This is a genomic window from Psychroserpens sp. BH13MA-6, assembly GCF_052983595.1.
The window spans coordinates 173014-230684 of record NZ_JBRJGE010000003.1; the positions used below are offsets into that span (position 1 = coordinate 173014).

The window sequence follows — 57671 nt, forward strand, 5'->3', positions numbered from 1 at the left end:
AATCAATTTTCCCCAACGATAACGCGACAAGGTATACGTTAAATAAGCTTGCTTTTCTGCTCGTGTTAGTGCCACATAAAATAACCGTCGTTCTTCCTCCAATTCGCTGCGCGTATTCATACTCATGGCACTTGGAAAAAGATCTTCTTCCATCCCAACAATATAGACATAAGGGAATTCCAAACCTTTGGCTAAATGAATGGTCATGAGTGCTACTCTATCATCATCACCTTTGTCATTATCCAAATCGGTCGCCAAGGCTACATCTTCTAAAAATTCGGCGATACTTCCAGTAGCATCCGCAATTTCTACTTGTCCTTCAACAAAATCCTTGATACCATTGAGTAGTTCCTCTACATTCTCCAATCGCGCCACATCCTCTGGTGTTCCTTCTTTATTAAATTCTCGGATAATCCCAGTCGTTTTCGTAATATGTTCGGCAAGTTCGAAGGCATTTGCCGATTCATTCATGACCTGAAAACTTTCAATCATCGTCACGAAATTCTTCAATTTGGTTTTGGTAGCCGCGTTGACATTCACTTCCGTTTTATCAATGTGTTTCATCACCTCAAAAATGGTACGGTTATAACCATTAGCTGCAACTACTAGCTTATCTACCGTTGTTTGTCCGATACTACGCTTCGGAAAATTGATCACGCGTTTCAAGGCTTCTTCATCGGCTGGATTAATGACTAACCTCAAATAAGACAGCACATCCTTAATCTCTTTACGCTGATAAAATGAAAGACCACCATAAATTCGATACGGAATATTTCGTTTTCTTAAAGCATCCTCAATAGCTCGTGATTGGGCATTGGTACGATACAGGACAGCAAAATCACTTTCCTTAAGCTGATGCTGCATTTTGTTCTCAAAAATAGAACTCGCCACGAATCGCCCTTCATCACCATCAGTCATTAAACGGTTGACCTTTATTTTAGGACCTTCATCATTGGCCGTCCAAACGACCTTATCTAATTTTGTTTTATTCTTATCGATAATTGAATTAGCCGCATTGACAATATTTTTGGTCGAACGGTAATTTTGTTCCAAACGGAATACATTCACATCGTCATAATCTCGTTGAAAATTGAGAATATTATTGATATTAGCGCCTCGGAATGCATAGATACTTTGCGCATCATCACCAACCACACAAATATTTTGAAAGCGATCTGAAAGTGCTCTAACAATTAAATACTGTGAGTGGTTCGTATCTTGATACTCATCAACCAAAATATACCGGAATCGGTCTTGATACTTTGCCAAAACATCCGGAAAACGTGTCAGTAATTCATTAGTTCTAAGCAGCAGATCATCAAAGTCCATGGCACCAGCCTTAAAGCAGCGATCTACATAGTGTTTATAGATGTCTCCTAATCGAGGTCTTCTGGCTGCTGTATCGGCTTCTATGAGTTCTGGGTTCTGAAAGTAAGCCTTAACCGTAATCAAGCTATTTTTATAAGATGAAATGCGCGAACGTACCTGTTTGTACTTATACACATCTTTATCAAGCCCCATTTCTTTAATGATAGAAGCAATCAATCGGTCTGAATCCTGTGTATCGTAAATGGTAAAGTTACTGGGAAATCCAAGACGGTCTGCTTCAAATCGCAATATTTTTGCAAACACCGAATGAAAAGTTCCCATCCATAAATTTTTTGCCTCACTCGCACCTACGATATCGGCAATTCTACCTTTCATCTCTCGAGCCGCTTTATTTGTGAAGGTGAGCGCTAAAATATTAAAGGGATCTACCCCTTGACTCATTAAATAGGCAATGCGATAAGTCAACACCCTCGTCTTTCCTGATCCTGCTCCAGCGATGACAATCATTGGTCCATCTTTTTGCAAGGTAGGTGCTAATTGTGCATCATTTAACTGACTTAAATACTTTTCCAATTCGAAATTTCTTTTAAAGCGTGAAATTAATTAATCTGTTTGTGTTGGGTCCATCAAATTATCAATAATTATAAACAATCAATGGGATTGAAATTTTATAATGACGTGAACAATTTTAAATTTGACCTATGCGCGTTTTCAAGAAAAACCTTCGGGACGCACAAACCCGATGTGCTGTAGTTACAGCGTTTTTCATCATTTAACAAAGATAAAGTTTCAATCATAAATTTTAAATATCTTTACCTTAATTAACAGAATAATATATGGATACCTTATTTAATTTCATTTCGAACATGCCTTGGTGGTCTTGGATTCTCATCCTTCTCGTGATTATAGCTGTTCGTGATATTTTACAGAAAAAACACACCATTAGTCATAATTTTCCAATTGTAGGACACTTTAGATACATGTTAGAAAGTATCGGTCCGGAACTTCGTCAGTATTTAGTCGCTAATAATAGAGAAGAACTGCCATTTAACCGTATTGAACGTGGTTGGGTGTATGCCTCTTCAAAAAACGAAAATAACTATGAAGGTTTTGGAACCGACAGAGATATCTATGCACATCAGCATATTTTCATCAACAATAACATGTTTGCCTTTAAAATAGACGACAATCATCCAAATGCGATTGATAAGTCCTTTTTGCCATGTGCCAAAGTCATGGGTGCCTATAATAACAGACGTCGACCCTATCGTCCTGGTTCGGTGATAAATGTATCTGCGATGAGTTTTGGTTCTTTATCTGCCAAGGCTATTGAATCCTTAAATAAAGGGGTAAAAATGGCTCACGCTTATCACAATACTGGAGAAGGTGGCTTATCACCATACCATAAAAATGGTGGTGATGTCGTGTTTCATTTTGGAACTGGTTATTTTGGTGTCCGAGCAGAGGACGGTGGATTTTCCATGAAAAAAATGAAAGCACTTGTTGAAGAACACCCTTATATTCGCGCTATTGAAGTCAAATTGTCGCAAGGTGCTAAACCTGGTAAAGGTGGCGTACTTCCCGGCTCTAAAATTTCAGAAGAAATAGCCGAAATTAGAGGTGTTGAGCCCGGAAAAACAGTACTATCACCTCCCAACCACAAGGCCTTTTCGACGGTTCAGGAAATGGTAGATTTTATTGAAGCCATAGCTGAAGAAACGGGTTTGCCTGTTGGTATTAAAGCTGCAATCGGTAAGCTTGATCAATGGGAAGAACTGGCTGATATTATGCTAAAGACGAACAAAGGACCAGATTTTATCACGGTTGATGGCGGAGAAGGCGGTACTGGAGCGGCACCACCTAGTTTTGCAGACCACGTATCATTACCCTGGGTTTATGGCTTTGGTGACCTTTATAAACTGTTTCAGAAAAAAGGATTAACGGAAAGACTCGTGTTTATAGGAAGTGGTAAGTTAGGGTTTCCAGCGAAGGCAGCTATGGCCTTTGCTATGGGAGCTGATTGTATCAATGTGGCACGTGAAGCCATGATGAGTATTGGTTGTATTCAAGCACAGATTTGTCATACGAATCGATGTCCTAGTGGAGTCGCGACACAAAATAAGTGGCTGCAAAACGGTATTGATCCTACCCTTAAATCAGTGCGATTAGCACAATATTTTAAAACGTTTCGTAAGGAATTTATAGAAATCACCCATGCGGCAGGGTATGAACACCCTTGTCAGTTTACGATGGATGATATCGAGGTGAACGTCGATGACCATAACCTATCAAAAGAATTATCAAACACCTATCAGTATCATAAAACCAAAGTGCCATTTACCTCGATGGAAAACTTAAAAAATTGTCAACATTTAGGTGGAAAAAACTAAAACTATTCTGATAAAACTCTTAAGTTTACAATCTAAAGTGAATAAATTAAAACACGATTATGGAACTTGATATTTTGGGCCTTTTGTTATACTGTATTCCGGCTATTGTTACTGGAGCAATTGCCTTTCTATTTTTTAGAGAACATGTGGAAAATGAAAATAGACGTCGTGACTTCCTTATCCAAAAAGACTTGCAAAAAGAGGCCCTTCCAATGCGACTACAAGCCTATGAGCGCATGTCGCTTTTTCTCGAAAGAATTAAACCATCAAAATTACTTTTAAGAGTAAATCCAAACTCCTCAAATAAAGAGGATTACGAATCTTTACTTATAGCAAATATTGAACAAGAATTTGATCATAATTTAGCGCAACAGATTTATGTAACTGATCAATGCTGGAACATTACAGCAACGGCAAAAAACGCGACAATTCAAATGATTAGAAAAACGACAATTTCAGAAGATGTGGATTCGGCAGATAAATTAAGAGAAGCGATTTTAACGAATATGGTAGACAAAAGATCACCTAGTGATGCCGCTTTATCTTTTATCAAAGAAGAAGTATCAAACCTGTGGTAAGAGGCTCATCAAATCACCGAATGACCTTCATGCTTTTCTTTCGCATAAGAATAACCTTGCTCCCACCATTTAGTCATTAATCGTTTACTGAAAATCAAAGAGTTTTCCGTCAGACTTGTAGGCGTGTAATACAAATTAAGCTTCACACCTCTATTCTTTGCGGCGAGCTTTCCAATAATCACATCATTTTTCTCTACTTGATCAAGCAAATGCCCGAACAAATTCAGCATTAATGAAAACGGGTTTTTTCCCAATACTTTGGAGCGTTCCATTTGCTCCGCCTCTAATACGATTGCATCTACTTCAGTTGCTCCTCTTAAAATCGCCTCACGAATCGGGATAACGCAACCCAAACCGCCATCAGCATATTCGTAGCCATCTACTTTCGCTAAAGACATAAAAGGTATATAATTACAAGAAATCCATATCCAATTACAAAATTCCTCATAAGAACAGTCCTTAATCGATTTATATTCAACACGATTCATAGAGAGATTAGACACTGTCACAACCACATCCTCGCGCGTTTTTATGATTTTGTCATACTCTTCTCTTGTGAAATTTTGTCTGATATTGCGCTTTAACGCCTTACTCTCACCAAAGGTTCGTTTCATTCTAATAAACTGCCATAGAGAATTTACAAAATCAATTGACACGTATTCCCGATCACCTTTTTTACGCTGAACGAATGGGCTTATACTAAAAATATCACGCTGCTGTACATTGGTAAAAATATCATATAATTTCCCAATATCCCTTACAGCCAGATGTGGCACGAGCAAACTGCCAGTAGACGTTCCTAAAAACATATCGTAATCACGACCTTGCCCTTCCATAAGATATTGTGCAACACCTCCAGCAAATGCGCCTTTACTACCTCCTCCAGATATGACCAATGCTCTCAAATTATTCTTTTTTATATAGTTCTATCAAATTCTTGTAAGCTTCTTTTCGCTGCAATTCCTCCAACATAGTTTTAGCAAATTTCGAAAACCGCCAATTGTAATGCCTTGATGCCTCTACTAAACTCTCAATAGACTGTTTATCAAAAGCATCAAGCAGTTTTAAATAATTAAATGCATTCATCCTTAACTCAAACAACTGATTCGGCAAAGAGTAACTGATGAGTTCTTTTAATATTTGTTGTTTTTTTTCTGGCTGATACTCTAAGGTATTTAAATGCAATGCCAACCACAGCAACCGTACATTATAATTATTAAAACCCTTGACATCTTTTGTTTTTTCTAAGTACTTGACACGTTCTTGAGGAAAACTAACCCACAAATTGTACAAAGCCACCTCTTTGGTTAGGTATGACTTATCATCCAGTAAACTCTCATAATCCGATTTCAGTTGTGATGGAATTGTACTAACATATTGCGCGATTGCTTGACGCACTTTCAGACTGTTTTTAAAGGCATGCGTATCAATTTGCTCTGGCAACTGTGCCACAACCTTGATTTTGATTTCATCGGAAACATAAGACACTAAAACATCTTTACACTCAGAAGGACGTTCTTCACAATTAACGTTTAAATAGTCGTTCATAAACGAAGATTTCTTTAAACTCTTCACCATCGCGTCTTCAGGTAAATCGACATTAACCAACCAGCTATCAACAAATTCCGACAAATCCTGACCACTGGCACGCTCAACCTCCGATATAAAGTCTTTTGTCTCTACACTACCAAATTGATAGGCGCTCAAATACGCTCTGACAGCAGATTTAAAAGCGCTGTCACCAACTTGCTCCCTTAACATATGTAAGACCCACGCTCCTTTTTTATAAAATGTTGTACTGCTTGATTTGGGATTCAACAAAGAAGTTCCCTCACCCCTTGACTCTTGAGCTAGCAATTCCTGAGCGTTCTCAAACAACTGCCAATAATAATGCTCACCTCCAAACAAATGACGCTCAGCCAACAAGGCATAATAGGTCGCAAAACCTTCTTGCAACCAATGATGCTCTCCAGATTTAGCCGTCACAAGATTACCAAACCACTGATGCGCCAACTCATGTGCATTAACTGTAATGTAGTTTTTATCATTAAACGCGATAGAATCCACAACGTAACTATCCGAAAAAATAGTCAAACTTGCATTTTCCATTCCAGAATACAAAAAGTCTTTCACTGGCACCTGTTTATAATTTTGCCATGGGTAAGAAAATCCTATTTCTTCCTCAAGAAAATCAAACATTTCTTTGGTATAACGATATGTAGGCTCCACGTTCAAGGAGTCTTCAGGGTAATAGTAATATTCTAAAGGAATACCACTTTTAGATAGCTCTGTTTTTTTGTCATATTGACCCATAGCTAGAGCCACAAGGTAACTAGACATAGGCCTGTTCATCTCATAAAACCAATGTTCTACAAATCCATCATCTATGTAGTTCACAAGCTTTCCATTGCCTATTGCTTTTGTACCAGGCGTCGAGGAAATGACCAGATTAAAAATAATTTTATCGTTGACATCATCAATACTGGGCAACCAATGACTTGTATATTTACCTTGACCCTGCGTCCATACTTGATCAATAGTGTCACCTTCTTTACTCACAAAATACATGGCTTTTTTAGGTCTCACTTCGGCAGCAAAACTTAAGACATTATTTTTTGACTTCTTAAATTTTTCCTTGAGCACCAGATGCTTGCCAGTATTGTGAATCTCAATAGGCTTATTATTTAAATACACATCATAAAACGTCATATCTTTTGCGTCCAAAAAAATAGAATCTGTGCGTTTTAAAACATCAAATGTTGCTTTGTATTTAAAAATATTGACGTTTTCAATATCCGTATAATCAAATAATACATTGGCTTCAATCTTCTTAAAATCCACGTAATTAGTTTGCTGTGCGACTGTAAATCCACTGAAAAAAAACGCAAAAACGATAAACACAAATAACTTCATAGGTAGGCTTTATCAAAGACAAGACCAAAGTACAATTTTTAAGAAGAACAGAAAAGTTCCAAGGCTTTGAGATGATAATTTAAGGAAGAATTAATTAAATTCGCTCTATGAGTTCCAATCTTCAAACTTCAATTGATTACCTTAAAGGCGTAGGACCAAATCGAGCAGATTTACTACGAAGTGAGCTTGGCATTCACACCTATCAAGACCTGATCAATTTATTCCCTAATCGCTATTTAGACCGCACTAAATATTATAAAATTAGCGAGCTGCAACGAAACAGCTCTGAAGTTCAAATAATTGGAAAAATCACGGGATTTCAAGAGGTCGCCCAAAAACGTGGCAAGCGTTTAGTAGCAAAGTTCCAAGATGACACTGGCAGCATGGATCTTGTTTGGTTTCGAGGACAAAAATGGATTCGTGAGAGTATCAAAACAAACACGGAGTACGTTATCTTCGGAAAGGTCAATTGGTTTAATGGCGTTTTTAACATGCCACATCCAGAGTTAGAATTACTGAGCTCACATGAAAAAAGCCTACGTTCATCAATGCAGGCTGTTTACCCTTCTACGGAAAAACTCAGCAACAAAGGTATCACTAATCGGGTATTGACAAAAATTATACAAAGCCTCTTTTTAGAGACCAAAGGTCGCTTCATTGAAACGCTTCCTGAAAATTTGATTTCAGAACTCAAACTACTACCTAAAAGTGATGCGCTTTTTAATATTCATTTTCCTAAAAATCAAGAGCTCTTAGCGCGCGCAGAATTTCGATTGAAATTTGAAGAATTATTCTATATTCAACTGCAACTTATTCTGAAAAATCTCATTCACAAATCTAAAATAAAAGGGTTTCCATTTGAGTCGGTTGGAGACTATTTCAACACGTTCTACAAAACGCATTTACCCTTCGATTTGACCAATGCCCAAAAACGGGTTTTAAAAGAAATTCGACAAGACTTAGGAAGTAATGCGCAAATGAATCGCTTGTTACAAGGTGATGTGGGATCTGGCAAAACCATAGTCGCGTTCATGTCAATGCTGATGGCGCTTGACAACGGTTTTCAAGCGTGTTTAATGGCGCCAACTGAAATTTTGTCAGTCCAACACTATAACGGATTATTAGAATTATGTAACAAATTGAATATCAGTATTAAAATACTTACTGGTTCAAGTAACACTTCAGAAAGAAGAAAAATTCATGAATCCTTAGAAAATGGTGACTTACAGATCTTAATTGGCACGCATGCGCTTCTAGAAGATAAAGTAAAATTTAAAAATTTAGGCTTGGCAATTATCGATGAGCAACATCGTTTTGGTGTCGCACAACGATCAAAATTATGGAAAAAAAACACCTCTCCTCCACATATTTTGGTGATGACCGCGACACCCATTCCAAGAACTTTAGCGATGTCATTATACGGTGATTTAGACATCTCAATAATTGATGAATTACCGCCTGGCAGACAAGCGATAAAAACGGTTCATCGTTATGACAAAAACCGCTTAAAAGTCATGCGATTTATGCGAGATGAAATAGAGAAAGGTCGACAAATATATATTGTTTATCCACTCATACAGGAAAGTGCTGCGTTAGACTATAAGGATCTAATGGATGGTTATGAAAGCATTGTTAGAGAGTTTCCTCAACCTAAATATCAAATATCTATTGTTCATGGAAAAATGAAACCTCAAGATAAAGAATATGAAATGCAGCGATTTGTTCGTGGAGAAACGCAAATCATGGTTGCAACAACGGTAATAGAGGTTGGCGTTAATGTTCCAAATGCATCGGTAATGATTATAGAAAGTGCTGAACGCTTTGGCCTCTCTCAGCTACACCAACTTAGAGGTCGTGTTGGACGAGGTGCTGAGCAGAGTTATTGTATTTTGATGACTGGACACAAATTGAGTCAAGACAGTAAAACACGCCTCGAAACCATGACGCGAACCAGCGACGGTTTTGAAATTGCTGAAGTTGACTTGAGATTGAGAGGTCCAGGTGACCTTATGGGAACGCAACAGAGCGGCATTTTAAACCTTAAAATAGCCAATATTGTAAAAGACAAAGACATTTTACAAAGCGCACGTTTTCATGCCAAACGTATTTTAAACAATGACCCTTCGTTGAGTTTATCAGAACATCAGGTTATTCTGAATACCTACCGGCAATTGAGCAAGTACAAGAACATCTGGAATTATATTTCATAAAAAATGCCCAACTTAAATTAAAGCTGGGCAGAAAACATCGCTGAACGTTTTTTGATTGATTTGATGGTTATATGCTTATAAAGCTCCCAATTCCTTAAGGTGTTTTTCTGAATTAGCCTTTACATTAGCTGGTGGATTCATAGACAATGACTTTTTGAAATTTTTAATCGCTTCTCTTTTATTTCCCATGGTTTTATAAGCCTCACCCAAACTATCGTAAACATTTGGGTTATCAGGATTTAATTGAACCGCTTTTTTAAAGTAAGTCAGCGCTCTTTCATAATCTTTAGAAGCCAGCATTTGATACCCCAAAGTATTTAACTGATTCACATTTGCCATCGAAGCAGCTTCATCCATAATTGTAGCATAAGCATCAGTTTTACCTTGCTTCTTTAATATTTGTGCTTTTATCGCTAAATTATTGAAGGTTTTCTGACTAAAAAACTGACCTGCAATGGCTTTCTCAATCCAACCTAAGGCTTCGTCGAGATCTCCGTCATTGTTCAGCGCATAGTTGGCGGCTTGCTCCCAATTTTGACGTTGAAATCCAAATTGACCTTTCGACTTACTCCTGAAATCTTCCAAAACGATTTCTGTCACATCAAATGAGACTTCAAACGGAAAGGCTTTCTTCCCCCAAGCCAAAGAGGCGGTGGCACTATTTGGCTCCACTGTATGAAACTCAAACGTCAATAATTCGTGATGCGGCACTGAAACAGTCGAAATATCCGCTCTCAAGGCATCTTGTCCTTTCTCATAGAAATAACTTCCCCAAGCTTCAGCATCTTTCGACAAAATTAATGTCGCTGTGTCATCTTCACGAACTTCTAGATGCAATCCGTAAGTACCCGCTTTTATGGGCTTCCCTTCTACTTCCGCATCATGAGAAAAAGTGATGGTCGTATTTTCATTAGCACCTGCACGCCAAGGCGCAGCTGTAGACGTTCCAAATCCTAAATTATTCATTCCATACGGTACTAATTTACCCCAAATTTCTCGTCCGTTAACACTAGGTCTAGAATAGGTAATCGTTATATCAGACACACCAACTCTCTGTGATACAGTCGCAAATTGACTGCCACGTGGCGTGTTTAATTGGGCAAAAGTACTCATGCTTAAGAGCAAAAACACATAACTCAAAAATTGCGTCATTCTTTTTTCTTTCATAATTGATTGATTTTAGTTGATTTAATTATCAAACAAAGTAGACACAAATGTTATTGACCTGTGTTACAGACTTGTTAAAGACACCTTCAATAATGTTAATTAACATTTAACTTGTAGGAATTTTATAAGTACCTTTATCAAAAATCACACAGGTATGAGCATGTTACACCTCAAGCTAGAAACTGATCCTCGTTGGGCTACCATAGCCGAAGAGCATATCGAAGAAATATTGACAGATCATGCTTGGTGTGAGCAAAAAGCAGCTACAAATGCGATCACCATTATTATTCAAAATCCGCAATATGAGGACATGGTCACCGACTTACTTGAATTAGCCAAAGAAGAGTTGGAGCATTTTCAAATGGTACACAACATTATAAAAAAACGTGGCTATGTTCTCGGAAGAGAACGTAAAGACCATTATGTCAATGAATTATATAAGTTTATGAATAAGGGTGGTAATCGCCTTCAAAGCATGGTAGACCGTTTGCTATTTTCCGCAATGATTGAGGCCAGAAGCTGCGAACGTTTCAAACTCCTATCGCAGCGAATTAAAGATGAGGAACTTTCAAAATTTTATTATGACTTAATGGTGAGTGAAGCTGGGCATTACACAACCTTCATCACCTTTGCACGCAAATACGGAAAAGGTATTAATGTCGATCAGCGCTGGCAAGACCTCGTGGCATTTGAAGGAGAACTCATAAAGAGTTACGGCAAATCAGAATCCATTCACGGCTAACTCATAAATCAAAGCGCATCCTCAGCAAGTAATTGATCTATAAAGCTTGAAAATTCCTCTTTGAACTCTTGGTACTTTTCGCCAGTAGCTGGACCATTAAAACCTGTATGAATCTTTCTTACCTTACCTTTTTTGTCAATAAATATAGAAGTTGGATAAGACAATACATGATTCAGCATTGGCAATTTTTCTTGGGCTTTAGACTTACTAGAAGTGCCATATTGAGCTAATAAAATGGGATATTGAATCCCAAGATCTTTTTGCAAACGATCAATGCTTTCGAAGGCTTTTTCCTTCGTTTTAGCATATTCGAAAGCCAAGGCTACAAACGCAATATCCTTTTCAGCATTGGTATCGTAAAATTCAGAATAATAACGACTCTCATCTAAGCAGTTTGGACACCAACTTCCCATGATTTGTACCACAACGACTTTATTTTTAAAACGATTGTCAGAGAGCGACACCAGTTGGTCATTACTATCTGGAAACGAAAATTCCAAAGTCTCATAGCCTTCTTTCAAATAGGTTAAATCATTGGCGTCTGGCAATTCAAAATCCGAATTTCTTTTAGCCTCAAAAGGCTCTTTCCAATGATTTCCCGAATAAAACATCCCAGTCATGGTTGAATCGGTGACTTCCGCAGTAAACAAAAATGCATGAGCGCCATCAAAAGCCGAAAGCTTCATGATATTCCCATCCATCACGCCCTCCAAAAAGCGATAATCACCTGTAGTGGTCCTAAAAGTCCCTGTAACTTTAGTGCCTTCTTGTTGAAATATGCCTTTGGCCATATAGGTGTCCGATTCGGAGTTCGGACTAAAAATCGTCTCCCATGCTCCCGAAACATCCATGGCATTCGACGTGTTTTCAAGATCAAAACGTGTTTCTATACCGTATTCGGCAGAAAAAGGAACAACGCGATCCAAACTTTCTTTGATATAGGAACCTTCAAGCCTATGGTCTTTTACAACCGCCTTGATATAACCTTCAAAAACAGGCGCTCTAAACGTAATGGTATCTTCGTTATAACGAATATCAGTCACCATAATCACTTCATCTGCATTAAAAATTTTCAACGCATTACGAGAAGTTACTTCAAAATTAAAAGGCAATATTTCAGTCTCAGTCAATTGCAACTCTGCTCGCCAAACCCCTTCTTTCAAGGCATCTGGACGATTGATATTACAACTTACACATAGAATTAAAGCAGTGAGAATGATTAGTTTTCGCATAGGATCATCTTGATTTAAAAATGAAATAGTCTCTACAAATATATAACACTTACAAAAATCGACTATTATAACCTTTCACAGCCTTTTATTCAACATGAAAATAGACCTACATCAAAAATTATGATAACAAGAGAATTTTTATACAAATGTTCCTCTTGAAATTATTAGTATTATTATCTTTGGCATCTGATAAAATAAGACAATGAAGATATCTTACAACTGGTTAAAACAGTTTTTAAAAACCGATTGGACTGCAGAGAAAACAGGAGAACTACTAACCGATTTAGGTTTAGAAATAGAAGGCATCGAAGATTTCCAATCTGTTAAGGGAGGTCTTGAAGGCATTGTAATAGGCGAAGTGATTACTTGTGAGCAACATCCAAATGCTGACCGTCTGAAAATCACAACTGTAGATATCGGTAAAGATGAACCCTTGCAAATTGTTTGTGGCGCACCCAATGTTGCGGCTGGACAAAAAGTACCTGTAGCCACTATTGGCACCACACTTTATACTGAAACTGGAGAGGCTTGGACCATTAAAAAAGGAAAAATAAGAGGTGAAGCGAGCCATGGTATGATTTGTGCAGAAGATGAATTAGGTTTGGGTAAATCTCATGACGGCATCATGGTCCTTGATAAAAAGTTGAAAGTGGGAACCTTGGCGTCAAAAGTCTTTGAAATTGAAAACGATCAAGTTTTTGAAATTGGCTTAACCCCAAATAGAGCTGATGCAATGAGTCATTATGGTGTTGCGCGCGATTTAAAAGCAGGCTTACTTCAAAAAGACATACATACCGAATTAATTACGCCTTCCGTAAGTTCCTTTCACGTAGATAGTAGGACCTTAAAAATAGATATTGATGTTAAGAATTACGACTTAGCACCAAGATATTGTGGACTAACCATTACTGGATTAAAAGTTGAAGATTCGCCTCAGTGGTTGCAAAATCGTTTAAGAGCGATTGGGCTCACACCAAAAAATAACGTTGTAGATATCACGAACTACGTCCTTCATGAGTTAGGACAACCACTACACGCCTTTGATGCCGCAAAGATTAACGGTAATAAAGTGATTGTAAAAACGCTTCCAGAAGGGACAAAATTTAAAACTTTAGATGATGTCGAACGCGAATTAAGCGCAGAAGATTTAATGATTTGCGATGCTGAGAAACCAATGTGTATCGCGGGTGTTTTTGGAGGAGCACACTCTGGCGTATCTGAAGGCACGACGAGTATTTTTCTGGAAAGTGCTTATTTCAATCCGGTGAGTGTTCGAAAAACAGCAAAACGTCATGGATTAAATACAGATGCGTCTTTTAGATTCGAAAGAGGCATTGATCCCAATATTACAGATTACGCCTTGAAACGTGCCGCTCTTCTCATATTAGAGATTGCTGGTGGTGAAATATCAAGTGACCTATTGGATTTTTATCCAAAGAAAATAGAGGACTATCAAGTCAGGATGAGTTTTGACAACGCTAAGAAATTGATTGGAGAGGAAATCCCTAAAGAAGTCATCAAACGCATTTTAACATCACTCGACATTAAAGTCAATAATGTTACTGAAGCCGGCTTGGGACTTACCGTTCCTGCGTACAGAAATGATGTCCAACGAGAAGCTGATGTGATAGAAGAAGTCCTGCGTGTTTATGGTTATAACAACATAAAAACTACAGAAAAACTGAATGCTTCTATTTCAAACACCTCGAAATTTGAGGATTATAAGCTTCAGAATATTGTTAGTAATCAATTAACGGCACAAGGATTTTTTGAAACGCTTTCAAACTCCTTGACCACTCCAAAGTATATTGCATTGAGTGAGCAATTGAAAGATGCTCATAATGTTGAAATGCTGAATCCATTAAGTAACGACCTGAGTGTTATGCGTCAGAGCCTCTTATTTTCAGGTTTGGAAGTCGTAAATTACAACATCAATAGAAAACGTGATAATCTAAAATTATACGAATTCGGAAAAACCTATCACAACTTTTCAGAGCATCGTGAAGAGCAAAAGCATTTAGCGCTGTTATTAACGGGAAACAAAAACACCTCGCGTTGGAACGCTCCTGTTCAAAAAAGTGATTTTTTCTACCTAAAAGGTATCGTGAACAGCACCTTAGATCGCTTAGGCCTATCGAATGTAAAGGTCTCTCCAGTAAAGAATGATCTGTTTAGTGAAGGAATCAATTTGTCTTTGGGAAAAACCCAATTAGTAACGTTTGGTATTGTGACTAAAAAGGTATTGAAGCATTTCGGTATTTCTCAAGAAGTCCTTTACGCTGACTTTAATTGGGACAATGTGCTGGAAGCAGCAAAGCATAACGATATTAAATTTAAAGACATTCCTAAATATCCAGAAGTTCGTCGTGATTTTGCTTTATTATTAGACGAAGAAGTCACTTTTGAGGATATTGATAAAATTGCCATGCAAACCGAAAAGCAGCTCCTCAAAGATGTCGACCTTTTTGATGTATATCAAGGAAAAAACCTTCCGAAGGGCAAGAAAAGCTATGCTGTAAGTTTTACCATTCAGGATGAAAAGAAAACCTTGACCGACAAACAAATTGATAAAATAATGAAGAAGCTTCAAGCTAATTTTGAAAAGCAGCTTGGTGCAGAATTAAGATAAATAAAAAAACACGAACAACATGGCCAAAATAACATTAGGTGGCAATCCATGTCACACCTCCGGATCCTTGCCAGAAGTAGGCAGTAAAGCACCAGAATTCAATTTAACATCAACCGAATTTAAAACCGTATCACTACAAGATTTTAAAGGTCAAAATGTTATTCTAAACATTTTTCCAAGTATCGATACAGGCGTTTGTGCGCAATCTGTTCGCACCTTTAATAAAGAAGCTGCTGATTTAGACAACACGAAAGTGCTGTGTATTTCAAGAGATTTACCGTTCGCCATGGCACGATTTTGTGGCGCAGAAGGACTTGACAACGTGATCAGCTTATCCGATTTTAAAGATGGTCATTTCGGCAAAAATTATGGTGTAGACATCGTAGATGGTGGCTTTGAAGCATTACTGTCGCGTTGTGTGGTTGTCGTTGATAAGGATGGAAAAATCATCCATACCGAACAGGTCTCTGAAATTGGCGATGCGCCTAATTACGACGCAGCCCTAGAAGCTTTGAAATAGCACAGAGTCTCTAAGACGACTCCCAAATCATGGCAAAAAAAGAATCCTTTTTGATGAATCGGCTTAAAAGCATTGGTTATGCTTTTAAAGGTGCTCTCTATTTGATAAAAACAGAATCCAGTATAAAAATACAAGTGGTGATAGCCATTCTGGTGACGTTGGCTGGTTTCTATTTTGATATTTCTAAAACGGAGTGGCTGTTTCAAATTGCATTTATTGGGTTGGTTATGAGCTTAGAAGGCGTCAATACTGCAATTGAGTATCTTTCAGACTTTGTACATCCCGACATGCATGCCAGTATTGGTCGCATTAAGGATATTGCGGCTGGAGCGGTTTTTATTGCAGCAGTATCGGCAACAATTGCTGCTATGGTGATTTATATTCCGAAGTTGTTTTAAATACTATTACGTTAGGATAAACGTTAGTAATTTGTATTTTTGTTTGATACTAATAACCCTTTAATGGCGAAGAAAAAAACCAAGACCAAAAGCAAAGCTAAGACCACGCCTAAATTTAAAAAACCGAGCTTTAAACTTACCAGTCAACAGAAATTAATTGTTGGTAGTTTATTGATTATTCTTGGGGTTTTAATGTTTATAGCTTTTCTTTCTTTTTTCTTTACTGGAAACGCTGATCAAAGCACACTTTCTGAAATGTCCTCTCGCGACGTTAAGGCTGAAAACTGGCTTAATAAGGTAGGTGCTTGGGTAAGTGATTTATTTATCAACAAAGGTTTTGGAATTTCATCATTTATATTTTCAGGTTTATTTTTTCTGTCTGGCATTTACATCACCTTAGATATAAACAAGGGACGCTTACGTCGCCATTGGATTTGGGGAACATTGATTGCTATTTGGCTTTCCGTTTTTTTCGGATTTTTCGCAAGTACCTATGACACTTTGGGTGGTACCATCGGTTTTGAGATGAATACCTTTTTTCAAGATTATATCGGTAAAATAGGTACGGCCTTATTATTGCTTTTTGTGCTGATTTCTTATTTAGCCATTCGCTTCGGTATTAACGGTGAATCGTTTGTAAGACTATTTAAAAGTGCCAAACGCGACATAACAAATGAAATAAAAACAGCTGAAGACGACCAACCTTTTGTCGTTGACAATGATCTTACGGCTGAAGCTGAAGACATTAAATCCGCATTTGATTTAGATGTTAAAGATCAAGAACCTGAACATAAAAAAGAGGGCACTACGACGCCTCAACCTAAAGAAGACCTGGAGCCCAAATTAAAAATGGAAGTCTCTGAAACAAAGAAAGACGACCCAGATTTGGATATTGAAATAGAAACCGTAGAAGAAGAAATCTCTGAAAGCGACAATCTTTCAGATAAATTAGTTGAAGATTTTGGACAGTTTGATCCCACGCTTGAGCTAAGCAAATTTCAGTTTCCACCATTAGACCTGCTGAAGAAATACGACACAGAAGGGATCACCATTAATCAAGAAGAATTAGAGGAGAACAAAAACCGTATTGTTGAAACCCTCAACAACTACAAAATTGGTATTGCAAGTATCAAGGCCACTATTGGTCCCACAGTAACGCTTTATGAAATTGTCCCTGAGGCTGGAGTTCGTATTTCTAAAATCAAAAATCTAGAGGACGATATCGCACTGTCGCTTTCAGCTTTAGGTATCCGTATCATTGCGCCTATTCCAGGAAAAGGAACCATAGGTATTGAAGTCCCTAACAAAAATTCTACGATTGTTTCGATGCGTTCGGTCATCGCCTCTCAAAAATTCCAGAAGTCTGATATGGAACTACCAATTGCATTTGGAAAGACCATTAGCAACGAAACCTTTGTGGTAGATTTGGCGCGAATGCCTCATATGTTAATGGCTGGTGCGACAGGTCAAGGTAAGTCTGTAGGTTTAAACGCTGTTTTGACCTCACTGCTTTACAAAAAGCATCCAGCGGAAGTCAAATTTGTCTTGGTGGATCCTAAAAAGGTGGAATTGACTTTGTTTAATAAAATAGAACGTCATTATTTAGCAAAATTACCAGATAGTGAAGAAGCCATTATCACAGATAACACGAAGGTGATCAACACATTAAATTCGCTGTGTATTGAAATGGATAATCGGTATGAAATGCTGAAAAATGCCATGTGCCGAAATATTAAAGAGTACAATACGAAATTTAAAGCTCGAAAATTAAATCCTAATGACGGACATCATTTCTTACCTTACATCGTATTGGTTGTTGATGAATTCGCCGATTTGATCATGACGGCAGGTAAAGAAGTGGAAACACCCATTGCGCGTCTGGCTCAGTTGGCTCGTGCGATTGGTATCCATCTAATTATAGCGACACAGCGTCCTTCAGTAAATGTCATTACGGGAATAATTAAGGCAAACTTCCCAGCACGTATTGCTTTTAGAGTGACATCTAAAATAGATTCACGTACCATTTTAGATGGTTCTGGAGCAGATCAATTGATTGGTCGTGGTGATATGCTCTATACACAGGGTAATGATATTACACGTATCCAATGTGCTTTTGTCGATACACCTGAAGTAGAAAAAATCACCGAATTTATCGGTGGTCAGAAAGCCTATCCTGAAGCCTATTTACTGCCAGAGTACGTTGGTGAAGAAAGTGGCACAAGTCTTGATAATAACATTGAAGATAGAGACAAGTTGTTCAGAGAAGCAGCAGAAATTATTGTCACCGCTCAACAAGGTTCTGCGTCCTTATTACAAAGAAAGCTCAAGTTAGGTTACAATAGAGCTGGACGTCTCATCGACCAACTGGAAGCAGCAGGTATTGTAGGTGGCTTTGAAGGCAGTAAAGCACGACAGGTGTTGATACCAGATTTAGTAGCTCTTGACGAGTTGTTAGCAAATGAGAATTAAATTGAATGATAATATTTCCGTAGAAAAATAAATAGAACAAATGAAACAAGTAGTAGTAATAGTAGCGATATTAATTGGAGGTATCGGATTTTCACAAGATTCGAAGAAAGCCGAAGCATTACTCAATGAAGTGCACAACAAAGTAAGCGCTTATGACAATGTCTCCATCGATTTCAAATATGTATTGGAAAATTTAAGCGAGAATATCAAGCAAGAAACACGTGGTGATGTGACCATGCAAGGTGACAAATACCTACTAAACATACTTGGAGTAACACGTCTATACGACGGGAAAACATTGTATACGATAAGTCCGGAAGACGAAGAGGTGACGGTTTCATCAGACAATACAGAAGATGAAAATACGATTACACCAAGTAAGATGATGTCGTTCTATAAGGATGGTTATACGTATGACATGGATATTATCCAAGATGTCAAAGGACGAAAAATTCAGTTTGTAAAATTGAATCCTATCGACACGAACTCTGAAATTAAGGAAGTCTATCTTGGTATTGATGCACAAACAAAACACATTTACAGACTTATTGAAATTGGAAAAAACGGTACAAAGACGACTTTAACTGTTAATTCTTTTAAAACGAATGAACCGATTTCCAAAACCTTATTTACTTTTGACGCATCAAAATACCAAGACTATTATATCAATAAATTAGACTAGGATAAGCATTCCACTTTATGAAAATACTAGATAGGTATATACTTACGACCTACCTAAAAACATTTTTGAGCGTGTTTGTAATACTCATGTTCATTTTTGTTTTACAGGCTATCTGGTTATATATTGGTGATTTGGCAGGCAAGGACTTAGATGCCTTTGTCATTATAAAACTCCTACTCTACATTACGCCCACACTTATACCATTAATATTGCCATTGACCATTCTTTTGGTTTCTATTATGGTCTTTGGACAGTTTGCCGAAAACTATGAATTTGCTGCAATGAAATCTACGGGTATTTCATTGCAACGTGCCATGAAAAGTCTAAGTGTCTTTATCGTTCTTTTAGGTGTGGTCACTTTTATATTTTCAAACAATGTGATTCCATGGGCTAATTATAACGTTTATAACTTAAGGAAAAACATTGCCCAAGTAAAGCCAGCTTTAGCCATTTCTAAGGGACAGTTTAATGATATCGGTGAATACAACATCAAGGTTGAGGATAAAAGCGGTGAGAATGGGGAGTTTTTAAAAAATGTTGTGATTCACAAGAAAGCAGGAAATGGCTCAAAAAACCGGACGGTCATTGTGTCTGAAAGTGGTGAACTTAAGAGTAATGAAAATTCCAATATCCTTCAATTAGTTCTGTACAATGGGAATTACTACGAGGAGATAGAAACAAAAGACCCACAAAAAATTAGAAAAAAACCACATGCTAAAAGCTACTTTGAGGAATATACAATCAATGTAGACCTTGAAGGTTTAAACGACGTGGATATTGATAATAAAAGCTATGACAATCGTTATAACATGTTGGATGTTTCTGCTTTAAATTACACCATCGATAGTCTTTATGAAAAGAAGGCTTCCAGTCATAGAGAATTTGCCAATACCCTTTATAATAGAACCAGTGCCGCGACGTTGAATGAGAATATTTCACCTAAGAAAGATTCCGTTTTTGAAGGCGACAATGTCATAGACATCTTTGATTACCGAACAAAACTCCAATTATTGAGTTTGGCTGGTAATACCATAAACAGTACTAAGCAAATTATTACGACCAATAAGAAGAATTTCGTCAATAATACGAAATGGCGAAATAAACACGTGCATTCTTTACATGATAAATATGTCTTAGGATTAGCCTGTATCATTCTGTTCTTCGTCGGTGCTCCTTTAGGTGCTTTAATTCGTAAAGGCGGCATTGGTTTACCTTTGGTGGTCGCAATACTGCTATTTCTTACGTATCATTTCATTGGGATCTTTGCGAAAAACAGTTCACTAGATGATTCCATGAATCCTGCTTTAGCAGCTTGGCTCTCCACACTCATCATGTTCCCTTTAAGTATTTATTTAACTCGAAGAGCCACAAAGGACCGACCATTATTTGAATCTGAAGGCCTATTAGAACCTCTAAAAAAACTATTCAGAATTAAGAGCAAGACACTCACTTATGACACAACGCTTTTGGATGTCAACTCCGAAAATTATCAGACTTTAGCGAGTTATGATAACAACAAACTTATTGATGTAATCAAGCATTATAGAGATTATGATTACGGTATCGAATACAAAAATTCGTCTATTGCTATTTTAGAATCGAGGGGTATCACTAAGCAAGAGCTAAAATTTGGAGGTAATCTTACAGACCATTCATATGAAGAGTCTATCAGGCTCAAATACCAGTACGAAGAAAACTCTAAACTTGCTTTCGTGCTATACATCATAACCATTTGTTTGGTTATTCCTGGAAGAATTCTAATGAATAATGAATTTGACAAATTAGGCGGTGCTTTATACCTAACAGGAATTTTCGTGGGTATCTTATTTACATTTGCTTTGATCAAATCACTTGTGGACCAATCTAACTTATACAAGCAACTAGGGAAAAGCAGTGTCGTTAATGCCTTAATCATTGTGTTTTTAGGACTACCACTCTACTTTTTGGCTTATTTTTATCAAAAGAAAAAAATTAACGAAGATCTCAAAACGAGTGTTTTAAAGAAACAGACAGCGGAAAATGAGTCTAAATCCATTGTCAATAACTCCATGGCATTTAAAGCTACATTAAAAGACTATACATCTTATGCTAAGTTTGCTTACATATTCTTCAGTATAGGAATTCTATTAACTGTCGCACATTTTATATTTAAAAACAATGGCGTGCCTCCTGCCACAAGCGCTACATTAGAGTTAGCAATAGTCTCTGCGTTCTTATTTATCATTTATGCCATACGGGCTAGCATCAGTTTCAAAAGGCTGTTTAAATATATCGACGACCCTTCAAATAACCAACATAACCTTTGGACTTTAATCAGTTTTCCTTTATATCCTTTGGTATATCACCTGAGACGCAATAAAATACCAACAGAGGTTTCAGCATAGAAAAAATAAGCCATATCTTTGCATTTTTAAATATTATTTCATGACGACTGATACTGCCCAACAGAAAGCCCATATTCAATTAAATACCATTGAAGAAGCCATTGAAGACATCAAACAAGGTAAGGTGATTATTGTGGTTGATGATGAAAATCGAGAAAATGAAGGTGATTTTATTGCAGCTGCTGAAGCCGTAACTCCTGAAATGATCAATTTTATGGCCATGCATGGTCGCGGACTCATTTGTGCGCCTTTAACAGAAGATCGATGTGATGATTTGGATTTAACCATGATGGTGCAGAATAATACCGTCTTACACCACACACAATTTACGGTATCTGTAGATTTGATAGGTCATGGTTGCACGACCGGTATATCAGTTCACGATAGATCAAAAACCATCAAAGCCTTAGTTGACAGTGAAACAAAACCTCATGATTTAGGAAGACCAGGACATATATTTCCTTTAAAAGCAAAGAACGGTGGTGTTTTAAGACGTACTGGTCATACTGAAGCAGCGGTGGATTTAGCGCGATTGGCAGGATTTCAACCTGCAGGTATTCTCGTAGAAATATTGAATGAAGATGGTACTATGGCAAGATTGCCGCAGTTGCTTGACGTTGCGAAGAAATTTGATCTCAAATTGATTTCCATCGAAGACTTAGTAGCCTATCGTATGGAGCATGATTCGCTTATTGATAAAAAAGAAGACTTCAACATTGAAACACGTTTCGGACAGTTTCGATTACGTGCGTATCAGCAAACAACGAATGATCAGATTCATATAGCGCTAACAAAAGGAACATGGTCCAATGAGGAATCGGTATTAACTAGAGTCAATTCAACCTTGGTCAATAATGATATTTTAGGAACTTTGACCAACAATGCTGATGAAAAGCTCGATGACATGTTTCGGGTAATCAACAACGAGGGAAAAGGCGCTATTCTCTTTATCAATCAGCAAGCGCAATCCATGAATCTCTTAAAACGCTTACGACTGTTAAAGGAGAATCAAGTGGAAGGACAAGTGACCAAAGCACCAAATATTGAAATGGACAGCAAAGACTTCGGTATTGGCGCACAAATATTACATGATTTGAACATTCATAAGCTACGTCTCATTTCCAACAGCCAACAAACCAAACGTGTTGGTATGATTGGTTACGGTCTGGAAATTGTGGATTATGTGAATTATTAGTGCTGTTTTTTTGAGACTAGTAGTTCTAACCTTTCCAATCTCTCATTAAGAACTGCATTTGATATTTCAAGAGTTTCAATAGTTTGTTGTTGCTCCTTTACCGCATTAATTAAAACCGGAATAAGTTCGGTATAACTCACACTCAGGGTTTGCTGTTCATCATCTGCTTGATGAATAATTTCTGGGATAATAGGTTGTACTTCTTGAGCTATAAGTCCAAGGGATTTATAATCTTGTTCTACCCTATCCTTCCAGTTGTACTGTTTGGGTTTTAACCGCAGGATTTCATTAAGACCATATGGTAAAACTTCAATATCTTTTTTTAATCTAGCATCACTTGAATGTACTATAGCGCCACCAACATACACATCGCCACCTTCGTTTTGTAAGTATAAGGGTGCAGAAACGCCATTATTACGCACCATAATCTCATTGTTATCCATGTGCATATTGGTTGCTGTTACGCCTCCCATAGTTAAAAAGCCACCACCAGCCAAAGAGGCATCACTGCCTCCTTCAATATGCAATTTTGTTTGTGGATTAATGGTACCAATACCTATTCTATTAGTACTGGCGTCCACCCGAAAAGTGCCTCCATCAATTTCCAAATCGCCATTATTATCGCTTTGTAAAAATAGAACTGTTCCTGTATTGGTAATAATTTCATTGCCGTCGATGCGTAAGCTATTCCCTATTTCCAACGCACCTGAACCAGCTGTGCCGTTGGCATCTGTTGAATTGGTTATTTCTGTTCGTGCGTTTAGACGAAGAAAATTGTTGTCAAATTCGCCATAAATTAGAGCATTATATGCATTGGCATTACTGTTTTCTATATAGAGTTTATTACTATCCGTTTCATTATAACCAGACTGATAGCCTAAAAAAATATTACCACTACCAACGGAATTGTTATAACCCGACTCTGTACCGATAGCTATATTATTAGTAGTAGACAGGTTTGTCCTCAATGCTAAAGACCCAATAGCAATGTTGTTTGAACCATCATTCATGAACAATGATTCAAACCCAATACCAACATTGCCGATTCCACTTGTAAGACTATAAAGTGAAGAGTGACCTACTCCAACATTTGAATGACCTGATGAGTTCAAATTAAGTGCTTGAGCTCCCAAAGCCACATTTCCTATACCATCATTGTTATTTGCTAAAGCATTTCTTCCCACAGCTGTATTATCAAAACCAGTTGCGTTTGTCCCTAATGAGAAGTTGCCTAGAGCTACATTTCCAACTCCTGTGGTGTTGCTCGTCAAAACGCTGTATCCTATCCCTATATTGTTATTTCCTAAAGTATTACTCTGTAATGCAAAATTACCAATCGCCATGTTTCTTTGTCCATTTGTATTCGCATTTAAAGCACTAATACCTATAGCTAAATTATCGTCATATCTATTATTTTCAAGAGCACCAAGACCTATGGCAATACTCCTGCTAGCAGAGTTATTGTCATATAATGTATTTCCTCCTATTGCTATATTACTATGACCAGTTGAGTTATTATACAGTGAGTACGAGCCTATTCCAATGTTATTTGGTCCAGTGGTTGAATAAGTCATGCTAGACATACCTATTGCGATATTATCATTAACTGTATTACTACCTAACGCAGCAGAACCTAAAGCTATGTTATTAGATCCAGTTACATTGAAATATAAACTCGATGCTCCAATTGCAATATTATATGAACCTGATGAATTGGTAAACAGTGCTTCATTACCTATTCCTATGTTATAATTACCATCTTCATTACTTGATAAGCTTAAAGTTCCTACACCTACATTGTAATTTCCGGCAATATTTGCTACCATAGCATTAGCACCAACTGCAACATTATATACACCAGTATTATTATATAACAAACTATTAATACCCAATGCAGAATTACCTTCTCCAAATTCTCCGAATTGCATACTACCAGCACCTATAGCGGTATTTCCATTTCCTGTAGTATTATCCCTTAATGAAGCACTACCGAGTGCCGTGTTTACTAAACCAGTTGTATTTTGTTGCATAGATATATAGCCTACGCCAACGTTACCAGCTCCAGAAGTATTATAACCCAGTGTCCAATTCCCTACTGCTACATTTTGGAATCCGGTTGTATTGGATAACATTGTTCCATGCCCAATAGCGGTATTGTAATAACCTGAAGTGCTAATTTCAAGGGCTTTAAGTCCAATACCTACATTTCCGTTGTCAGTACCATCATCATTAACACCTGCATCTATTCCTAAAAAAATAGACGATCCATCGTTGGTACCATCTACATCCGATTTCCCATCAGTTAAATCATCTATGCGTTTGGCACCTTTTCCTATAGGTATCCAATCTGTTGTCGCATGGTTATAATAATAAAACCCTGGTGTATCACTACCTACTGTAGTTGTTAAGTACACTAACATAGCATCTTGGTTAACAGTAACACCTGTTGGAAAAGTGTCTACTTTTGGAATTAAAATACCGTCAGTAGCAGCCGGTAAAGCTTGGTTACTAGAACGTACATCCAACTGTGCATTGGGATTGGTATTACCTATCCCGACTTGGGCAATCAGGTTCTTAGAAAAAAATAAGAGTGTCAGTATTACAAATAGTTGTCTCATATCAACCGTTTTAAATTATCTTGCATGAATCTTATTGTTTGATAAAGCTTAATCCATTGACCCTTCCCGAATCAACCATAAACGCTGTAACAGCACCATTGGTCCTAGTAAACCTTACTTGCGCTCCGTAGTATGTGACAAAGGCGTCCTTGGCAATGGATTTCAACTTCAGGGTTTCGAAATATGGAATTTTAACGATGAGTTCATCATTTAACACAGACACCTCATAGGTAATATCTAGTTCGTCATTGTAATATTTTCCAATATATGCTTTGATATCTGTGGGCTCGTTCGATTCTAATGTACGCTTAGCAATGGTTGTTTTATCACCTTGAAGGGCCTTAAGACGTTGGGCCGCACCATGTTCCAATGTTGAAAATTCAAATACGATGGTCTCTTCATTTGGAACCCCATAGGTATTACCCGATCTATTGACAATGGTATACGACCTATCATTCCATTTTTGATGAAGCCAAAGCTCCTCATTTTTTAAGGTAATCTCCACCAGCATTCCTGGTCGTAATTCATAGTGCCCAACAAGTTGCTCTAACTGAAATTTATCAGTGGTTTTCGCAACGTTTTCTTCAGGTGCTGCTTTTGGTGCTTTTTTTATGTCAAGAAAAAGGTCTGCTATGGTGTGAGCCTTCTCCATTGGCATAGCGTCATCGCGATTAGCCAAAATAATGATCGATAACTTTTCCTCAGGAAATCTCAAAAATGCACTTCTGTAACCCTCAAGAGAACCACCATGACTTAAGGTTTCAATACCCTTATAGGTATTTTTTCTTAGTCCAAATGCATAACCACAGGGCTGTCCATTATTAAAAAGACCTTCAGAATACATTTTGGAAATAATGTCATCGGCGCCTTTTCCAAGTTCATTATCATCAAAGTTATGGTCCCAAAGCGCCAGATCTTCAACCGTTGAATAGATGCCACCCGAACCGACCAATTGAAATCGAGTCGTCAAATTTTTAAAACCGCCATCTGTTTTGTTATAACTATGTGCCCTGTTTGACACTAACACCGTATTATCATCGTAGTAAAACGTATCGTTCATTCCTAAGGGTTCAAAAATATGTGTATGAGCAAAATCTTTTAGCGATTGGCCAGACACTTTTTCAATAATGCGCCCTAACAAAAAATAACCCGAATTGTTGTAAAGAAATTTGTCGCCAGGTTGATGATTCAGGGATTTTTGGTTTTTGATCATATCATAGACTTCCTCTTCTGAAATTTCATTCATTAAATCCTTACCCTTCAGATATAACAAGTGCAAATAATCTCGAAATCCGTTGGTATGATGAATTAGATGCCGCGGCGTTATGGGCCATTCATATTCTGGAAAGTCTGGTAAATAGGTTTGTATGGGTTGATCGAGGTCCAATAAGCCTTGTTCTTCCAACAATAGGGCACAGAATGCCGTAAACTGCTTCGAATTGGAGGCAATGTAAAATTTTGATGTTGGTGTGATGCCAACCTCCTGCTCCAAATTAGCCAATCCGAAACCTTTTTCATAGATCGTTTCGCCATTTTTGATTATACTGACAGCACAGCCAGGCTCGTTTTTTAGTTCCCAAGCCATAAACAGACTATCGATGGCTGCTGCTTCTTTTGATTGTCCGACGGCTATGAAGCCAATCAGATAACATACGAGGTATACAATATTTTTTTTCATGATATTTGATTTTGACCACAATGTCATTCAATATTTCAGTTGTAAAAAGCACTACTTAGTGGTAAGTAGTTTTCATGGGTCTCTTGTGTTGTTGAATATGTCAGTGGTTGAAGCGAAAATGAATTCTAATCATTGTTGCAGTTTAATAGACTAACTTAACCATTCAAACGCATCAATGACCATTCACTCATTAGGTTGAAGTCATACCTCATTATTTACTATTTTTATGAGATATGTACCGACGTCTTATATTCATAATAGCCTTTATATCAAGTGTCAACCTTGTAGCACAAGATACGCTCAATATTGATTCGGAGCCGATACTAAAAGTATTAGATTCAGCTTATGTGGATGTACTACCTTATGCGTCCATCCATATCGATAGTACAAAAAAATTACAGATTGAGGCTATTAAGAATGTACCCATGACACCTTATACGCTTTCAGATTCTATAGATTTTGACTCGGATATATTTAGATATCCCATTTGGTTTAAGATACCTATACACAAAACGACCGCCTCGCATCATCAGGATCTCACTGTAGTCGTTATTGAAGGCATGCACTTCGAGTATTATGAAGTGACTAATGATGCAGTAATTAAAGGTATAGGTGGCTTAGATGCTTCCAAAAGTAAGAACGACCTTACGTCTCGCCTTGCATTTCCTCTAAAAGTATTAGATAGTACGTCTGGGACCTTATACATTAAACTCAATGGGCAACGTGGAAACCCTTTTATGCTTCATTTATATGAAGTGGAAAACGCTGAGAATTATATCGCTAAGAGACGTCATGATGCAAGATTTAGACTGAGCTTCTATCCAGCGTTTACGGCCCTCATGTTATTTACAGGCTTATTTTTCCTGTTTCGTTATTTTCAATTTTCTGAGCGCTACTTGCTTTGGTACAGTCTTTACCTCATTGCCATGGGATTGTTCTATTTAGATCCGTTTGAGCGTTATTACGGACAAGCTATTCTTTTCCAACACTTGGACAGACCTTTGAGTGTCAAACAGTTTTTTAGGCCCTTACCTTGGCTTTTTTTCTGTCTTTACCTTAGAGATATACTTGGAATGAAAAAGGGAGATTCCCTATACAAATACTACCAATTCATGTTGTGGAGTGCCATCTTTGCATTGCTTTCAACACTGGTCATCACTGTATTACGCCTAGGTTTTTTTGTCCCCATCCAAAGCAGGTTTTTCATATATGCCCATATCCCTTTGGCAATTACTGGGACATTACTCGCTTGGCAAATTTTCAGAAAAAAGGACACTCTATTTAAGCTTATTGGAGGTGGGATGCTGCTCATAATTTTAGGAGTAATTATCTATCTTATTCTTGCGCTTTGGACCGACCTCGGTACGTTTTTATTCTATGAAATTGGCATTCTTCTCGAAATTTTCTTTTTAAATCAAGCCATTGGCTTAAAAATGAAACGCACTAACAAGGCGTTGGTAGATACTCAAAAAAGCTTGGTGGAGGCCGAACAGGAAAACCTCAAAATCCAAAAACAACTCAACACCGAACTACAACAGCTTGTTGAAGACAAAACCTCTAAGATCATTGCAAAGAACGAACAGTTGATCTCTGAGGAAAAATTAAAGCTGGCTGCAGAGTTCAATCAAAAAATTGCCAATGCCGAATTAAAAGCGCTAAAGGCCCAGATGAATCCGCATTTTATATTCAACTGCCTTAATGCCATTCGGAATTTGGTTCAGCAAAACCAAGACGATCAAGCTATGGACTATCTAGGGGATTTCGCTTCCTTTATGAGAAAAGTCCTGAGTTATTCCGAAGCCAAACAAATCACCTTAGAAGAGGAACTAGAATTATGCGAACTTTACCTCAAAATGGAACATTTACGGTTTAAAGATGGTTTTGAATATGATATTAAAATTGAACCCAATACAGCAATCGATTTTATCATGCTGCCTCCAATGTTATTACAACCGTTGCTCGAAAATGCTATTTGGCACGGATTACTTCATAAAGAAGGTTCAAGGAAAATCACTATCTTAATCGAACAAACAGAAAATGAAGTGATTTGTACGATTGACGACAATGGCGTCGGAAGAACACACGCCTCAAAACTTACCAAGCCTACAAAACGTGAATCTATTGGTATGAAATTATTTTTGGAGCGCTTGGACATCAACAACAAACTATTAGATAGCACTTATAATTACGAGATTATTGACAAATACGAGAATCAAGTCAGTTTAGGAACCCAAGTCAAATTATACTTTGAACTATGAAGCAAGCAACCCTAAAAGCAGTTATCATTGATGATGAAGCCCATTGTATTGATGGCTTGATAACCCTATTGGATAGATATGCCAAGGACATTATAGTGGACACACATTACACGAGTGCAAAAGAAGCCCTTTTAGGATTACGGGAAAGCCAACCCGACTTGGTATTTCTTGATGTCGAAATGCCATGGATGAATGGTATCGAACTCCTTACGGCCATAGGAGAGGTTCAATTTCATGTCATTTTTACGACGGCCCACGATAAATATGCCGTTCAGGCCTTTAGATTGAGCGCTATCGACTACTTATTGAAGCCCATTGATAAAAACAGCCTGTCAGAAGCCTTGAAGCGCGTTTTGAATCAAAATACCTCACAGATCAATGAGGGTATCAAGCAACTCAACCATAATTTGGTGAATAGTGAAACACAGCATCGTATCGCGATCCCAACACGTGAAGGGCTCGATTATATTTTGATTGAGGATATTCTTTACTGTGTGGCCGACAGCAATTATACACACATCGTGCTTACCGAAAATCGCAAATTGCTCATGTCAAAACCTTTGAAGGAACTGACTATTCAATTACGGCCTTATAATTACTTGCGAATCCATAACTCTTATTTGATTAACCTGAACCACATGATTAAATATGTGCGTGGTAACGCAGGTTATGTCGTCATGGCCGACGGCAAGGACTTGGCGGTTTCCCGAACACGAAAACAAGATTTACTCAAAAAAGTAGGGATGGTTTAAAACTATTTTTGACCAATTTTTCAACTACTCAATAACAAACGTTTTTAATAGTTTCTTTTCATCCGCTTTTGGTGTTTCAGAAACAAGCGCATAGTTTCCAGGTTCCAGATCCACCTCGAAATATCCCGTTTCTCCAGCTTCGCAATTGTTCACGCCACCCAAGAAAACGAATGAATCGGGTGCTGGTGTTCTTAAGCCTACAGGATTCATCCAATTAAGCCACTCATAGAGCGTAGTCATATCCGCGCCATCGTTATATTTAACTAAGTTTACATCTTGTCCCGAAAAATGCTCATGTGGCACTTGATCTATAAAATCCACCTTAAATATATTCTTACCTGTGGTTGGTGTTCCTTCAAACGTATACCCTTCCGTACTCGAAACACTTACTGTATGCATAGCAGTTGGAGGCGTGTGATTGGTTGATTCATCCACAACGGTAATGAACTTCCACATTCCATGAGAGGTATGCCATTCCCCATTGATCGCTTTGACATAGCATTCCATCATATACTTTCCAGGGACTAAGTTAATTGTTGAAACCGCGGTCTTTCCAGGAGAAATGAGGCCTGATCCACCATAGCGTTTCACATCGTTAAACCAAGCAGGAATATTCCCAAATGCAGCCATAGCACTGTCAGGTTTCTCCTCAATTAAATATCTCATACCATCATCAAAAGCTGGCATTAAATGATCGGAGATATCTGATGTCACGATAGAATCTGAAGGCAGTTTGTCCATCAAGAAAAAATGAACTTCCCCAGAACGATTTTTATAATGAAAGGTGGTCCACCCAGACCTTAAGGTATCTGCGGTTTCAAACTCCATGGCTCTAGTAATGATATCCACGTGACCGTCATCCTTTACTTTTGTCATTTCCTCTCGAGTGTTTTGATCTGTTTGCTCTTTTTTATCCGATTTACAATGGGTTAAAAACATCGCTACGAACATAAAGGATAGGCATAAAATAATCGTCTTGACTTTCATAATGGTTATAAATTTATGTCTTGTTGGAAGGGTATATTATTATTGTTGATTGATGTTATATTCAAAATCTGCTGTAATGTTGTAGAACAACTCTCCTGGGGCTGTCGTCGGACTGGTGAAATAATTACTGAATAATTGATTTCCAGAATTCCCAATAGTACCTTTGATATGTTTAAGTGTTAGGATTCCTAATTCATTCGTAGTCTCCTCGTACTCAGTGATGCTTACAACGACATTTTTAGACAATAAATTATTGGACGCGTCATTATCTTGATCATTATCATTATCATAAAAAATATCTTCATCATCAACCGATACGATCATATATTCCGTTGGATGATACGTAATTAAACCTGTAGAGCCTGTTTCGAATTCTCCAAGGACCTTGGAGCCTGTACCTGCAGAAAAAGTCATCTCGACACTTCTTTCTACTTGGCCATTTGATCCGATGTAACCATAGCTCAAACTGACTAATTTTTCAGTTCCAAGATCTGTCTCATCAAAATAGACATGACCAAATATAAATATGGTGGCATTTTCTGTATCGTCTTGATTACTAATAGTAATGTTGGTAGCATCCAATATCCCCGTTCCTAATAATGAATAAGTCAAATATGAGCTCCCGTTAGATGGTGTTTGTCCATCTCCATTCCCATCATCGCTACTACTACATCCGCTGAAGGCTAGTGCACAAATCAATAGGGCCACATTTAGAATTTTTGAGGTTTTTATGGTTTTCATAATACGTTGATTTAATGGTTATTATTAATTTTTCAATCCTGACAAGAAACTCATCTCTTTATAGGCGCCTTTTTTGACACTTGTTGGCGTTTTATCGAGTGATTTTGCGATGATACTCACATTATTTTTGGACTTTTTCTTGTCCTTCATTTGCATTTCCAATACCAATCCGTTTGAAAACTGCTCAATGATCTTTGGATCTATATCTGGTAAATCCATGTTTTTTGCGCCACTGAAACTCATAAAATTACTTAAGCTGATTGGTGCATTCGTGGCGTGATATACTTGAAACATGTAGCGGTCATCTTCTAACTGAAGCCCTTTACAATCATATCCCAAAATGGTTTTATTAGGCAGTTCTGTTACTTTATAATCGAGTTTTTTCGTTGTATTTTTTGGTTCCGGAATTGGGTACATCTGAAGCATTTTTTGACCTTGCATATCCATAAACATGATCATGGTTTTGAGTTCCATATCAAATAACATGGTTGTTTTTCCATCGCTTCCCATGTCTTCCATAGACATTTCAGTGCCTTGATAAGTGGCTCCTTCTTTAATCAAGAAGGTCATATCCATCGTTTCTTTCTTCTTACTGTTCATGACCATTTCAGTCTTAAGTTTCCAATCGAAATCATAGGATGCTGGCAGCATATCTACGGTCACTTTGTGATTATTCAATGCTGTTCTAGCCGATTTAGTCATGCCTTTAGAATCGCTTGTATCATAATCGTCTTCATCGATATCATTTGGGTCTTTTTTAGACTTATGCGATCCCATCATCATTTCCATGAGGCCTTGACCAGCCACTTTCTTTTCAATAGCTGGTGGCAATTCCACGGTGACTGGCTTGTATTCATACATGAGCAGACTTTCACCAGGCGGCATCCTACTCATAAAGGATTGGTTATTGGCTGCAGTGGTTTCAGACTTATTTGTATAGATTTCCAAGAGTCTTCCCTTGCTATCAAAAAGTACATAGCTACCTTCGTAACCTGGTTCATTCAAGAATTCAAATTTGGTAAAGGTCTCCCCTCTCATCGTTTGCTGAGTCTCTTTAAAATCCTCGTATCTAAAATGCTCTGGCTCATAGATAAAGGCAAATTCCACAATACCATTAAAAGGGTTCGGTGTCAATCCAAGATCTGTTTGCTTTTGAAAATTAGCCATAAAGGGTTCTGGCGGTAACTTATAAGCCTCTAGCATCATGGTAGGTGCCATCAAGCCCTGACTTTGAACAGCGACCAGCCCTGTTTTGGTGTAAGCGCCATCCTCTGATACATACATAAATCCTTCGCTATCGATATAACCTGGATCTGGCATACTAGGTTGATCCAGCTTTACGGCTACAGCGTCAGCATCAAAATATTGGGTTTGATTTACCTGATTATTCTCTTGAAGCTTAATCACCATATCTTCACGATACATGTTTTGTTTGGCCTTGGTATTGATTTGCAGTGCCGAATTGGTATCTCCATTCTGCTCTGTTGCCTTATCGTTTTTATCGTTGTCTTTTTTGGTAGTAATATCATCGATGGTTTTGCCTGTCTTCTTTGAGACTTTTTCATCAGTTTTGTTTAAGACCGTACGCTCAACGGCCTGCTCCGCCTTTTTCTTTAGTTTTTTTAAAAATTGTGCTTGCGTCGTTGGCGTAACAACGAAACAGCCAAGTAATAGAATAATGTGTTTAAGTTTCATGATTTTGAAAATTTAATGTATTTAACCGTTGTAGTAGCTCGGATTTTACCTGTATCGAATCACTTTATTGTAAAGAATAATGCACATATCAGAATTAATACAAGCCTTAATAATAGCTCAATTGCCCATCTAAAAATGTTTAACCAGGTGTTTTATCATAGGTTAATGTTTCCCCATCACTTGACATAACTGTTAACGTTTCTTGCGTGATTGAGATAATACTGGCATTAAGAACTTCTGAGCCGTAAATAATGGTAATTTCAGAACTATTGGCTAAAGTATAGGTGGCCGTAATAACTCCTAAAGATTCACAGGGACCAGAAGGGTCATCAAAAGATTCTACCATCACTTGGCCATTATTGTTAAATGCTATGCTGCCATTTTTTTCGCAATCGGAATAATTTGATCCAACTGATCTGGATTCGTTGTACCATTTTCCTGAAACCAGAAGTTCTTGGACTGTAGGATTATTTGTACCGTTATCACCATCGTCACTACTACAATTGTAAATAATAACGAGAAGACAAATACTGCATAATTTGATGAGTGTTTTCATAGATTTTGAATTTAAGATAAAAGGAAACCAACGTTAAATCTCCACGTGATACTTAGGTTGATCTCCTTTATCAACTGATTAATAGCTTCTTTAATATTGTTTAGTAATCTTAATCGATTTAATGACTTTATTATTCAATAAAATTTCTAATTGATACGTGCCTTTTTTTAAATGGTCGATGTTGAGATATATCTTCTCACCCGTCGCGTTATTATTGAGGGATTTGTCCATTTGATCATGTCTGCTATTAACAAGGGTAAAATTATACAAGTGGACATTCGAGGTATCGCAATTATGTAGCAATCTATCGCACTATTGTTTCATTACGTATTAAAATACTGATTTTGTGTGTTTTAAGAAGATAATTGCGATTGATATTCGCTTGGCGTTGTGTTATAAACTTCTTTAAAGCATTTAATAAAATACGATGGCGAGTTAAATCCGACCTGATAAGCGATTTCTGATATGGTCGCATCCGATTTTTCCAGAAGAATGACCGCTAATTTTAAACGTTCGGCTCGGATGCATTCTGAAGTACTCATTCCTACGATCGCCTTGAGTTTTCTGTGTAATTTTGTTCGACTCATTTGCATGGCCTTTGCAAAGCGTTCACTGGTAAAATCAGTATTGGTAATATTGGATTCCAAAACGGTTTTTAACTTTTTGAGGAAATTAGCTTCCGTGGAGGTAATTTTTATCTCAGGATGTATGGTAAAATCATGACTGAAATATTTTTGGAGTTGCTGGCGCACCTCTATGAGTTGTTTGATTCGTAGCTTGAGTTTTTCGCTGTTAAAGGGTTTCGTTAAATAAGCGTCAGCGCCTATTTTGAGACCTTCAATCTCATTTTCTTCCCCAGCCTTTGCTGTTAATAGTATGATAGGAATATGACTGGTAAGCTCATTGTGCTTTAGTTCATTACATAAGGCTATCCCATCTTTAACTGGCATCATAATATCACTAATAACGACATCTGGCAGATATTTTATAGCCTTTTCAATACCTGATTCACCGTTAACAGCTTCAATAATTTGATAATCCTGTTTCAGCAGGGACACCACAAATTTCCGGATATCACCATCATCCTCAACGATAAGCAATAGTGGTGCTGTTTGGTCTGCATCAGACATTATATCGTCCTCTGCTAGTTCATCTGAGCATTTATCTTTTATTTCAAAATCCTTGAAAGCGTCCTTATGTACAGGAATGGTGACCGTAAATTGTATTTTATCGGTATCAATAGTATTGGCGATGATGGTTCCATTAGACAGGGTCACTAACTCTTTTACTAATGACAATCCCACGCCAATCCCTTCTGAAGCTTCTTCGCCTTGATAAAAGCGTTGAAATAATTGTCCTAAATTTTTGTTTGAAATATGCTTATTGGTATTTACTACAGACAAAACTAAATTAGCATCCTTTTGATTGGCATCAAAGATAATTTGGCTGCCATCAGGTGCATATTTAATGGCATTCGACAGTAAATTCGTAACGATTTTTTCGATGATATCAGGATCATACCAGACTTTTTCTAGATTATTGATCGTACTATCCATACGAATTTGTTTATCGGAAGACGCATAAGTGAATGCCGCAACGATTTGTTGTAATAACACTTGAAGGTTCCCTTCGGAAACTTCCAAATGCAATTGCCCAGAATCTACCAATGACAAATCCAGCATTTGGTTCACGAGTTTCAACAGTCTGTTAGCATTTTGCTTTACTAAATTCAGTTCCTCTCTATCTTCATCATTTAATTGATCTTTAGACAATTGATGTTCTATCGGTCCGGAAATAAGTGTTAAAGGGGTTCGGAATTCATGTGATATATTGGTATACAGCTTGGTTTTGAAGTCATCGAGCTTTTTGAGTCGTTCGGTTTCGGCATGCTCCATTTGCAGTTGTGTTTGCATATGCCAACGCCATTTTAAATAGCGGTATACCCATATACTTATGGCTGCAAACAATAAGAAGTAACCAATAATGGCCAAGCTACTAGAATACCATGGTTGTTTTATGGTAAATGAATAGACTACCGGATCGTCATTCCAAACACCGTCATAATTACTTGAAATTACTTTAAAATTGTAATCATTAGGTGGCAGGTTTGTATAATGTGCTGTATTCGTATTACCCGATGAAATCCAGTCAGGATCGTGATTCTCTAGTTGATACTTATAATGATTTCTATCAGGTTGCGAATAGTGCAAACTCGAAAAAGTAAAGGTCATGGTATTATCTTTTGCAGGAAACACGGCATCTTGAACAATCTGACGTGGTTTGGCAAACACATCAAAGCCCGTAATCACGGTTTTCGGCTTCACTGAATTATAGGATATTTGGCTCGGATCAAACCAGTTTAAACCTTCAAGACCTCCAAAATATAAGATGCCATGATCATCTTTAAAATAGGCTCCAGTATTGAACTCATTCGTTTGTAAACCGTCATAATTACTGAAATTTTCAATCGCGACTATCGTGTCTTTATTGACATTTACTTTTGTTAATCCTTTATTGGAACTCAACCACAGATGTTGCTCATTATCTGGTAGGATGCCATAGATCACATTATTCGCCAAGCCTTGTGCTGTGGTGAAGTGTTGAATTGATTTAGTGGATGTGTCATAAGATTTTAAACCATTCCCATTCGTTCCTATCCAGAGTATGCCTGAATGATAGTAAAGCGACTTGACACGATCTGGTATGGTTTCGATGCGTGAAATCGTTTCCGTCTGAGTATTCAAGTGATAAAGTCCGCCAGACTCTGTACCAATCCATAGCGTATGAGGTGCTCCTGCCTCAACGGTTCTAATAGCGTTTGAAGACAATCCAGAATTTTCCGAATTATAGCGCTTAACAATCCCTTGGGTTTCATCAAACAGTACCAAACCATTCAAAGTACATAACCAGAGTCTACCGCTTACCGCTTCATATATTTTCCAGATCGACATCCCTTCGGTGGCTTTAAAGGTTTTAAACTGATCATTGTCCACCAACTTTTGCAGACCACTATTTTGGTGTCCCACCCATAAGGTGCCATCTTGATTATACAAACTCATAACACGGTCACTTTCAAGCGTCGAATTATTCGTCGTATACATGCGGTAGGTATCTGTTTTAAAATCAATAGCCGTCAATCCTTTATTAGAAGTTCCTAACCAAACATATCCATCTCGTTCTGCGATAGCTCGCACAAAATCAATACTCACATTGTCTGGTGCTTGCTTGTTGGTGAGCACATTAAATTTGACTAAGTCCTCATCGTAATAACTCAATCCGGAGCCATCTGTTCCGAGCCATACGATACCCGTAAAATCTTCATAAAGACACAACACATCGTTGTAGTGTAAGGCAAAAGGGTTGGTCTTATTGGCTACAAAGTGCTGAATCGTTTCCTGATTAAAGTCTACCAGATAAGCACCATCGCCATAAGTGGCAATCCATAAATTCTCACTACTATCTATTAAAATATCCTGAATGATTAAATCTTGAGGCAGTTGGTTGTTAGCAAAGCCTTCAAAAGGCTTAAAGTCCATGGTATTGCCATTGGCCATAAACAAGCCCTTCCCGTAACTCCCTACAAACAGTCTATTGTGTTTTTTAGACGCTGTAAAAGCGCTAAAATTCACTTGTGTTTCAATAGGAATATGCTGGTAATTAGTATTGTTATCAATCTTTAGAATACCGTTAGACGTTGAAGCTAGTACTTGATTCTTATAAGAAAACAAATCATAAATGGTGCTATTTCGATCGGTTTCATTCAGTATTTGTAGGGTATCCTGAGTCTCGGCATCAATTTTATAAACACCTGATTCATAGGTTCCTAAATAATAGTCATGATTCGAGGTCTGAATTAACGTACTCACGTTTTTGAGCTTATCTAGGTGCTTAAACGTTTCAGAAGTTGCCTCTTTTTTATGGAGTATTCCCGAATTGGTAATGATCCAAACGTGATTTTGTTGGTCTACATAAACCTTCCCTAATTTGCTGTAGGTGCTTCTGGTAATATCTTCAAATTGGTATAAAAAATGGTCAAAGGATTTACCGTCATATTTATTGAGTCCGTCTTGGGTGGCAAACCACATAAATCCGGTACTGTCTTGAGCGATACTAATCACGCTGTTTTGAGATAAACCCTGTTCAACAGTGAGTTCACAAAAGGATACTTGCTTGCTATTTTGAGATAAAGCAATTGCAGTAAAACAGAGAAAGCACCACTTTAAATAAGTCATTATTAACTATTTGTACCACTAAAAATACCAAAAAATTAGTGGATTAAGCTAAAATGTTCAAGTTAATATGGCGGAAGAAGTCATTTTGTCTTTACATTCTCACAAGTGCTCCGAATGCCTCTTTACCCTTTTCATGATACAAGGTTTCAAGAATTTCTTTGATCAGCGTATGATTTCTAGAATCTCTTTTGAATTTTTTATATAAATCGGGATAGTCTTCTTTTAAAATAAGGCGCATCTTGGTTCTTGACATTGGAAAAAACTGTCCAGAATTTAAATCGAACATAACGGTCTGACGTTCACTCGAAGCGAGCACACCTAAAACACCAAACGCCATAGACATACCAGCAATATTATCATCATTCATGAAAATATCCGAAAAGATTAAGAACTGATCAAAGCGTTCTGTTTTAATGTAATGACGCTCACCAGAATAGGAAGAGGCATTTAAATACAAATCCTTACCATCGTAATAAGCGAAATCTACAATCTTGTCGTTATTTTCAGTGTCTTTTAAATGTAGTTTACGCTCAGTACTTCGATTTTGCACCTCGAAATTGAGGTGGTCATTTGGATTGTTATTAGCTAATTCCATATAGGTCTCAAAAAACCCTTGTTGGATATCCGCATTTAAAATTTTGGCTACTTTTGGCTTTGTAACATCAATACTTTTAGGTTGAATCGATATCCATTCCAATGAATCAAATTGCATTAAGCAATGTTTAAGAACAGCTCTAATTCTATCATCGTGCTTTCGGGTCACATCCATACTATTCTTAGTCTTTAAATCTGAAAAACTACCCAATTTTCCGTATGCAGTGTCGTTTTTAAGGAGTACATCCATGCGCACAACCGCTTTACCGGTTTCCTTGAAAGCACCCGTGTGTTCAGAAATAAGCAGTTGATTGATACGCAGTGTTAGTGCTTGCTTCGTTGAATCCTTAGGTGTAATGGTTTCTAAATAATCTAAAATTTCTCTATCGAAATCCTTGCTAAAATCGGCAAGAACCTTTCGATTCATCAAGCCTTTTTGAGCGATTCCGATATTACTTTTAATGATTCTGTTATCAATAATTTCCGCGATGTAAAAATCGCAATCCATTACGGTCTCTGTGTCATTGGGTAATAATTCAATGATGTGAACATCCTTTTTTTGCGCATAGGCGTGAAAGATAAAAACCAATAAGAAGATTTGAAGACTAATTTTTAACATGGCAACTATTTATAGGTATTGTTTAATAATTTGTGCCATTATTTTGGCTCTACTGTGCACTTCATCTTCGGTCCATGATAATTTTACGAGGCATGAGATATTCCTTCCGATAAAATGATCTGATTGCGAAAAGTCTTTCGTTTTCAAGGTGTCCAAGGACGCTAAAATGTCCGAAGATAACGGATAAAGTGATTTGGCCTCCTTTAAATGATGCCATTTACGAACGTAGTGCCAGTTATTATCATAATAATTCCAGCAAGCATCAACACCCCTATTTTTAAAGGCTTCGGAAACCTTATGCGCCAGCTCCAAAGTTGGTAAAAAGAAATTAAGGAACGCATAGCTCTCCTCACCTCCTTCCGGAACTTTTCTAAAAGTGACCTCAGGAATGTCACTCAAGGCATCCCTTAGTATCGTATAATGTTTTTTCTGAATAGCCAAAAACTCTGGTAAGCGCTTCACTTGTGCTAATCCAACAGCCGCATGCAATTCGGAAATTCTAAAATTATAGCCTAAAAACGGATGCCTTTCAGCACCACGATCGTTGCCTATATGGTCATGCCCATGATCACTAAAATGATCGGCATTGACATAATAATCTTTGTTGTTGGTAATCACGGCACCACCTTCACCACAGGTAATGGTCTTCACGAAGTCGAAAGAAAAACAGCCTAAATCGCCGATGCTTCCTAAAGGTTGTCCGTTGAAAGTGCCACCAATCGCTTGGCAGGCATCTTCAATTAGCAATACATCATGTTTGTCGCTTATAGCTTTTAAAGCGTCCATTTGCCCCATGCTGCCGCACATCTGTACCACCATAATCGCTTTGGTGTTATCGGTTATAGCTTCTTCCACAGCTTTGGGATCTAAACAAAGGGTCTCATCAATATCCACCAACACAGGAATGGCACCTAGCATCATAATCGCTTCAAAACTCGCCACAAAGGTGAACGTGGGCATAATAACCTCATCGCCTGCGCCTACACCTGCAGCCGCCAAAGCGACGGACACCGCAGCGGTACCACTGGATACCAATTGCACGTGCTTGGTATTAAAAGTTTTACATAATTCAGACTCGAGAGATTTCGCTTTCCAATGCCCTTTGCGCATGCCATCAAAGCCATAACGCATTAACACACCGTTGTCTAATACATCATTCAGTTCTTGACGCTCAAGGTCGCCAAACAATTCAAATCCCGGCATTCGCGAATTATAATTTAGATTTCAGAAACAGCAGAAACGACTTCGCGCTTTCTGGAGTGATTTCAGCTAAAGGTTCTCCAATGGTATCACCATCAGCATCGACTAAACCTAAACCTGGTGTCGTTGTTTTTTTGGTATAATGAATGCCTAAGCGGTAATTCGCGTGTTCCATGCTCGGCACCTCTAATTGTAGTAAAATGACTTTCGATTGTAACTTCTTGAACGTGTCTGTGTTGAATACGTGGTCGTTTAATAGTGCTGAAGCAGGCGTTTTGGCACCATTGGTCACATACACCAATAGTGGTTTTTGTTCTGCTTTGGCAAGCTTTAAGGACGTATCATGATTGGTTAACCATGGTAATTGATCTTGGGCATTTAGCTGCGTGGCTACTGCTAAAACGACTATGAAGACAAGTTTTTTCATTGGAATTTTTTAATGAATGCGAAGGTCATCCGCAGGTTACATGTGTCACAAATATAAATAAATCAAGAGCAGGTTGAAAGCTTTTTAACTAGATTTCTATGACCGCTTCATGAAGTGGCTTTCTTACTTTTTTAAATCCTGAAAACATATCGTCTTCTGACCGATAGCCAACGGGTAATAACAATACCGATTTTAAATTTTTAGGCTTCAGGTTTAGGACCTCATCAAAAGCTGAAGGCACGAAGCCTTCCATGGGACAGGCATCAATTTTTTCTATAGCGCAAACCGTCATTAAGTTACCTAAAGCGATATAAGCTTGTTTGGTAGACCATTCTTGTCGCTCTTGCACACTCATCTGTTTCATCGTTGTTTTTAAGTTGTTGCGATACGGCTCTAAAATGGTTTCTGGTGTCTCACGAATGTTTTTGACGTTGTCAAAAAAGCTGTCTACATCAGTATCTGAGATATTATCTTGAATACAAAACACCAAGAGATGAGAAGCGTCTACGACCTGTGGTTGTTGGTAGGCATGTTTAACTAATTGCGCTCTTAGCACTTTGTCCTCAATGACTAATAAGCTAATGGTTTGCAGGCCAAAGGAGGTAGCAGTTAAATTAAAGGCTTGTTTAATAATCTGTAGCTTGTCGTCGGGCAAGGTACGTGATGCATCAAACTTTTTGGTGGCATAACGCCATTTGAGCTGATCAATGGTATTCATATCAGGAGGTCATTTTTCTGCAAAAGTAAGGATAGAAGGCGCATTATCAGTGTTTAGAATCATAAAATTAATCTATGCTTGTATAAAGGCTCTTAAAAAAAGCGATTTTTATTTGAAAGAAATAAAAAAGGGTTCTATATTTGCAACCGCAATCGGAGAAATGGCAGAGTGGTCGAATGCGGCAGTCTTGAAAACTGTTGAGGGTCACACCTCCGGGGGTTCGAATCCCTCTTTCTCCGCAAATAGCCTTGTAATCATCTGATTTACAAGGCTTTGTTTTTTAGGTTGACAGTATCGTTGACAATTCTTCTTGTTTTAGGTGTAATTTAGTTAGTTTTTACAACGCAATAAATAAGATTCTTTATTCTTCAAAATAATCTAAGTCTATTTTTTTTATTTCTATAGTTTCTGAAATTTGAACACCAAGATTGTACTCTATGGCTAGTTCTGTTAATTCCTTACCATCAATTAATACAATCTTTTGTTGTTTGCTATCTAGAGCAGTTTGTATAGCACTTGATGAAAATCTACTTGTTGTTAAAAACACACCCTTATTTACACCTTGCAAAGCAAGAGAACCGATAAAGTTTCTTATCTCGGGTGAGCCTACAGTATTATTTGTAAAACGTTTGGCTTGAATATAGACATTTTCTAGCCCTAATCTATCTTGAGAAATTATACCATCTATACCTTGGTCACCTGTTTGTCCTGTGTGTTGTGAAGCATCTTGATTAAAATCACCATAACCCATTTTTTGCAATAATTGAATTACAAATCGTTCAAAATATTGAAATGAATTTTCCTTTAGCTTATCTAATAATTCAGAAGCTAATTCATTGTTAAGTTCTTCAATTGTAGTCGCTAAAATCTCTTCGGGTGTTTGTTCATCAGTCCCTGCTTGAATGGTCGCTTTAATTTTATCATTACTACTAAAGGTTTTTCGCCATTCTTGATAATCTGGAAACTGTTCCAGTTGCTTCATTCTTAATGTAGTTGGATTGGTTTCTAAAAAGCTTTTACCCATTTCAGTAATTTGATATACACCTCTATCTGGGTACTTTATTAATCCTGCCTTTTTAAGATAACTGCGTGTCCAACCAACACGATTTCTAAACAAACCCATCTGTTTACTAGGCACTTGAATTTTAAGATGTTCTTCTGTAAGTCCAAAGTGTTTTGTTAATGTACGCATTACTTCGTTAAGTGTCCATTGCTTACCATCTGACAAAAGTTTTAACATTGGTAGCATTATGCTTTGAAAATCTGGTATATCTTGTTTTATATCTGACATAATTTATTTTTTCATTTCTATTTTTAAATATACTTGCATCGAGCTAATAAAAGTGTTTGAAAATTCTTTATATAAAGAACAGGAACGACGATTAAAAGTATATTCAATTTTAAAGTTCTTATAGAACTCGATATTATCACTTACAATGCTTTTTATTTCATTGAGTAATTTACTTTCTGCCAACTCAAAAACTTCAATACCTTGACGTTCTGTAAATTTTTGCTTTGGCTTCAATAACACCCATATTAATTGACCACAATTGGTTTCATTAATTTGATTTAAATCTGTTTCTGGTGTATTGTATCCTATGATTAAATCGTGACCACAAATGTGTGTTTCTATTTGATTTTTCATTTTAACTGTTTTCCACAATTTCAATTTCTTCTTCATTTAGCCCATATAACTCATAAACCATAGCATCAATTTCTTTATCTGTTTGGTTAATTTGGTTTTGAAGTTCTTGAGCTTTTTGTTTGTTTTCTTCAAAGAGGTCTAACCACTCAAACTCATCTTTTTTTGTTAGAGTTTCTATTTGTTGCAAACCTTCTTTTATAAGCTCCTTATTTGCTGTTTTAATAGCTTTATTCAATTCTTTGATAAAGTCTCCAAAATCTAATTCATACCAATTTTGTAATTTTTTTGTAAGTTTTTCTAATTGGAATTTTTGCTGAATATAAGTTTGAGTTTTTAGGATGGTTAAATTAAAATTAGAATAAATATCTGTTATAAGTAAAACCTTGCTTTTAATTAATTCAATAGTATTATTATCGGGTATTTTTATAGGTAAATTTTTTAATTCGTTCACTTTAATTTTTGGAAACAAATCATCTTCTTCTGAATAAAATTTTCTAAAATAAAAACCATAAAGACGACTATTTATAAGACCTAAAAAAAACTCTAAAGGATACTCATTTTTATTTGGGTATTGAGTACAAATATATAGTGATTGGTCTGCATAATACTTGTCCTCATCCAAAACTGCAAAAAAATAGTCACCTGTAATTTGTCTTAAAAGTATTTTTGGTTGTTCAAAATAATGAATTGACTTAGGAGACATTAGCCATTTACCCCATTTAACATAACTTTTCTCCCATTCTAGCTGATATCGTTTTACTCCTTTACCCTTAAGTTCTTTCTTGTAATTTTCACTTAACTTAATTTCTGAATGATATATTTTATTTTTTACATCATCTTTTGTTAATGGTAAACCTATTTCATTAATACCATAACCAGCTTGATATGGTTTTATACCATTTGAAATGTCTAATATATCTGAAAAAACGTACTCAGATTTTTGTACCTTTTTAACAATTATATCAATATTTTTATTTGAAGCAAATGACATTATATTATTGTTACTATTTATCCAATCTAATTGCTTAAATGAATATAGCTCGTCCAATTCTTGACCTACATATACTTCATTAGAATAAGAATTATTACGAATTATTAAAATTGAAGTTTCCACATTTGCATCTTCAAAAATTATTTTTTTATTAAAATTTATTAAAATCTCAATATTTTTTTCGAGCAAACATTTTCTTAATGACATTGCATATTTATTCGATAACCAAGCATTTGGAATAATAAAACCTACATAACCATTAATTTTTACAATTTCATTTAAACTTTTTTCAGTGAATAAATAATAAACTTCAGAATGTCCAATAACAGTTTTATATCTTTTTCTAAAATATTCGATTTGCTTAGCGTCTATTTTTGCTCCATATGGCGGATTCCCAATAATCACATCAAAACCACCATCTTCAAATACTTTAGGAAATTGAGCTTCCCAATTAAAGGCTTTATCTCCTGCAACTACTTTGCTATCAATTAATGAGTTACCGCATTTAATATTTGAGCTTAAATCGTTTAATTTTCGTCTTGGTTGCGCTGTTCTTAGCCACAAAGATAATTTTGCAATTTCTACAGATTCTTCGTTGAGGTCAACACCATAGATATTATTTTCTAAAATGGTATTTTCAATATCTGGAAACTGTAAACCACCTCCCAAAACTTTGGTTTTAAGCTCGTCTATATAGGTGTGTTCTTTTATCAAAAAATCTAAGGCTTGATTTAAAAATGCACCAGAACCACACGCAGGGTCACAAATGGTCAACCTCAGCAACCAATCTCTATAAGTATCTAATGTTTCTACTAATTTTTCAATAGTAGCCTTGTTTCGATTCTTACGACCTTTAAAATACTCCTCTTCTTTAAATCCTAGTTCTGTTTTCTTTTCCTCGCAAAGTTTACCAACTGTATTTTCAACAATATATTTAGTGATGTATTTAGGTGTATAGAACACACCATCTTTTTTTCGTTTGCTTTTTTGTTTATCAAAATCACCACCTTCAATCTCAGCATTTACACTCTCTATCTCATTGAGTGAGTTTTCAAAAATATGTCCTAAAATGTTAACATCTACTTGGCTTTCAAAATCATAATTGGCTAATTGATATGTATATTTATATAGTAAATCACTATCAATTTCTAAATTATCTAAAACAGAATCCTCTTTAAACAATCCTCCATTATAGGCATATATTTCGGCTCTATTTGTTGTGCCTTGTCTACCAATATCTAAAAACATAAAATATTGCTTAAAAAGGTCGTAAAGTGGTCTATCATCACCAAAATCAATATCAGCTTTCCATTTGTCTAATATTTGCGCTGTACTGTTTGGAGGTAACAATCCTCTATCTTCAGCAAAGAAGATAAAAAGAAACCTATCAATTAGCTTTTGGGATTTTTTGAATAAGGTGAGTTTTACATTTTTTTCTAAGCGTGTTATTTCTATTTTTTGCTCTTCACTTAGATTATCCGTTGAGGTCGATTGACTGTAGGCTATTTTAAGACGTTTTGCGTTACGTTTAACTAAATCTCGATACAACTCACGTTTAAAGAGTGAATAGTCTTTATAAAACTGTTTTGTGATTTGCTCCTCCTCTACAATTGAAGCTTCTTTTATCTCTAAGGGAATATGATTTAAAATATTATCTTTTTGTAAGCATAAATACAATAATTCAAAACGCTCCTGTGTTAACTCAAAGAGGTTAAACTCTTCAAACTCGGTTGCATCATTTATATAAAATCTTAGTTTTTCAAAATTAGATGTAATCACATAAACACATTCTTTTTGATTTGCTTTATAATCAAACGCTTGTTTTCTTATGCTCTCTAAATCTTTGGTATTTGTGCCTTTTAACTCTATAACACCAATAGCATTATCATTGAGTAAAATTGCACCATCTGATTTTCGTGAGTTGGTTTCGTTTTTATACTCAGCTACTAGGTTAAAGTTTGCTTTAGGCTTTAATGTATAATCTAAGATATTTACAAAGAGTTCTGTTAGAAATATACCTTGATACTCCTCTTCTTTAGATGCTCGTATATTATCTTGAATGATAGGGTTTAGAAAGTATTTAGAGTACTTTTTATAAGCTTTATTGACAATGTCCTTATCCTGTAACTTAAGATGATTTTTGAGTACTGAAACTTGATATAACGCCATGTAATAGGTTTCTTTTATTCTCTAAAAATAAGAATTTATCGCACCTATTAAGAGTTGAGTAAAAATTTAATTTCCTAACTACACTAAATAAAGTTTAAAACCTTAAGCTTTAATATGTTTATGATAAGGAATGTTCTATCATGTAAAGCATTAATGAGCTAGGCTGTAAACCTCTAGTAAGTTTGTTAATTTGCTTTTTATAGCCTTCAACCTTCATATATAAACCTCTTTTGTATTCTGCGCTTAAACCGTCCTTAATACGCTCCATTTCATCTATGCGACTCTCTAAAGTAATGATGTTGAACAGCCTTTTATGTTCATCAAGATTAAGATGAGGTTGACCCTGTGTTTTTAGTAGTTCTGAATAGTAGTTCGTGTATTCCATAACACAAAAATAATAGCTAACCGATTCTTTGATTGCTATTAATTGTAGTTTGTTAATAAGTCAATTGAGCAATTAAAACAATGTTTTATCTATACTAGTCTTGAGAAGATAATCAAGGCTTTTGTCCAATTCGTAATCGGTTAAATAGTTTCCTGTAGAGGTATCAACCCAATCCATATCTTCAATGCGATATCTCCAAACATGATAATTAGAAATAACTTGAGTTGTATCTGTTTTATATGCCTGTTTAGGCAATGTAAAACCAAAGCTTTTAAATATTTGGTGATTGTCAATTGCCTTATAAATTGTATGCAATCCTTTTGCATATATACTTAGTCCCTTCAAATCTCCTCGCTTTCGTTTTCTTTTATTGTTTGGATCGGGTTCACTAAGCATTTTTACACTATATTTTATGACTTCCATTAATCCGCTTTCCACGTTTTCAATTATTCTAACATCTTGCGCTCTATCTGAAGCCATATAACTATTTTTATTCCATTCTTTTTTCCATTCCTGTTTTAGATATAGTGCAGTTTGTCTATTTGGTGTGATGATATGAAAGTGCGGATTGTACCATTGTTTAACTGCATTAAAATTACATTCTAATGACTTTAAGCCCATTATCTTCATTGCATTTCTCCTTTTGTGTCTTTTATTGCATCTGTCCTTTATTCTGGTGAAGGATTTAACCATATCATCAATTCTCTTATTTAATTGATTTGCTCTAACGGTTTTTAATGTTAAAGTCAAAAGATGTGGCTCTTCCCATTTTAAAAGCTCTTCATAATATTTATTCAATAACTCTGCTTTTCTAATTCCGCAACACGTAGCACACCATCTATTTCGGCATAAGTCCGTATAAAATTTATCTTTATATCCGATTAGTTTGGTTTGACAATGGAAACTATTCCAATATCGTTTTGACCAATCGACCTCATCGGATTCTTTTGCAATATCAACAAGAGCAAGTACAAGAGCGTTTGTTATGACCTTTTTATTCGCTCTCTTTAAAAGTGATGGATTGTTAATTAAATCTGTACCAACGCCATTAATAATAATACTTTGCGACTTTTTATCAAATTTGGCTGTCCTACTTTGTCCTAATGTATAAATCTCTTACCTTTTCTAATCGCTCATTCTTACTCAAATCATATTCAAATATTTCCTTTACCTGCTGTAAGGTTAATGCGACCTCATCGGTTTGTTGAGGTTTTGGTGCTTTGAATTTTTGAAAGTCCGCTTTGTAAGTGTGGTTATTCTCTAAAGCCCAATACAAGAAAGTTTTAAGTAATCCTACATTTCTTCTTAGTGTATTTGCCGATTGTGGTTTTTCTCTCTCATTAATACAATAATTAATAAATGCATTATAAAAGCTTTTATTTATTTGATTGAAGTGTATCTTCTTATTCCTGTGTTGTTGGAAATCAAATAGCAACTTTTTATTATACTCATAGCGCTTAATAGTAGTTTGTGAATTTGCTTCTTCGGTATAATCATTCCTTTTTTCATTTAGAAATATATCGTAAACTTCAAAAAACTTACTTGAGATTGATTTTGTACGCTTAAACTCAACGTTAAAATCATCTTTAATATCCGATATAATAATATCTCTATTTGACAATTTGTAATTCTGGATAATATCTGAAAAGAAGTTTGAATAACGGTCTAATTGTCGCTTCAACGCCCTGTGTTTATTGGCTAAATCAGTCCTTCCGTTGAGGTTTTTAGGCTGTCTATTTTCAAAATCCCATTCTTCTGGGTGTATTGATTCACCTGTAGAGTAGACAAATTTACGTCCTTCATCTTTAAAATATGCTGAAAACAGAATAAGGGTTTCCTTATCTGCATTGGGTTCTTTAAGATTAAATGTACTTCTCATAACTTATTATTAGTTGACAGAATCGTTGACAGTAAAGTTATGTTTTAATAGTATTCATGAACTATATTTATATATACAAATTATATTAAGTTATTAACAAACAGCATTTTAAGTCAAATAAGAAATATTAACATATAAAAGGTTCAAATACCTCTTTCTCCGCAAAAGAAACCCGCAACTTTCGTTGCGGGTTTTGTATTTTTAGGACGTGTTAAAAGCTTGCTTTTATAAGCGACGTGAAAATACAAAACCTAACAAACGCAGTTTGTTTGAGGTTTCATGCTTGCCCAGGATTACGTTTTGGGGATCACGGCAGTAATCCATTCTGAAATTCTTATTATTATTTATAAATGAATTAAAATAAAAAGGTAAATCACAAACGCAGTTTGTTTGAGGTTTCATGCTTGCCCAGGATTACGTTTTAGGGATCACGGCAGTAATCCATTCTGAAATTCTAATTGTATTTATACATAAAATAAAAAAGGTAAACTACAAACGCAGTTTGTTGCGGTTTTATGCTTGGCCAGGATTACGTTTTAGGGATCACGGCAGTAATCCCTTTTACCTGTTTATATACTTTTTTATAATTACCGTTTCTTTCCTATCCTTTTTTCATCGATAAAAAAGGATACAAAAAATCTAGGCTGAACTTATTGTTCTTGAAAACCTAACGAACAGACTTAATCATGCGCATCGCAATCGCTACGCTAGGCGATGCTCCTCTTTCCACCCCACGTCTGTTCTTGGTTTTACTTCGAACAACAACTGATGCCGTTCGTTTATTTGATATTGATGTTTCGTTAGTTCTGAGATCTATTTAGAGCTTTATTGTAAGCTGCGCGTGATTGAAGGATTTACAATCCCTTCTCAAATTCATAGTATTCTTGTAAATAAATTGACATAAACATTCAAAACCAAACAAACGCTAGTTTGTTGCGGTTTTATGCTTGGCCAGGATTGCGTTTTAGCGATCACGGCAGTAATCCCTCTTTCTCCGCAAAAAGCCTTGTAATCATTTGGTTTACATGGCTTTATTTTTTTGGTTGACAATATCGTTGACCGAAACTACTTCTTTACAACCAATTTGAAAATATTGACAAGTAAAATTACTTTAGTTTCAGCCATTGAACCGCTATTTTTTATATACGTGTTTGTACACTGACTTTTTTCTATGCAGATTGTCATTTAGCGTAGGCAAAGACATGCTCTTTTGCAATTTTGGACTTGTGTGTTGGCTTATTTCAGATATATTTCGTCTTTCACATAACTTGCGTTTAGCCAAAAACAATGTTTTGTATATTCAGTCAAACCTGTTAATTTATCAGCTACTGGTAATTCATAAGTATCTGCCGCATTTCTTGCGTGTGGTCTCACGTGACTAATTCTGTTTTCAGTTTTCTTTGGGAAATAAGTTTTTCTTACACCTTTTGCAGTTACTTCTTTTACGATTTCTCCATTGGAAACCGTTTTTACCATTTCTTGCCAAACATTTTTTGCTTCTACAATATCAGAGTAGGGCATATTCCAAAACTTTACTTTTCTTAAAATCAAATTTTCTCCCTCAAATTGATAAAACACGAAGAAAAATTTGCTTTCCAAAATGTTCTTAAAATCTGAATCTTCCCAATCCTTTTCTACAAGTTCCTGATATTCAAATGTAGGAAACGAAATATCTTCTTTTGGTAAATCATTTTCTTTAAGTCGAATAGTTTTGACTTGAATATCGGCTTTTTCAAATTCCTCAATTTTTTGACCAAGTTCAAGTCCAAGAATTGCATTTGTAAGATTTGCAAAATAGCTTTTGGCTTTTTGATTTAATTCTAAATCTAATTCTTTTTCAATTTGTTCCGCGGATTTTCCGTAAAATGGATGAAATTTTTGAATGACTATTTCTTCTATTGAGCGTATTTTTTCTAAAATTTCAGGTCGTTCAATTATTTTTCCATAAACAGCACTTTCCTCTTGAGCAATATTTGCAATTATGTGATTTACATAACCTTGTTTTAAAGAATAGGCTCTTTGTTTCGCTTTTTCTTCATTAAAGGGTTGATCCCTGAACGATTTTAAAGCAGTTGAGCCTTTAGTACAAGCACCAAGATAGAAAGTGTCTCCTTCTGATAATTCGTGAGCTTTTCCGTCTTTAATCTTTTGATTTATAATTTCCCAATCTTGCTTTATGATTTTTAAATCTTCGTTCGGATATTGCCAGCCGTCAACTAACTTTATTAAGTAGTCAAGTAAATCTAAATCCCTGTCGTGTAGATAGAAAACTAAAAGTAAATGTGCGTTTTTTTTCCAAAATGAACTAGTTTCAAACTCTTCTTTGTGAACTTGTAAATAGTTTATGATATTTAAAACGAGTCTCTCTTTTGAACGATATTCTCCATTTTTTAAAGTTTTTAATGGACTAGATTTTAGTTCAATTCTAGCTTCTTTAAAATCAGGTTCTGTATCAGAATTGGGTTCGTAACCAAAATAGAATTTCTCTAAAATCTGACCAAAATTTCCCTTTCCTTTATAACCGTGTTTTTCAATTTCAACTCCACAAGCTTGTCTTAACGTTTGATTTTTAAGTAGTTTTGCAAACTCAATTATTGAATTTGGCGAGTTAATTTCAAAATTCCTTTCGTTATTCATTTGGTGTAATATCTGTGAAGTCTAATAAATTATTCTCTTCGTTGAATCTGTACTGAATTAATTTTACGTTTTTCCATTCTGTAGAAACAGATGGTCTTACACCTTTTATAAACTTACGCTCAACATTTTCAAGGAAAGTATCTAATGCGTCTTGTGTGTAACTAAAACCAAGCATAAACGCTTTTATCATACTGTAATCACCATAAGCATAATCGTTTTTTACCCAATCAACATATTTCATTAATTGTAATATATCTTGCGAATTAATTTCATCTTTCTTAATTTCTACTACCAAATAATCTGAAATCGTTGGTTTTTGATCTTGGATATATTTGTAACCAAAAACATCCATTTTGTCCATATAGTCAACAGGTTTAAACGGTGAAGCAATAACTTGATGAGTAATATAATCCCAAGATCCAAAAATATTTATTGTATTTTCTGAATTATTGGTAATCTGGTATATTAGAGATGCTTCAATAGCCATTTCGTGTCTTAAGCTTCCATTTTCGTTATTTATAGTGTTTAAAAACGGAGCTATGTTTAGCTGGTAATCAAGATTATTATTTGTTTTTTCTCTTATTCTATCGTGACTAATCTGGTAATTACTTTCAAAGGTATTATCGTTATTAGGATTGTTTATTGCAACAATATTTCTTCTTAAAATGATATCTTTAAAGGCTTGATTTTCAGTATCTGAAAATTTAATAAAGCTTAATTTCCAAAAAACTCTTAAAATTTTGAATTTTTCTGGAGCAGATGATAATGTTTCATCCATATCAATTCCATTTTGGAAAAAAAATGGAAAAGGTTCAAATGTGCATATGAAGCGATTATTTATACTGTTTCCTCCATTATCATATAATAAGGAATCTTGGATTTCATTGTAGTTTTGATTTACAGGAAGATTTGAATTAGGATAGTTAAGAAATTTACAAGAACCATTAATATTAACTAATCTTCCTATACCATATATTTTTCTATCTATAAAGAAGTACACGTTGTCGCCTTCTTTCATAGAAATATAATCAGCTAAAGTTCCTTCTTGTTGCTTATTCCAAATCCCGTTAGGTGAAGACATTATAGTGGAATAAGTTCCTGTTTCTAGACAATGATTGAGAGCATCAAAATCGGGTTTACCATTTGCCTTTTTACCAATACCAAATAAATATCCTGCCACTATGAATTTATCTGTTTATAAAGTTCTTGTCCAATTTTTTCAATTACACCGACAACTAAAGCATTTCCCATAAAAAATGCACGTTTCGTGTCAGTAATTCCATCGAGTTTAGTGTGATTATCTGGAAACATATTTAGTCTTTCTAACTCAATTGGTGTTAATCTTCGTAAACCTCTATCAGAAACAACAACGTGTTTGAATCTTGAAGGTGATTTTCCACCTTCTCCTGTTATTATTGTTCTTGAAGCATTATCTAGAGCGTCTGGATAAATCATTCCTCCCTCACTATAATTGTATTCAAAACCTTCTTTTGTTTTTCTTTTTTCTTTTTTAGCACCTTTCAAATATTCCCATTTTGGTTTGTCATTTTCATCAATGAAAAATTCAGGTGTTACCTCTCCATTTTGTAATACGTCTGCTAAAACAGTTTTCTTTCCATCATAATTTGGCTCTGTTTTAGTTGTGTAAACTTTACCTTTTACTAGTAAACCTGTATTTTGAAAAGGCGATAATTTTCCATCTATATTGAAATTGTTGGTTATTTCTACTAAATCTCCTTTTAATTCAACTTCTTGAATTGAATTTGTTTTTGAAACAGGAAAAGCATTTGCAATTGTTCCTTCTTCTGTTAGCCAATTTATTTTATTTGATTTTTGAAGTCTTTTATAAACGTCAGTTGATTTGTAATAACCTATAAAGAAAACTCGTCTTCTACGTTGTGGCATTCCATATTCAGCTGCATTTATAACTCGCCATTCAACTGCATAACCTAAATCATTTAAACTTTGTAACATAACAGCAAAATCACGACCTCTTTGTTTTGCTGGTGACTTTAAAAGTCTATCAACATTTTCTAAAAAAAGATATTTTGGCTTGTTCTTTTTATTCTCTAAAATTTTGTGAATTGACCACCAAAGAACACCTTTTTTACCTTTTAAACCTTTTGAATTATGTAATGTAGTAGCAACAGAATAATCTTGACATGGAAAACCGCCAACTAATAAATCGTGGTCTGGAATTTCTTCTACATTTCTTGTTACAATATTGTTTATATCTTCGTTAGAATGATTTTCTTTTCCAAAACGAGCTTCATAAACCAATGATGCGTGTTGCGTTTTGGTTGAAGGTTCCCATTGATTACTCCAAACAACTTCGTAATTGCTTTTCTCAAGTCCAAGACGAAACCCTCCAACTCCTGCAAATAATTCCGCAACTTTCATTTTCTTATTTTCCATTTTCTTGAGCTTTATAATAGTTAATTTTCTCTTCTGCTACTTTTAATATTTCGGAAGTCGATTTCGTGTATTTTAGTTCGTCAGCTATTTTTTCCGAATACCAATTTATGATAAGTTCATTTTCGGGAAGTCCGTAAAACTTTGCAAGTCTTACAATTTGTTCCATTGTCGGTTTTCTTTCGTTTTTCTCGAATTTACTTATTAAAGATTGGTCAATATCTACTTCAGCCGCAACTTTTCGTAGTATCAATTCTTTTTCTTCTCTAGCACATTTTAAAGTGTCGCCTAATGTTTTCATTGGTCATAATAGTTTTAGACAAATATTGTCCAAATTTATAAAAACAATTTTTAATTCCAAGTTTTATTTCGGTTTATTTAAAGTGTTGTAAATTTTAGCTCTTTTGGTTATTAGAGTTAAGTACAAAAGATGTGGCTCTTCTCACTTTTTAAGCTCATCATAGTTCTTGTGTAATAATTATGCTCTTCTAATTCCGCAACAAGTAGCACACCGTCTATTTCTGCAATAATAGTATAAAATTTATCTTAATAGCTTGTAAGCTTAGATTGACAAAGATACGTATTCCAATAACGCTTTGCCCAATCGACCTAATCGGATTCTTTAGCTATATCAACTAAAGCAAGACTAAGGCATTCGTTATGACCTTTTTATTTGCCCTCTTCAAAAGTGATGGATTCTCAATTAAATCGGTGCCAACACCACCAATAACAATTCTTTGAGACGTTTTATCAAATTGAACTGTCATACTTTGTCCTAATGTATAAAGATTACTATATATTCAAAATTATTAATTGACTTTTAATTCACGCATTAATTTAATTTTAATAGAAGCTCTTCTTGCCTCAAAAAATTGAACAAAATCTTCAAGCTCAAGAGAAACATCTGTAGGGATATGATGTTGTAATATAAATGTACGCTTATCTTCAGCATTTGGATAAACTTCATCTAACCATGATTCAAAGGGCTTATTATTTTTCTCTGTATTTTCATTGGCCTGTAATAATTGAAGATTAGGTAAGGTATTAAATCTAGACTGAAATTCTTGAATCTGTTCTGCATTAGTAAATCCAAGTCTATTTAGTTTTCTTGTTGAAAAGTATGATTTTGGATGTATATGATCTTGATGATATTTAAAATTCCAATTTAATGATGGATACAATAAAACCAATGCGGAAAATGTTTGTGCTTTTCCATAATTCAATTCTAAAATACTTTCAATATCGTCTTCTGTAAACGATATTGATTTTCTTCGACCTTTGTAATAATTTATAATCTCTGTTAAAGGGAAATGACCTTTATGCTCATTAATCAATTTTCTCATTACAGGATAAATTGAATCTGGTTGACCACCAAAGGTTCCTTTAATTAAAACACGAGCTAGCCATTCTTTTATTTGAAGTCTATCCTGTTGTCTCGATTGAGAATGAAGAATGGTATTTTCAAATTCATTCTTATATATAAAATAAGCTATAGGAATAACCGTGTTAGTTGCTGGTAAATTATCTCTGCTATAACCTAGTTTGCTTACGAGTTCTACAGCTCTTTTAACAGAGACTGAAATGCCATTCCATTTGTTTTCAATAATAGCCATATTGGCTTTAGTGAAATTATCTACTTTAAATTTTATGTCATTCAAATCAGCAAGAACTAAGCAACTTTTTAGAACAAAATCTTTATTAAATTTAAAACCGTCTCCAATTGAATTTATTTCATCAACAAATTGATGGATTACTTCTCTCGCGTCTTTTTCTTCCCATTGAGCAGTAGCTATTGAAAGTAATAAATCTGAATAACTAAGTTTAGTACCACCACTGTTTATTCTAATAAAGATTTGTAGCACTTTGTCCAATTCTTCACTTTCTTCTAAATAAAAACTGATTGTACCTTTTTGATGTATAACATTTTGAAATTTTGATAGAGTATCCAGTGCAAAACTTGATTGCTCTTTTGTGTATTTAGCAGTATTCATTAAATCATTTTGAATAGCGTATTGCATTACAGAAGAACTATCTTCCATTGACATAATGTTACTTGCTTCAAACCAAAAGACATTTTCATCGTCTTCGTAATCATTTAACTCTTTTTCAGTTAAAAAACGAAAATCATATTTCAAATCTGCATCTTCAGCTTCAGCAAATAAATCAAGATACATTTTCTTATCGGGAAAAGCATGTGGACTGTCCCATCTGTAGTATGGTGCTTTTTCAGATATACTTCCAGCAAGTGCAATATACAAAGAGGTCATTCGCTGCTGTCCATCTAACAGAGCAATTATATCCTCATCACCGAAAAGATCAGCCTTAATATTATGACGATTATTTTTTTCATGATAATTTCTTAAAAACTCATAGAATTGAAAATCCTTAGTTTTTTCTTTTGATAATTTCCAAAATAGAAAAGTACTTATTGGATAATCTCGCATTAGTGAATCAAAAAGACGTTCTATTTGCCATGTATCCCAAACAAATTCTCGCTGGATTGACGGAAGCAAATATTTCTTACGCCTGATATTATCAATTGCCTTCTTTATGGTTATGGGCGTTTCGTATGCCATTTATATAAACTCTTTTAAAATGTTCTTAAACTTTTCTTCTGCTTTTTGGTTTTCTGCCCAAGCGTTTTCTCAATCTGAAAGTGCTTCTTCCTAACTTCGTACTATTAAGATCTAAATCTTCAAAGAGTTTGTTGAAATCATCTTCACTCTCTGTACCCATCTTACTTTGCTCGATACTGTTTAAAATGCTTTCCAAATCGCCCAAAATAAAATTACTTTCATTTTCGGTATTGGCATTGCCTTTTTTGGCTATAAAGCTGAACAACTCTTCTGGTTTTAAAAAGTAGCCTAATTTAAGTAAGGACTCTTCCCTAATGGCCTCTAAATCGTCTGGGTTGGTCACCAACAAGTAATCCTTAACCGTTTCGGTTTCCAGTAATTGATTGGCATATAGGTATTGTTTTTCGGAAAGGTATTTATAAAAAATAAAGCCTAGAATGTAATCTCTGAACTCATCGGCATCCATTTTACCGCGAAGTTCGTTGGCAATATTCCATAGTTGTTGCTCTAACAGTTTCTTTTGTTCTTCTGACATTCAATAATGATTATAAATTATAGGGAGAATATAAGCTTCTCAAATATAGAAAAACAAATCTTAACAAGCTGTTATTGGTGTTGTTTTCTATAATTGCATTTAAAAACAAAGACATATCAAAAATGGATAAGCTTGATCCGCAAACAAGTACAATACTTGAAACAGCAAAAACCACAGAAGATTAGTCTATGGTTTTTGTTATTGAAACACGATTTTCAATCCTCCTCCCGAAACCGTCGCATCTTTCCGGTAATCTCTTCTATAGCAATAAGAAACACGATGGGTAAATCATCCTTGTAAATTTTACTCGAAAACTCCTTGATAAAATCCAACTTGCGATGCTCTTTTCTGATGATTAAATCTTTAACACCCAATGAAAAATCATGCAAATAGGATTTCGCTTCGCTTCCAGACAATTCCTTGTAGGTCCCATGTACCAACACAGAATCCCAGTGATTCACCGATGTGATGTCTGAGACTTCCATACACACCTTATTCGCTTTTCTCATGGCAGTGATCTTATGGCCTT

General features: G+C 35.8%; 42 protein-coding genes, 1 tRNA gene and 1 pseudogene (2 of these 44 only partly in view). 14 read left to right on the top strand and 30 right to left on the bottom strand.

The window, feature by feature from the left end; all coding sequences use genetic code 11:
- Positions 1-1902, bottom strand: the 5' portion of a protein-coding gene (locus ACU8DI_RS07795; protein WP_447112206.1) for an ATP-dependent helicase. It extends 414 nt beyond the left edge of the window; only the first 1902 of its 2316 coding nucleotides appear in the window; it begins with the start codon at positions 1900-1902; its stop codon lies off the left edge, out of view.
- Between the two features lie 263 nt (positions 1903-2165).
- Between ACU8DI_RS07795 and ACU8DI_RS07800 the strand changes: the two genes are divergently transcribed.
- Together ACU8DI_RS07800 and ACU8DI_RS07805 are read left to right on the top strand one after the other, a co-directional pair.
- Positions 2166-3719 (top strand): FMN-binding glutamate synthase family protein, encoded by a 1554-nt coding sequence (locus tag ACU8DI_RS07800; RefSeq protein WP_447112207.1) that lies wholly within the window; start codon positions 2166-2168, stop codon positions 3717-3719.
- 59 nt (positions 3720-3778) lie between these two features.
- Positions 3779-4297: a DUF7935 family protein gene (locus ACU8DI_RS07805; RefSeq protein ID WP_447112208.1), complete on the top strand. Its 519-nt coding sequence runs from the start codon at positions 3779-3781 to the stop codon at positions 4295-4297.
- Positions 4298-4305: 8 nt separating this feature from the next.
- Here ACU8DI_RS07805 and ACU8DI_RS07810 read toward each other — a convergent pair whose 3' ends face one another.
- Both ACU8DI_RS07810 and ACU8DI_RS07815 read right to left on the bottom strand, forming a co-directional pair.
- Positions 4306-5202: a patatin-like phospholipase family protein gene (locus tag ACU8DI_RS07810; protein ID WP_447112209.1), complete on the bottom strand. Its 897-nt coding sequence runs from the start codon at positions 5200-5202 to the stop codon at positions 4306-4308.
- 1 nt (position 5203) lies between these two features.
- Positions 5204-7210: a M1 family metallopeptidase gene (locus tag ACU8DI_RS07815; RefSeq protein WP_447112210.1), complete on the bottom strand. Its 2007-nt coding sequence runs from the start codon at positions 7208-7210 to the stop codon at positions 5204-5206.
- A 107-nt stretch (positions 7211-7317) separates the two neighbouring features.
- On the opposite strand from ACU8DI_RS07815, the gene recG reads away from it, so the two are divergent.
- The gene (recG, locus tag ACU8DI_RS07820) at positions 7318-9420 is read left to right on the top strand and encodes an ATP-dependent DNA helicase RecG (protein ID WP_447112211.1); all 2103 of its coding nucleotides are present in this window, start codon (positions 7318-7320) and stop codon (positions 9418-9420) included.
- 75 nt (positions 9421-9495) lie between these two features.
- Here recG and ACU8DI_RS07825 read toward each other — a convergent pair whose 3' ends face one another.
- Positions 9496-10587, bottom strand: a complete 1092-nt coding sequence (locus tag ACU8DI_RS07825; RefSeq protein ID WP_447112212.1) for a DUF2911 domain-containing protein — start codon at positions 10585-10587, stop codon at positions 9496-9498.
- 160 nt (positions 10588-10747) lie between these two features.
- On the opposite strand from ACU8DI_RS07825, the gene miaE reads away from it, so the two are divergent.
- Positions 10748-11329, top strand: a complete 582-nt coding sequence (gene miaE, locus ACU8DI_RS07830; protein WP_447112458.1) for a tRNA isopentenyl-2-thiomethyl-A-37 hydroxylase MiaE — start codon at positions 10748-10750, stop codon at positions 11327-11329.
- Positions 11330-11337: 8 nt separating this feature from the next.
- On the opposite strand, the gene ACU8DI_RS07835 is transcribed toward miaE, so the two are convergent.
- A complete protein-coding gene (locus ACU8DI_RS07835; protein ID WP_447112213.1) occupies positions 11338-12561 on the bottom strand; it encodes a peroxiredoxin family protein in 1224 nt (407 codons plus the stop codon).
- 202 nt (positions 12562-12763) lie between these two features.
- Between ACU8DI_RS07835 and pheT the strand changes: the two genes are divergently transcribed.
- The 7 genes from pheT to ribB all read left to right on the top strand — a co-directional run bounded on the left by pheT (position 12764) and on the right by ribB (position 22838).
- Entirely contained in the window at positions 12764-15190 is a 2427-nt protein-coding gene (gene pheT, locus ACU8DI_RS07840) for a phenylalanine--tRNA ligase subunit beta (RefSeq protein ID WP_447112214.1), read from the top strand.
- Positions 15191-15209: 19 nt separating this feature from the next.
- A complete protein-coding gene (gene tpx / locus ACU8DI_RS07845; RefSeq protein WP_447112215.1) occupies positions 15210-15710 on the top strand; it encodes a thiol peroxidase in 501 nt (166 codons plus the stop codon).
- Positions 15711-15739: 29 nt separating this feature from the next.
- The gene (locus tag ACU8DI_RS07850; RefSeq protein ID WP_447112216.1) at positions 15740-16108 is read left to right on the top strand and encodes a diacylglycerol kinase; all 369 of its coding nucleotides are present in this window, start codon (positions 15740-15742) and stop codon (positions 16106-16108) included.
- 63 nt (positions 16109-16171) lie between these two features.
- On the top strand, positions 16172-18577 hold the full coding sequence (locus ACU8DI_RS07855) for a DNA translocase FtsK (protein ID WP_447112217.1): 2406 nt from the start codon (positions 16172-16174) through the stop codon (positions 18575-18577).
- Positions 18578-18617: 40 nt separating this feature from the next.
- A complete protein-coding gene (locus ACU8DI_RS07860; RefSeq protein WP_447112218.1) occupies positions 18618-19259 on the top strand; it encodes a LolA family protein in 642 nt (213 codons plus the stop codon).
- A gap of 17 nt (positions 19260-19276) precedes the next feature.
- Positions 19277-21643, top strand: a complete 2367-nt coding sequence (locus tag ACU8DI_RS07865; RefSeq protein ID WP_447112219.1) for an LptF/LptG family permease — start codon at positions 19277-19279, stop codon at positions 21641-21643.
- 40 nt (positions 21644-21683) lie between these two features.
- Positions 21684-22838 (top strand): 3,4-dihydroxy-2-butanone-4-phosphate synthase, encoded by a 1155-nt coding sequence (gene ribB, locus ACU8DI_RS07870; RefSeq protein ID WP_447112220.1) that lies wholly within the window; start codon positions 21684-21686, stop codon positions 22836-22838.
- Here the strand turns inward: ribB and ACU8DI_RS07875 are convergent.
- On the bottom strand, positions 22835-25456 hold the full coding sequence (locus ACU8DI_RS07875) for a tail fiber domain-containing protein (protein WP_447112221.1): 2622 nt from the start codon (positions 25454-25456) through the stop codon (positions 22835-22837). The two genes, ribB and ACU8DI_RS07875, sit on opposite strands and share 4 nt — an antisense overlap.
- A gap of 31 nt (positions 25457-25487) precedes the next feature.
- Positions 25488-27134: a serine hydrolase gene (locus ACU8DI_RS07880; protein ID WP_447112222.1), complete on the bottom strand. Its 1647-nt coding sequence runs from the start codon at positions 27132-27134 to the stop codon at positions 25488-25490.
- 233 nt (positions 27135-27367) lie between these two features.
- Between ACU8DI_RS07880 and ACU8DI_RS07885 the strand changes: the two genes are divergently transcribed.
- Positions 27368-29392: a sensor histidine kinase gene (locus ACU8DI_RS07885; RefSeq protein ID WP_447112223.1), complete on the top strand. Its 2025-nt coding sequence runs from the start codon at positions 27368-27370 to the stop codon at positions 29390-29392.
- Positions 29389-30144 (top strand): LytR/AlgR family response regulator transcription factor, encoded by a 756-nt coding sequence (locus ACU8DI_RS07890; RefSeq protein ID WP_447112224.1) that lies wholly within the window; start codon positions 29389-29391, stop codon positions 30142-30144. The genes ACU8DI_RS07885 and ACU8DI_RS07890 overlap by 4 nt, the downstream gene beginning before the upstream one ends.
- Before the next feature lie 24 nt (positions 30145-30168).
- On the opposite strand, the gene ACU8DI_RS07895 is transcribed toward ACU8DI_RS07890, so the two are convergent.
- The 9 genes from ACU8DI_RS07895 to ACU8DI_RS07935 all read right to left on the bottom strand — a co-directional run bounded on the left by ACU8DI_RS07895 (position 30169) and on the right by ACU8DI_RS07935 (position 41913).
- Complete coding sequence (locus ACU8DI_RS07895) at positions 30169-31131, bottom strand: hypothetical protein (protein ID WP_447112225.1); 963 nt, start codon at positions 31129-31131, stop codon at positions 30169-30171.
- A 39-nt stretch (positions 31132-31170) separates the two neighbouring features.
- A complete protein-coding gene (locus tag ACU8DI_RS07900) occupies positions 31171-31872 on the bottom strand; it encodes a hypothetical protein (RefSeq protein WP_447112226.1) in 702 nt (233 codons plus the stop codon).
- Positions 31873-31896: 24 nt separating this feature from the next.
- Positions 31897-33567: a hypothetical protein gene (locus tag ACU8DI_RS07905; protein WP_447112227.1), complete on the bottom strand. Its 1671-nt coding sequence runs from the start codon at positions 33565-33567 to the stop codon at positions 31897-31899.
- Between the two features lie 139 nt (positions 33568-33706).
- Positions 33707-34123 carry a lipocalin family protein gene (locus ACU8DI_RS07910; protein WP_447112228.1) on the bottom strand — a complete coding sequence of 139 codons (417 nt, stop codon included), beginning with the start codon at positions 34121-34123 and terminating at the stop codon, positions 33707-33709.
- 353 nt (positions 34124-34476) lie between these two features.
- Positions 34477-38355, bottom strand: coding sequence for a hybrid sensor histidine kinase/response regulator transcription factor (locus tag ACU8DI_RS07915; RefSeq protein WP_447112229.1), 3879 nt, complete (start codon positions 38353-38355; stop codon positions 34477-34479).
- 91 nt (positions 38356-38446) lie between these two features.
- Positions 38447-39568, bottom strand: a complete 1122-nt coding sequence (locus ACU8DI_RS07920; protein ID WP_447112230.1) for a hypothetical protein — start codon at positions 39566-39568, stop codon at positions 38447-38449.
- 9 nt (positions 39569-39577) lie between these two features.
- Positions 39578-40771, bottom strand: coding sequence for a DegT/DnrJ/EryC1/StrS family aminotransferase (locus ACU8DI_RS07925; protein WP_447112231.1), 1194 nt, complete (start codon positions 40769-40771; stop codon positions 39578-39580).
- Positions 40772-40778: 7 nt separating this feature from the next.
- Positions 40779-41195 carry a thioredoxin family protein gene (locus ACU8DI_RS07930; protein ID WP_447112232.1) on the bottom strand — a complete coding sequence of 139 codons (417 nt, stop codon included), beginning with the start codon at positions 41193-41195 and terminating at the stop codon, positions 40779-40781.
- A gap of 88 nt (positions 41196-41283) precedes the next feature.
- On the bottom strand, positions 41284-41913 hold the full coding sequence (locus ACU8DI_RS07935) for an NAD(P)H-dependent oxidoreductase (protein ID WP_447112233.1): 630 nt from the start codon (positions 41911-41913) through the stop codon (positions 41284-41286).
- Between the two features lie 154 nt (positions 41914-42067).
- Here ACU8DI_RS07935 and ACU8DI_RS07940 point away from each other — a divergent pair.
- Positions 42068-42152 (top strand) — tRNA-Ser (locus ACU8DI_RS07940).
- A 122-nt stretch (positions 42153-42274) separates the two neighbouring features.
- Here the strand turns inward: ACU8DI_RS07940 and ACU8DI_RS07945 are convergent.
- The 14 genes and pseudogenes from ACU8DI_RS07945 to ACU8DI_RS08010 form a co-directional block, all read right to left on the bottom strand.
- Complete coding sequence (locus tag ACU8DI_RS07945) at positions 42275-43204, bottom strand: restriction endonuclease (RefSeq protein WP_447112234.1); 930 nt, start codon at positions 43202-43204, stop codon at positions 42275-42277.
- Positions 43205-43207: 3 nt separating this feature from the next.
- Positions 43208-43558, bottom strand: a complete 351-nt coding sequence (locus tag ACU8DI_RS07950; RefSeq protein WP_447112235.1) for a hypothetical protein — start codon at positions 43556-43558, stop codon at positions 43208-43210.
- A gap of 1 nt (position 43559) precedes the next feature.
- Positions 43560-46718: an Eco57I restriction-modification methylase domain-containing protein gene (locus ACU8DI_RS07955; RefSeq protein WP_447112236.1), complete on the bottom strand. Its 3159-nt coding sequence runs from the start codon at positions 46716-46718 to the stop codon at positions 43560-43562.
- A 118-nt stretch (positions 46719-46836) separates the two neighbouring features.
- The gene (locus ACU8DI_RS07960) at positions 46837-47103 is read right to left on the bottom strand and encodes a hypothetical protein (RefSeq protein ID WP_447112237.1); all 267 of its coding nucleotides are present in this window, start codon (positions 47101-47103) and stop codon (positions 46837-46839) included.
- A gap of 72 nt (positions 47104-47175) precedes the next feature.
- Positions 47176-48216: a protein rep gene (locus ACU8DI_RS07965; protein WP_447112459.1), complete on the bottom strand. Its 1041-nt coding sequence runs from the start codon at positions 48214-48216 to the stop codon at positions 47176-47178.
- Complete coding sequence (locus ACU8DI_RS07970) at positions 48194-48982, bottom strand: phage integrase SAM-like domain-containing protein (RefSeq protein WP_447112238.1); 789 nt, start codon at positions 48980-48982, stop codon at positions 48194-48196. Before ACU8DI_RS07970 ends, ACU8DI_RS07965 begins: the two co-directional genes overlap by 23 nt.
- A 1236-nt stretch (positions 48983-50218) precedes the next feature.
- Positions 50219-51619, bottom strand: a complete 1401-nt coding sequence (locus tag ACU8DI_RS07975) for a Sau3AI family type II restriction endonuclease (protein ID WP_447112239.1) — start codon at positions 51617-51619, stop codon at positions 50219-50221.
- Positions 51612-52799, bottom strand: a complete 1188-nt coding sequence (locus ACU8DI_RS07980; RefSeq protein WP_447112240.1) for a hypothetical protein — start codon at positions 52797-52799, stop codon at positions 51612-51614. Before ACU8DI_RS07980 ends, ACU8DI_RS07975 begins: the two co-directional genes overlap by 8 nt.
- The gene (gene dcm / locus ACU8DI_RS07985) at positions 52799-54034 is read right to left on the bottom strand and encodes a DNA (cytosine-5-)-methyltransferase (RefSeq protein WP_447112241.1); all 1236 of its coding nucleotides are present in this window, start codon (positions 54032-54034) and stop codon (positions 52799-52801) included. The genes ACU8DI_RS07980 and dcm overlap by 1 nt, the downstream gene beginning before the upstream one ends.
- A complete protein-coding gene (locus ACU8DI_RS07990; RefSeq protein ID WP_447112242.1) occupies positions 54024-54332 on the bottom strand; it encodes a helix-turn-helix domain-containing protein in 309 nt (102 codons plus the stop codon). Before ACU8DI_RS07990 ends, dcm begins: the two co-directional genes overlap by 11 nt.
- A 334-nt stretch (positions 54333-54666) precedes the next feature.
- Positions 54667-54798: a hypothetical protein gene (locus ACU8DI_RS07995; RefSeq protein WP_447112243.1), complete on the bottom strand. Its 132-nt coding sequence runs from the start codon at positions 54796-54798 to the stop codon at positions 54667-54669.
- 42 nt (positions 54799-54840) lie between these two features.
- Complete coding sequence (locus tag ACU8DI_RS08000) at positions 54841-56607, bottom strand: DUF262 domain-containing protein (protein ID WP_447112244.1); 1767 nt, start codon at positions 56605-56607, stop codon at positions 54841-54843.
- Between the two features lie 82 nt (positions 56608-56689).
- Positions 56690-57142: pseudogene (locus tag ACU8DI_RS08005) on the bottom strand (type I restriction-modification system subunit M N-terminal domain-containing protein); the annotation flags it as partial.
- Positions 57143-57357: 215 nt separating this feature from the next.
- Positions 57358-57671, bottom strand: partial view of a pyridoxamine 5'-phosphate oxidase family protein gene (locus ACU8DI_RS08010; protein ID WP_447112245.1) — the 3' portion only. The gene runs 154 nt beyond the window's last position; 314 of the gene's 468 nt are visible here — the last part of the coding sequence; its start codon lies off the right edge, out of view — the gene reads right to left on this strand; it ends in the stop codon at positions 57358-57360.

Excerpts from the sequence above, each read along its gene's own strand:
- ACU8DI_RS07850 (WP_447112216.1), top strand. The coding sequence starts at position 15,740 with ATGGCAAAAAAAGAATCCTTTTTGATGAATCGGCTTAAAAGCATTGGT.
- pheT (WP_447112214.1), top strand. The coding sequence starts at position 12,764 with ATGAAGATATCTTACAACTGGTTAAAACAGTTTTTAAAAACCGATTGG.
- ACU8DI_RS07920 (WP_447112230.1), bottom strand. The coding sequence starts at position 39,568 with ATGTTAAAAATTAGTCTTCAAATCTTCTTATTGGTTTTTATCTTTCAC.
- ACU8DI_RS07855 (WP_447112217.1), top strand. The coding sequence starts at position 16,172 with ATGGCGAAGAAAAAAACCAAGACCAAAAGCAAAGCTAAGACCACGCCT.
- ACU8DI_RS07995 (WP_447112243.1), bottom strand. The coding sequence starts at position 54,798 with ATGACAGTTCAATTTGATAAAACGTCTCAAAGAATTGTTATTGGTGGT.
- ACU8DI_RS07905 (WP_447112227.1), bottom strand. The coding sequence starts at position 33,567 with ATGAAACTTAAACACATTATTCTATTACTTGGCTGTTTCGTTGTTACG.
- ACU8DI_RS07935 (WP_447112233.1), bottom strand. The coding sequence starts at position 41,913 with ATGAATACCATTGATCAGCTCAAATGGCGTTATGCCACCAAAAAGTTT.
- ACU8DI_RS07950 (WP_447112235.1), bottom strand. The coding sequence starts at position 43,558 with ATGAAAAATCAAATAGAAACACACATTTGTGGTCACGATTTAATCATA.
- ACU8DI_RS07825 (WP_447112212.1), bottom strand. The coding sequence starts at position 10,587 with ATGAAAGAAAAAAGAATGACGCAATTTTTGAGTTATGTGTTTTTGCTC.
- ACU8DI_RS07800 (WP_447112207.1), top strand. The coding sequence starts at position 2,166 with ATGGATACCTTATTTAATTTCATTTCGAACATGCCTTGGTGGTCTTGG.
- ACU8DI_RS07930 (WP_447112232.1), bottom strand. The coding sequence starts at position 41,195 with ATGAAAAAACTTGTCTTCATAGTCGTTTTAGCAGTAGCCACGCAGCTA.
- ACU8DI_RS07945 (WP_447112234.1), bottom strand. The coding sequence starts at position 43,204 with ATGTCAGATATAAAACAAGATATACCAGATTTTCAAAGCATAATGCTA.
- ACU8DI_RS07805 (WP_447112208.1), top strand. The coding sequence starts at position 3,779 with ATGGAACTTGATATTTTGGGCCTTTTGTTATACTGTATTCCGGCTATT.
- ACU8DI_RS07990 (WP_447112242.1), bottom strand. The coding sequence starts at position 54,332 with ATGAAAACATTAGGCGACACTTTAAAATGTGCTAGAGAAGAAAAAGAA.
- ACU8DI_RS07970 (WP_447112238.1), bottom strand. The coding sequence starts at position 48,982 with ATGAGAAGTACATTTAATCTTAAAGAACCCAATGCAGATAAGGAAACC.
- recG (WP_447112211.1), top strand. The coding sequence starts at position 7,318 with ATGAGTTCCAATCTTCAAACTTCAATTGATTACCTTAAAGGCGTAGGA.
- ACU8DI_RS07885 (WP_447112223.1), top strand. The coding sequence starts at position 27,368 with ATGTACCGACGTCTTATATTCATAATAGCCTTTATATCAAGTGTCAAC.
- tpx (WP_447112215.1), top strand. The coding sequence starts at position 15,210 with ATGGCCAAAATAACATTAGGTGGCAATCCATGTCACACCTCCGGATCC.
- ACU8DI_RS07895 (WP_447112225.1), bottom strand. The coding sequence starts at position 31,131 with ATGAAAGTCAAGACGATTATTTTATGCCTATCCTTTATGTTCGTAGCG.
- miaE (WP_447112458.1), top strand. The coding sequence starts at position 10,748 with ATGTTACACCTCAAGCTAGAAACTGATCCTCGTTGGGCTACCATAGCC.
- ribB (WP_447112220.1), top strand. The coding sequence starts at position 21,684 with ATGACGACTGATACTGCCCAACAGAAAGCCCATATTCAATTAAATACC.
- ACU8DI_RS07880 (WP_447112222.1), bottom strand. The coding sequence starts at position 27,134 with ATGAAAAAAAATATTGTATACCTCGTATGTTATCTGATTGGCTTCATA.
- ACU8DI_RS07875 (WP_447112221.1), bottom strand. The coding sequence starts at position 25,456 with ATGAGACAACTATTTGTAATACTGACACTCTTATTTTTTTCTAAGAAC.
- ACU8DI_RS07955 (WP_447112236.1), bottom strand. The coding sequence starts at position 46,718 with ATGGCGTTATATCAAGTTTCAGTACTCAAAAATCATCTTAAGTTACAG.
- ACU8DI_RS07925 (WP_447112231.1), bottom strand. The coding sequence starts at position 40,771 with ATGCCGGGATTTGAATTGTTTGGCGACCTTGAGCGTCAAGAACTGAAT.
- ACU8DI_RS07860 (WP_447112218.1), top strand. The coding sequence starts at position 18,618 with ATGAAACAAGTAGTAGTAATAGTAGCGATATTAATTGGAGGTATCGGA.
- ACU8DI_RS08000 (WP_447112244.1), bottom strand. The coding sequence starts at position 56,607 with ATGGCATACGAAACGCCCATAACCATAAAGAAGGCAATTGATAATATC.
- ACU8DI_RS07835 (WP_447112213.1), bottom strand. The coding sequence starts at position 12,561 with ATGCGAAAACTAATCATTCTCACTGCTTTAATTCTATGTGTAAGTTGT.
- ACU8DI_RS07915 (WP_447112229.1), bottom strand. The coding sequence starts at position 38,355 with ATGACTTATTTAAAGTGGTGCTTTCTCTGTTTTACTGCAATTGCTTTA.
- ACU8DI_RS07900 (WP_447112226.1), bottom strand. The coding sequence starts at position 31,872 with ATGAAAACCATAAAAACCTCAAAAATTCTAAATGTGGCCCTATTGATT.
- ACU8DI_RS07865 (WP_447112219.1), top strand. The coding sequence starts at position 19,277 with ATGAAAATACTAGATAGGTATATACTTACGACCTACCTAAAAACATTT.
- ACU8DI_RS07960 (WP_447112237.1), bottom strand. The coding sequence starts at position 47,103 with ATGGAATACACGAACTACTATTCAGAACTACTAAAAACACAGGGTCAA.
- ACU8DI_RS07910 (WP_447112228.1), bottom strand. The coding sequence starts at position 34,123 with ATGAAAACACTCATCAAATTATGCAGTATTTGTCTTCTCGTTATTATT.
- ACU8DI_RS07975 (WP_447112239.1), bottom strand. The coding sequence starts at position 51,619 with ATGAATAACGAAAGGAATTTTGAAATTAACTCGCCAAATTCAATAATT.
- dcm (WP_447112241.1), bottom strand. The coding sequence starts at position 54,034 with ATGGAAAATAAGAAAATGAAAGTTGCGGAATTATTTGCAGGAGTTGGA.
- ACU8DI_RS07890 (WP_447112224.1), top strand. The coding sequence starts at position 29,389 with ATGAAGCAAGCAACCCTAAAAGCAGTTATCATTGATGATGAAGCCCAT.
- ACU8DI_RS07815 (WP_447112210.1), bottom strand. The coding sequence starts at position 7,210 with ATGAAGTTATTTGTGTTTATCGTTTTTGCGTTTTTTTTCAGTGGATTT.